Origin of the sequence: Limnohabitans sp. 2KL-1 (genome assembly GCF_003063435.1) — a bacterium.
Lineage (GTDB): Bacteria > Pseudomonadota > Gammaproteobacteria > Burkholderiales > Burkholderiaceae_C > Limnohabitans_A.
The window spans coordinates 111241-168230 of record NZ_NESL01000005.1 but is presented as its reverse complement, the minus strand read 5'-3'; the positions used below and the strand labels follow the sequence as shown (position 1 = coordinate 168230).

Genomic DNA, 56990 nt, shown 5'->3' with positions numbered 1-56990 from the left:
CAGCGGCGATCAGGGGGTCTTGGCCCAACTGGAAATGCGCCGCAGCTTGCGCTATGCGGGGCTGGTGTCGGGCGAAGCCTATGCCTTCCTGGACTGGGGCACCGCCCAAGACCCGGCCAAGTCTGCATCGGATCGCTTGCGTTCAGCGGGTCTGGGGGCGCAACTCAAAGTCAATGACACGCTGGGCGTGGACGTCATGGCCAGTCGGCAATTGGCCCCCCACTTGACCTCGCCCACAAGGGTCATGGTGCGCCTGGTGCTGAGCCACTGAACTTCAGCCACGCAGGCCTGAACAGACCGGCTGCCGCCGGGCATGGCCAAGCAAGGGCTTGCGAGCTTGACGCCGCAAGTCCTGAAAAGCATGATTTGGTTTTCAATCAATGTCCGAAGGGCGGCATCATGGGAAACCCATTTCAACGGATCGCGCTGTGCTGTGCAGTGGCCTTGCTGGCCGGTTGCCACAGCAACCCCAAGGTGGATGAGGCGGCGGCACCGGGCACCGTGGCTTGCCGAGTGGGGGACGAGTCTGCGCTGCGCGCCATCCAGGTGGAAGTTTGGCGGGGCCGTGAAGAGGGCTTGTCCGCCTACGACACGACCCGGGTTTGCCAGCAGCTGCAGGAGGTCAGTCGGCAATTGCTGCCCCAAGGCGTGCGCTTGCGTTTTGAGGTGATGGGGGCGGTCCAAACCCACACCGGCCTGGGCCGTGCCAACAACGCCACGATGCAGTCCATCACGGCCAGTGACGGGCGGCTCAGGCTGGTGATCGTCGACGCGGTCGCCCAGTGTGGTGACGCGGCCGGTTACATCCTGGGCTGCACCCCCCAGCTGGGGCGTCCCCTGATTTATGCCAAAAGGCACGACCCCTTCAACGACCGTGCACCCGAATGGGTGATCTGGGCGCATGAAATGGGCCACGCCGTGGCCTTGTACCACCCCGATGCGCCGGGCATGAGCACCGTGCCCGAGCGCATCATGACCTACATGCCCTTGCCGCAGTCGCGCGTGCTGGTCAGCCATGAGTCGGCCAACTTTGCGCAACTGGGCTCGGTCATCAGTCCCCCTCGCATGCAGGCCGCGCTGGGTCAGCCGCCTGGGCCTGCGGCCCGCATTGCGCCTGAACAGTTGTTGCCTTTGGTGCAGGGGGCCGGGCCGCATGGTGTGCCACTGGGCCCGTTGGTGCATCTGGGCGATGCAGCGTTGTTGAGCTTGGGTGTTTTGCTGGAGGATTCGGCCAGCGCGGGCGGCACAGCATCTTCCGATCCGGGCTGGCCGGTTCGCATCAACGCGCTGGTGCTCATGGCCGAGTTGGGGGGCGACGGCGCACAAGCGCATGTCCGCCAATACCTCACGCGTCAGGTGGGACCCGACAACCTTGACATTCGCCTGTATGGCTTGTCGGCGCTGGGACGAGGACAGCGCCGTCACCCCACGCAGGCGAGCTTGGCGTTTTTACAGCAAGCCACCGAAGCCGGTTTTTGGTGTGCTGATGCGCGTCGGTCTGCCGGTGATTGTGCGGCCCTGGCCGATGCGGCAAGCGAGGCACTGCGCGATGCCCAGTCTCGGCCATAGCGGGGTGACAGAGGGCTCAGTCAGAGGGCTCAGTGATAAGGCTTAGTCGGGCAGCATTTTCGGCACAGACCCGGGTGAGGGTCTGTGCGTCTTAGCCTTGGGGTCCCAGCAGGTAATCGACCTTGCCCACGTCCACACCGTTGTGGCGCAGGATGCTGTAGGCCGTGGTGATGTGGAAAAACAGATTGGGCAGCATCCAGCCCATCAGATAGTCCTGGCCCTTCATGGTGCGGGTTTTGCCAGGGCCGGCAGGGAAGGTGATTTCTTTGTCCTCGGTGCCGTCCAATGCGGCTGCGGGCACGGTGGCGATGAAGGCCAGGGTTTTCTGGATGCGTTCTTGCAGCTGGGTGAATGTGGTTTCCGTGTCGTCAAACTTGGGGGCGTCGATGCCGGCGAGGCGGGCCACGCCGTTTTTCGCCGCATCGCAGGCGATCAGCACCTGGCGGGTGAACGGGAACATGTCTGGGGCCAGGCGGTAGCCGGTCAGCGCTGTGGGGTCGATCTTTTTGGCGTCGACGAATTGCTCCGCCTTGCTCAGGATGTGGCTCAGGTTGGTGAGCATGCGGGTGCAAACGGGCACGCTGGCGCTGGACATGGAAAGGGTCATGGAAGTCTCCGGTTTGAAATGGGTTCAGGCGTTGGCCACGGGCAAGGCACGGACCACCTCGCCCATGGCGTGCGTGGTCAGTCGATACGGGTCAGGCGATTTCGGCGATGAGTTCGATCTCGACGCAGGCACCCATCGGGATCTGGGCCACGCCAAAGGCGCTTCGGGCGTGCGCGCCGACCTGGGGGCCAAACACCTGGCCCAACAGTTCGCTGCAGCCGTTGGTCACCAGGTGTTGTTCGGTGAAGTCGCCGGTTGAGTTGACCAAGCTCATCACCTTGACGATGCGCTTGATTTTGTTCAGGTCGCCCACGGCGGCGTGCAGCGTGCCCATCAGGTCAATCGCCACGGCGCGGGCCGCTTGCTGGCCTTCGGCGGTGCTGATGTTTTGGCCCAGCTGGCCAGCCCAGACTTTGCCGTCTTTTTTGGCGATGTGGCCCGACAAAAAGACCAGGTTACCGGTTTGCACAAAAGGCACATAAGCCGCTGCAGGCACGGCCACGGGGGGCAGTTCGATGTTCAGGGATTTCAGGGTGTCGTAGACGTTCATGGTCGGATGTCAAAGTGGGGTGAAGAGGAATTCCCGCTGGCGCGGAAAAAGTCAGGATGAGATTGTCGCTGAAGGGGCCGGTTTGGGCATGCGGCCGTGGGTTTTTGTCTTCGCGCAGGGCGCAGGCTTGAGCTCCGACATGGCGCTTCGCGGTGGCGTTTTATTCGTCCCGCGGTGCCACCGTCACCGCCACTTCCAGCGTGTGTGCGCCGCCGCCTTGCAACACGCCACGCAGGGGCGAGACATCGGCAAAGTCGCGGCCCACGGCCAGGCGCACATAGTCTTCGCCCGGGCTGGCCAGGCCGGTGCGGTCGTTGGTCGGGTCCAGGTCCAGCCAGCCTTGGCTGGCGTGGCGGGCCAGTTCGGGCACATACACCGAGGCCCAGGCGTGCGAGGCGTCGCTGCCCAACAAGCGGGGCTGGCCCGGGGGCGGCTGGGTCAGCAGGTAGCCGCTGACGTAGCGGGCGGGCAGGCCCAGTGAACGCAGGCAGGCCAGCAGGATGTGGGCAAAGTCCTGGCACACGCCGCGTCGGTCTTTCAGCGCTTGCAGGGCCGGGGTGTTGATGTCGGTGCTGGCGGTTTCGTAGCGAAAGTCACGGTGCATGCGCGCCGTGAGTTCTTGCGCCGCCTGCATGAGCGGCCGACCGGGTGTGAAGCTGCTTTGCGCGTAGGCCCGAAACGCCTCGTGCACCGGCGCATGGTGCGAGCCAAACACAAAGCGGCTGTGCACATCGCCGGGTTGACCGCCCCGGTAGCGGAAATGTTCACGCACCGCTTCCCAGCTTTGGCTGGCGTTGGCCGCAGGCACAGTGTGGGTGTCGAGTTCGCTGTGTGCCCGCACCATCAGGCCGTCGTGCGGGTGGGTCAGGGCCCAATAAGCGCGGTGGTTGAAAAACGCGTCGATGTGGTGCCGAACCGTGGCTTCGGGCTCGATCTGCATCCAGTGGCCGATGACTTCTTGGCAGGGCGTGTTGGCCGGTTGCAGGTGGGCCACATGCTGGGCGGTTTGCACCGGTGGGCTGTAGCGGTAGCGGGTTTCGTGGGTGATGGCCAGGCGCATGGTGTGGGTGCCGGTGGGATGCGCTTACGCGCCCACGCTGTAGCGGGCTTCGCCGCTGTGCGTGAAAAACAGGCCGCACAGCTGGTCCGACACGTCGTGGGCCGCCTTTTGGCCATGCGCCAGTGCACTGTGCAAAGGCAGGGTGCTGCCGGGCAAGGCAGCGCTGCAAGCCAGGGGCCAGAGGGCTTCAGGGCTCAGTTCGATGAGTTGCGGCACCAGATCGGCCAGGGGCAAGGTGGCACCGTCGGCCAGTTGGCCCATGCGGCGCAGGCGCGAGCGCAGGGTGTGCGCCACCCAACCCAAAGAGCGCGGGTTGTCGGCGTTGGTGACCAGCAAGTCCATCAGCGCCTGGGGCGTGCGGCTTTGCTGGTACTGGGCATGGAAGCTGATGGTGCTGTCAAACAGGTCGAGCACCGCGTCAAACCCGGCTTGCTCGCCGATGAGCCCCAGTTGCACGGCTTCGGACAGGGCGTTGGACAAGAATTGCAGCCGTTCGATGTGGCGGCCAATGGACAGCAGACGCCAGCCGTCGTCGCGGCTCATGCGGTCGGTCTGGGCACCGGTCAGCGCGGCCAGCATCTGGCTGGTGTCGGCCAGCAGGCGCTGCACGGCCACCGTGTCGGGTGTGCTGCCTTGGGCGTCGGGGCTGAAAAAGCGCGATTCGGCCTGCTCAAGCAAGCGCCAGTGTTCGGGCGACAGGCGTTCGCGCACCGAGGCGGCGGCCAGGCGCACGGCGCGCAAATTGAAGCCGACGCTGGTGGCCAGTTCCTTGTCCCACAGGCCGGCGATCAGCGAGCGTTCGAACACGCGGTGCGCTTGTGTTGCAGCGGGCACACCGGCACGCACCAGGCCGTGGCGCGTGGCCATGCGGGTGATGAACTGGCGCAAGCAGGGCAGGTTCTGGTTTTCACTGCCCAAAATCTCCAGGCTCAGCCGCACCAGGCGCAGGGTGTTTTCCGTGCGCTCGGTGTACCGGCCCATCCAGAACAGGTTTTCTGCGGCGCGGCTGGTCACCAGGCGCTGGCGGTGGGGCGACGCAGAGTCGGTGCTGGGGGCGGCCAAGGCCGGGGTGAGCGGGGGGCTGAGCGCCTCAGGGCTTTGCCCGGCTTGGGTTGATTGGGACTGAGACTGAGACTGAGACTGGGAGGTGTTTGCGGGCGCGGTTGTCCCTTGCGATTGCGACTGTGAATGTGGCTGTTTTTCCGTCGCTGTGGGGCTTTGCACCCACACATCGGCGCTGCTGCCGCCGCGTTGCATGGAGGCGATGCCTTCGCGGGTGCCCAGGCGCGCCAGGCCGCCGGGCAAAACCTGCCAGTGGCCTTGGGCGTTGGCCACGGCGAACACGCGCAGCACCAGGGGCCGCGATTGAATGCAGGGCGAGCCATCCGCACCGGTGTGCCAGGTTGGTTGGTGCGACAGCGGCAGCCACGATTGCAGGGTGTGGGCGTCGGGGTCGCGCAGGATGCGTCCCGCCCATTCGTTTTGTTCTTGGCGCGACAAGGCGTGGCCCAGCACAGGCTCAAAGCTTTGGCGGTCGGTGTTGTAGGGGTAGGTGGGTTTGATGACGCAGCTTTGAATGCGTGGCAACACGTCTTGCAGCGCCGCCGCTTCGCCGCACCACCAACTCGGGATAGCGGGCAGCTGCAGCTCTTGCCCCAGCAGGTCACGCGCCAGCGCGGGCATGAAGCCCAGCAAAGCGTTCGATTCAAGGAAACCCGAGCCCGGTGTGTTGGCCACCAGCACGTTGCCGCTGCGCACCGCTTGCAGCAAGCCGGGCACACCCAGCGTGGAGTCGGCACGCATCTCCAGCGGGTCCAGCCAGTCGTCGTCCACGCGTTTGAGCAAGCCGTGCACAGGTTGCAGGCCTTGCAGCGTTTTGAGGTACAGCTTTTCGTCACGCACGGTCAGGTCATTGCCCTGCACCAAGCTCAGGCCCAGATAGCGGGCCAGATAGGCGTGTTCAAAATAAGTCTCGTTGTAAGGGCCAGGCGTAAGCAGCGCGATGTGGGCCGAAGCGCCTGCCGGGCTTCTGGCCTTGATGCCGTCGATCAGGGTGCGGTAGGTTTCGGCCAGGCGCTGCACCGGAAAAGCCTCGAAGGCCTGCGGGAACTGGCGCGACACAATTTGTCGGTTTTCCAGCAAATAGCCCAGACCCGAAGGCGCTTGCGTGCGCTGCGACAACAGCCACCAGCAGCCGTCAGGGCCGCGCGCCAAGTCAAAAGCGGCCAAAGACAAATAGCGGCCCCCGACGGGCGGCACCCCGTGCATGGCGGGCAGGTACGCCGGGTGCCCTTGCACCAGAGCGGCGGGCAACTGGCCACTGAGCACCAGTTGTTGCGGACCGTAGGCATCGGCCATGATGCGTTCCAGCAGCTGCATGCGCTGCATCACGCCGGCCTCGATCTGTTGCCAGTCGGCGTGGCCCAGCATCAGCGGAAACAGGTCAAGCGACCAGGGGCGCTGCGGTTGGTCGGAGGCGGCATACACGTTGTAGGTGATGCCGTTGTCGCGCACCTGCCGTTGCAGGTTGTTCATGCGGGTGTTCAGGTCCGACAAACCCCCTGGCATGTCCAGTGGCTCGATGAAGGCCTGCCATGGTCCGCTGATCGTAGGGCTTGCATCGCTGGGCTCGCTTTGCGGCTGCGCTCCAGGGGATGGGGTGACTTGGCCGCGCAGTTCGTCCCAGTGCCCGGCAGGCGCACGCTCTTGCTGAAGCGCCAGCCATTTCATGGCGTGTACTGGCTGCAGCTTGTCGATTGCGGGCGAAGGCTCATTCATCCGGGCCATTGTCGCTTGGATCTTTACCGCTTCGCGAGTGGGCACGCTTTGGCGCAGGTGCATGTCGGGGCTGAAGCCACCGACCTGCCCAAGCCCTTTCCCGCAGGTCGGCAGCTTCAGGTCCGACATGGGCCACTGGCAGATGCTCACGCACGCCGCAAATCCAGCGTGTACGGAAACTCGGGGCTGGCGTGCAGTGTGGCGTTGGGGCCGAGTGCGGCCAGCTGTTTCATCGCGCCGGGGGTGTGCCCCATGCGGAAGAAGCGGGCCATGCGGCGGCTTTCGGCTTCGTAGGCATTCACCGGGAAGGTGTCGTAGCTGCGGCCACCGGGGTGAACCACATGGTATTGGCAGCCGCCGAGCGAGCGCTTCATCCAGGTGTCCACCAGGTCCACCGTCAGCGGCGCGTGCACGCCGATGCTGGGGTGCAGCGACGAAGGCGGGTTCCAGGCCTTGTAGCGCACGCTGGCCACGTATTCACCCACCACGCCCGTGGGCTGCAGGGGCAGGGGCTTGCCGTTCACCGTCACCGTGTGGCGCGAGGGGTTCATGCCGGTCACATGCACCTCGATGCGTTCGAGCGACGAGTCCACATAGCGGGCGGTGCCGCCTGCGCCGCTTTCTTCGCCCATGACGTGCCAGGGCTCCAGCGCATTGCGCAGGGTGACGACCGCGCCATCGACCCGGATTTGCCCCACCAGCGGGAAACGGAACTCGAAATGCGGCGCGAACCAACTCGGGTCGAAGTGGAAGCCCGCATCGCCCAGCTCGGTGAGCACGTCGTCAAAGTCTTTGTGAATCCAGTGCGGCAGCATGAAGCGGTCGTGCAGCTCGGTGCCCCAGCGGGTGACGGGCGCTGAATACGGCTCGTCCCAGAAGCGGGCCACCAGCGCACGCAGCAAGAGCTGCTGCACGATGCTCATGCGGGCGTGCGGCGGCATCTCGAAAGCCCTCAGCTCCAGAAGGCCCAAACGTCCGGTGCTGCTGTCGGGGGAATACATCTTGTCGATGCAGAACTCGCTGCGGTGGGTGTTGCCGGTCACGTCCACCAGAATGTTGCGCAGGGTGCGGTCGACGACCCACGGGGCCATGTCGGTGCCGAATTTTTGCCGGTTTTTCACGATTTCGCGCAGGGCGATTTCCAGTTCATAGACCTGGTCGTTGCGCGCTTCGTCCACGCGCGGGGCCTGGCTGGTCGGGCCAATGAACATGCCGCTGAACAAATAGCTCAAGGACGGGTGGTTGTGCCAGTAAAGGATCAGGCTGGCCAGCAGCTCGGGGCGGCGCAAAAACGGGCTGTCTGCCGGGGTGGCCCCGCCCATCACCATGTGGTTGCCGCCGCCGGTGCCCGTGTGGCGGCCGTCGGTCATGAACTTTTCGGCCGACAGGCGCGTCTCGAAAGCGGCTTTGTACAAAAACTCGGTGTGCTCGACCAACTCTTTCCAGTTGTGGGCCGGGTGGATGTTGACCTCGATCACACCGGGGTCGGGCGTGACTTGCAGGAGTTTGAGGCGCGGGTCGCGTGGGGGCGGGTAGCCTTCCATGACGATTTTCATGCCCAGCGTTCTGGCCGTGGCTTCGACGGCGCTGACCAAGGCCAGGTAGTCTTCCAGCCTTGCCAGCGGCGGCATGAAGACGTACAGCACGCCAGATTTTTCACCTTGCTGTTGCGCCTCGGCCTCGACATCTCGTTCGGCTTTTGGCCCGTTGGCGCGGCGCGGGTCGCGCACTTCCACACACAGGGCGGTGCGCACCACGGAGGCGTCGGACGCGAACTTGGCTGCAGGTGCTGCTGGAGCCGTTGCCGGAGGCTTTTGGGAATGGCGCGGCTGCATCGTCACCGGGGCGGCCGCTGGCAAGGCGCTGCGGGGTGAGAGATGTGGCGAGAAGGGGTCTTGCTCGATCATGTGCCAGCGGTCGGTCGGTGCTGCCCACGGCAAGGAGTCGAGTGGCAAGCGCCAGCCCATGGGGGAGTCGCCGGGCATGAGGTACATGCGCTCGTCCCTCAGGAACCAGCGGCCTGTTTGCCAAGGTGCCCCCCTCAGATCGGGGGTCTTTGATGAGGTGGCTTGCTCAACGGCTGGTTCAGCAGCTGGTTCAAAAGGCTGCAGCGGCAGCACATAACCCACAGGCTGGTCCAGCCCTTGGCTGAAGATGCGGCGCAAACGGATGCGCTCCATCTCGTCGTCCAGGCGGGCGTCAAACGGGTCGACGTTCACGGGCAGGCGGCGTTCGCGCCACAGGTAATACCAGGTGTCCTCAAACCCGGGCAGCACGGTGTCGCCGGGCAGGCCCAGCTGCTCGGTCAGCCCTTGCATGAAGCGCTGGGCATCGGCGCTGGTGTAGTGGCTGGGTTCGCGCTCGTCGGCAAACACATCGGGGTCTTGCCAGCAAGGTGTGCCGTCGGCACGCCAGTAAATGCTGAGCGCCCAGCGCGGCAGTTGTTCACCCGGGTACCACTTGCCCTGGCCAAAATGCAAGAAACCGCCCTGGCCGTATTGCTGGCGCAGCTTGTGCACCAGCTCGGTGGCCAGGCCCCGCTTGGTGGGCCCCAAGGCGTCGGTGTTCCATTCGGCGCCATCGCGGTCTTGCGTGGACACAAAGGTGGGCTCGCCGCCCATGGTCAAGCGCACGTCTTGCGCCACCAATTGCGCGTCCACCTGTTCGCCCAAAGCCAGCACATCGGCCCATTGTTCTTCGCTGTAGGGGCGGGTCACGCGGGGCGACTCGTGGATGCGCGTCACGCTCATCTCGTGGTGGAACTCGACCTCGGCTTCGTCCATCAGGCCTTCAATGGGGGCGGCGGCTGATGGCTGGGGCGTGCAGGCCAGCGGGATGTGCCCTTCGCCCGCCAGCAGGCCCGAGGTCGGGTCCAAGCCCACCCAGCCTGCGCCGGGCAAATACACCTCACACCAAGCGTGCAGGTCGGTGAAGTCGACTTCGGTGCCGCTCGGGCCGTCGAGCGATTTCACATCGGGGGCCAGCTGGATCAGGTAGCCCGAAACAAAGCGGGCGGCGATGTTCATGTGGCGAAACAGCTGCACCAAGAGCCAGGCCGTGTCGCGACACGAGCCGCTTTTGAGCGTCAGGGTTTCCTCAGCCGTTTGCACGCCCGGCTCCATGCGGATGGTGTAACGGATGTCTTGGTGGAGGCGCTGGTTGATCTGCACCAAAAAGTCGATCGTGCGCTGGCGCTTGCGGTCCATGCTGGCCAGGTACTTCTTGAACAGCGGGGTTTTGTGGTCTTTGTCCAGGTAGGACTGCAGCTCCTCCTTGACCATGTCCGAGTACTTGAACGGCACCTCTTCGGCCGAAGGCTCCAGAAAAAAGTCAAAGGGGTTGAACACGGCCATCTCGGTGACCACGTCCACGGTGACTTTGAAGGCGGTCGTCTTTTTGGGGAATACCAGACGCGCCTGGTAATTGGCAAAAGCGTCTTGCTGCCAGTTGATGAAATGCTCTTCGGGCTCGACCTGGAGGCTGTAGCTCAGGATGCGGCTGCGGCTGTGCGGGGCAGGGCGCAGCCGGATGACCTGGGGGCCTAATTGCACCGGGCGATCGTAGGTGTAGTGGGTGACGTGGTGCAGGGCAACGTGTATCGACATAGTTCCAACAGCGCAACAGGGGCTGCACGCATGACAAGTGCAGCTTGGGCGTTTACAACTAGCAAGACACGCGCCAGGACCGGGGCCGGATCAAGCCGTTGACACGGCGCACCCGGGTTCGCAGCACAAGAGCGCCAGAGCGACTGTTCCAACATTCGGCCAAATCAGGGAGGCTGAGCATGAATCGATGCTGCACGCAGGTGGCGCAGGGGCCTGGTCGTGTGCGGACGGGTGCTGCACAGGTCGGATCGGCGCGGCGAGGTCGCGCGCTTGTCTGCAGGGGCCCGCATGGGCTGGGGGTGTTGCCATGATGTTCATGGTGTGGGCGCGGGGATTGGGGCCGGGCTTGCTGGCCTGGTGCGCGGGCGTGGCCGTGCAGTTGCAGCAAGAAGCGCTGTGGCCGCTGGCGGGCTATGCGGGTTTGGGCGCGGGGGCTTGGGGTGTTGGGCTGGTGCTGCGCCGCTGGGCATTTGCAGGGGGGCTGCGGGTCTTGGCCATGGGGTTGGTCTGGGCGAGCTTGGCGGTGTCGGTCACTGGCTTGCATGCCGTGAGCCGCTCGGGGGTCATCGATCCGGCGCTGGAAGGGCAAGACCTGGATGTGGTGGGCGTGGTGCAGGCCATGCCGCAGCGCCAGGACTTGGGTTGGCGGTTTCGCTTTCAATTGGAGCAAGCTTGGCGGGTCCATCCCGCCGGTTCGGTGCAGGCGCTGGACTTGCCCGCAGACCTGCCCAGGCAGGTGTATCTGGGCTGGTATGCGCAGGACGGCATGCACGACAGCGGCTGGAGCACGTCGCCCCTGCCCGAGCCGGTGAAGGCGGGTGAGCGCTGGCGCTTTCGGGTGCGCCTGAAGGCACCGCATGGCAACCTGAACCCTCGAGGGTTTGACTACGAGTTGTGGTTGTGGGAGCAAGGCATTCGCGCCACCGGCTATGTGCGCACGGGGGGCAAAGACCCGGCCCCGGTGCGGCTGGCGTCCACCTGGGCGCACCCGATCGAGGGCTGGCGGCAAACGGTACGCGACCGGTTGCTGACCCAGCTGTCGCCGTCCGCTGCGGGCGAGTCGGCCAAGTTCGCGGGCATTGTGGCGGCCCTGGTCACCGGCGATCAGGCGGCCATCGACCGCAGCGACTGGGATGTGTTCAGGGCCACGGGCGTGGCGCACTTGATGAGCATTTCCGGTCTGCATGTGACCATGTTCGCCTGGCTGGCTTCGGTGCTGGTGGCATGGGGCTGGCGCAAGTCGGCCTTGTGGGGTTTTGCGGGCGCGTTGCGTTGGCCTGCGGCCCATGTGGGGGCGCTGGCCGGCCTGGGGTTGGCTGGTTTTTATGCCCTGTTCAGCGGTTGGGGCGTGCCCGCGCAACGCACGCTTTGGATGCTGGCGGTGGTGACCTTGCTCAAGATCTCCGCACGCCAGTGGCATGGCGCGCTGATCTGGTCGTTGGCGGGTGCGGTGGTGCTGACGCTGGACCCTTGGGCCTTGTTGCAGCCCGGATTTTGGCTGAGCTTTGTGGCGGTGGGGGTGTTGATGGCGACCGATCGGCAGGCGGCAACCCAGCGGGCGCAGCAGGGATGGCGGGACGGGCATGGCGCTGTGCTGCGCCGCACCGATTTGGTGCCTGGGTCATCTGGGCACCGATGGGGTGCACAACAGTTCCCCATTTGGGGAGGGGCCATGGGGGCCGCGGCATGGGCGCTGCTGCGTGAACAGGCCACGATCACGGTGGCGTTGGCACCCTTGACGCTGCTGTTTTTTGGGCAAGTGTCTTGGGTGGGCTTGGTGGCCAATTTGTTGGCCATCCCCTGGGTGACGCTGGTGGTCACGCCTTTGGCCATGCTGGGGGTGTTGTGGCCGGGTGCTTGGGGGCTGGCGGTCTGGGCTTTGCAACCGTTGGCGAGCCTGCTGGGGTGGATGGCGGCTTGGCCGATGGCCAGTGTGTCGACGGCCATGGCCCCGTGGGGCTTGGGCCTGTTGGCGTTGGTCGGTGCCGTGGGCCTGGTGGTCAGGCTCCCCTTGTCGTGGAAGCTGCTGTGCCTGCCGCTGTTGTGGCCGGTGTTGTTTTGGGTGCATCCGCGTCCGGCCGTGGGCACATTTGAGCTGCTGGCGGCCGATGTGGGGCAGGGCAATGCGGTGCTGGTGCGCACCGCCGGGCACAGCCTGCTGTACGACGCGGGGCCGCGCTATTCGGCTGAAAGCGACGCCGGGCACCGGGTGCTGGTGCCCCTGTTGGCGCAAATGGGCGAACGGCTCGATGTGTTGATGCTCAGCCACCGCGACAGCGACCACACCGGTGGCGCGGCAGCCGTGTTGGCCATGCGGCCCCAGGCGGTCTTGTGGTCCTCGCTGGAGGATGCGCATGTTTTGCATGCCTTGCGGCCCGGCTGGACGCGCTGCCAGGCGGGGCAGTCGTGGGTGTGGGATGGGGTGCTGTTCGAGGTGCTGCACCCGCCCGTTTCGGGTGCGACATCCAGGCCGCGCAAACCCAATGAAACCAGCTGTGTCTTGCGCATCAGCCAGGGCGCTGTTTCGGCCTTGTTGGCGGGCGACATCGAGGCAGCTCAGGAGCTGGCGCTGGTGCGGGCGGGTTTGGCACCGGTGGACGTGTTGCTGGTGCCGCACCATGGCAGCAAGACCTCATCGACGCCTGAATTTTTACAGGCCTTGCAGCCCCGGCTGGCGCTGGTGCAAGCCGGTTACCGCAACCGCTTTGGGCACCCGGCCCAGCCGGTGGTGGACCGTTACCGCGCGCAGGGCATCGGGTTGACAGAGTCCACCCGCTGCGGCGCGGCCAGCTGGCGCAGTGATAGGCCTGCGCAGGTGCAATGCGAAAGGGTTCTGGCCAGGCGCTATTGGCACCACGTTCTGCCGCATTGATGAAAATAGGTATGCATCTTGCTATCCTGTGGTCAGGAGTAACGAGCCATGCGCCAATTCGATGAAATGTACAGCCGCTTGCCTGCCGCAGGCGATGCCGGAGAAGTCAGAGACCATTACCTGGCCTATGCCCGTTGGTTGCAGGCGCAAGACCCGCAAACCATGGCCTCGCGCCGCGAAGAAGCCGAGATGATTTTCCGCCGCGTGGGCATCACCTTCGCGGTCTATGGCGAGCTGGACGAAGACAACAACAAAGAAGAAGGGGGCACCGAGCGCCTGATCCCCTTCGATTTGATCCCCCGTGTGATTGCTGCCCAGGAGTGGAAAAGCATGGAAGCGGGTCTGGTGCAGCGCGTCACGGCGCTCAACCGCTTCATCCACGACGTGTACCACGATCAGGAGATCCTCAAAGCGGGCGTGATCCCGCGTGAGCAGATCGAGGGCAATGCGCAGTTCCGCCCCGAGATGATCGGCGTGGATGTGCCCAACAACATCTATTCGCACATCAGCGGGGTCGACATCGTGCGGGCCCCGGATGCGCAGGGCAACGGCGAGTACTACGTGCTCGAAGACAACCTGCGCGTGCCCAGCGGCGTGAGCTACATGCTGGAAGACCGCAAGATGATGATGCGGCTCTTCCCCGAGCTGTTCAACCAGCACCGCGTGGCCCCGGTGGCGCATTACCCTGACCTGCTGCTGGAGACCTTGCGAGCATCGAGCCCCGCCACCACGGCCGAGCCGACAGTGGTGGTGCTCACGCCCGGCATGTACAACAGCGCCTACTTCGAGCACGCCTTTTTGGCGCAGCAAATGGGCGTGGAGCTGGTGGAAGGGCAAGACCTGTTCGTCAAAGACCAGTTCGTCTACATGCGCACCACACGCGGCCCACAGCGCGTGGACGTGATCTACCGCCGGGTGGACGACGACTTTTTGGACCCCAAGGTGTTCCGCCCCACCTCGACGCTGGGTTGCGCGGGCCTGATGGAGGCCTACAAAGCCGGTCATGTGGCGATTTGCAACGCGGTGGGCACGGGCGTGGCCGACGACAAGTCGATCTACCCCTATGTGCCCGACATGATCAAGTTCTACCTGGGCGAGACGCCGATCCTGAAAAACGTGCCCACTTACCAGTGCCGCAAGCCCGATGACCTGCAGTACACCCTGGCCAACCTGAAAGACCTGGTGGTCAAGGAGGTGCACGGCGCGGGCGGCTACGGCATGCTGGTCGGCCCAGCCTCGACCAAGGAAGAGATCGAGCGTTTTCGCGGTGCCTTGCTGGCCAACCCCGAGGGCTACATTGCGCAGCCCACGCTCAGTTTGTCGAGCTGCCCCACCTATGTAGAGAGCGGTATCGCGCCACGCCACATCGATCTGCGCCCCTTTGTGTTGAGCGGACGCACGGTGCAGATGGTGCCCGGCGGCTTGACGCGGGTGGCTTTGAAAGAAGGCTCTTTGGTGGTGAACAGCAGCCAAGGCGGCGGCACCAAAGACACCTGGATTTTGCAGGACTGACAAGGGAGAACACACATGCTTTCAAGAACCGCCGACCACCTCTTCTGGATGTCCCGTTACATGGAGCGTGCAGAGAACACCGCCCGCATGCTCAATGTGAGCTACGAGACCTCGTTGTTGCCACAATCGGCTGCGGCTGTGGAGGCGGGCTGGGAGGGTATTTTGTCCATCAGCGAGTTGCTGCCCTCGTACTTGGCGCTCTACAAAAACATCAACCCCCGCGATGTGATGGCCTTCATGGTGCGTGACGAGGACAACCCCTCGTCCATCATCTCGTGCCTGCGGGCGGCGCGTGAAAACGCCCGTGCCGTGCGTGGCACGCTGACCACCGAGGTGTGGGAAACGCAGAACCAGACCTGGCTCGAAGTCAACCGCATGCTCAAAAGCGGCGAGTTCGAGCGCGATCCGGGCCAGTTCTTTGAGTGGGTCAAGTTCCGCTCGCACCTGTCACGCGGCGTGACGGTGGGCACCATGCTGATGGACGAGTCGCTGTACTTCATGCGCATGGGCACGTTTTTGGAGCGGGCCGACAACACGGCGCGGCTGGTGGATGTGAAGTTCCACGCCATGCAAAATGATTTTTTCGGGGCCCCCAACTACAGCGGTGTCGAGGCCGAGGTGACGCAGGAATACGACTTCTACCACTGGAGCGCGATTTTGCGCAGCGTCAGCGGCTTCGAGGTGTATCGCAAGGTCTACCGCGATGTGATCCGCCCCGAGCGCGTGGCCGAATTGCTGATCCTGCGCCCGGACATGCCGCGCTCGCTGCACGCCAGCCTGAACGAAGTGGTGTCCAACCTGGCGCTGGTTTCGCACGACCGCGAGAGCGACACCCTGCGCCACGCCGGACGCCTGCGCTCGGAGCTGGCTTTTGGCCGCATCGACGAAATTCTGGCCACCGGCCTGCACGCTTACCTGACGCAGTTTCTGGAGCGCGTGAACGTGCTGGGCGGGCGCATCAGCCGGGAGTTTTTGATGCCGCAGGCGGTGTCCTGAGCTGTCGCCTGTGCGAAGTGTCCGGGGGTTGACCCGGTTGTTGGAGGGCTTCAAATCCGGTTGAATCCAAGTGCGCGTTCCCCCACTTCGGGTGCGCCTGCGAAAGGATCGATCCATGCTGCTTTCAGCCCCCAACGCCCTGTGGGCCGTCGCTTTGTCGGCGCTTTTCTGTTCGGGCACCCACGCCCGCGTGACGAAAATCGTGATCGACGGCACCCAAGCTGTGCCTGTGGCTGCAGGCAGTACAGCCGGCATCGCCTACGAACAAGTGGCCGGGCGCGTCTTTGGTGAGCTGGACCCTAAACTGCCGCAAAACGCCATCATCCAGGACATCGAGCTGGCCAAGGATGCCGATGGCAAGGTGCGCTATGTGACCTCGTTTGTGATTTACAAGCCAGTCCATCTGAAGGATGCCAGCGGATTGATGTGGCACGATGTGCCCAACCGGGGGCGCGTGTTCCCCTACGCCGAGCAGGAATTCGCCATGGGCGACATTGGCCTGGCCAGTGCCTGGCAAGGCGACAACGTGGGGGCAACCCAAGTCAAGCCGCAGGCCAGCATCAACGGCCTGCAGTTCTTGCAGGTGCCGGTGGCCAAAAACCCCGATGGCTCCAAGATCACCGGCCAAGTGTTCGGCCGAATCGTCAACCGCGCAGGCCCCGAGTCACAACCCTTGCTGGTGCAAACCAACCCTGTGCCTTACCAACCCGCAAGCTTGGACACCCGCAAAGCGACACTGGTGTCACGCGGACGCGAAAACATGAACGGCGAAGTGTTTGACGAGCAAGCCATCGCGCCCAGCGACTGGGCCTGGGCCCAATGCGACGCCAAGACGCCCTTTCCCGGCACACCCGATCCGACACACATCTGCCTGAAAAACGGGTTTGATGCCAAGCGGCTGTACCAAGTCGTCTTTGAAGCCCAAGACCCTTATGTGCTGGGCATCGGCTTTGCAGCCTGGCGGGATGTGGCCGTTTTCTTCAAACACGCCAAAGCCGATGACACGGGCACACCCAACCCGGTGGCCAACACCGTCCAGCACAGCATTGCCAGGGGCATCTCACAATCGGGCAATTATTTGCGCGGCTGGCTGCATCTGGGCTTCAACCAGGACGAAGCGGGCCAACAAGTGCACGATGGTTTGTGGCCCATCATTGCAGGTCGCCGCATTGCACTCAACTTCCGCTGGGCCCAGCCAGACGGTGTGCTGGAGTTGTACCAGGCCGGCAGCGAGGGGCCTCAGTGGTGGTTGCCTCACCCTGACCCGGTGCGCGGCACGCCTGCTGCCGGCATTCTGGATCGGTGCATGCAAACGCGCACCTGCCCCAAAATCATGGAGCATTTTGGTTCTGCCGAGGTCTGGGCCTTGAAGCTCACCCCGGAATGGATCGGCACCGACGCCAAACAAGACCTGCCCCTGCCTGCCAACGTGCGGCGCTACTACATTGCCAGCAGCAACCACGGTGGCGGCGCGGGCGGTTTTGACACCAGCATCCCGGGTGCCGCCTTGCCCAAGGCCGGTCCCATGTGTCCCGGCAACAACTTCGGACAGGCGGTGCTGCCCGCCAATCCCGTGCCGCACAAGGAAACCGTCAACGCCCTGCGTGTGCACTTTCGCAACTGGGTCATGAAAGGCACCGAGCCACCCGCCAGCCAGTACCCGCTGATGGCCAAAAACCAACTGGCGGTGGCTGAAAAATCCGCGTTGGGCTATCCCAACTTGCCGGGCCTGCGTCCCACCGTTCCCGAGCGTGACTTCATCATGCCGGTACACGATTACGACTGGGGCCCGGGCTTCAAGGCGGTGGATGGCTCGGGCGTGCCCAGTTTGGCACCGCCCAAAATCAAGCAGGTTTTACCGATGTACGCGCCCAAAGTGGACGCTGACGGCAATGAAGTGGGGGGTCTGCCCGTGGTCTTGCTCGACGCCCCCTTGGGCACCTACTTGGGCTGGAACATCACGGCCGATGGCGCACGCCCTTTCCACAAAGGAGAAATCTGCAACTACGTCGGCGGCATGGTGCCCTTTGCCAAAACAGCCGCAGAGCGACAAGCCCACGGCGACACTCGGCTGTCACTGCAAGAAAGATATGGCTCGCATGATGGCTATGTCCAAGCCGTCAGAAAAGCGGCTGACCGCGCCATGCAAGCGGGTTTTCTCTTGAAAGAAGACGCACAAGCCCTGATCGAAGCCGCAGCCAAGAGCGCCGTGCTGCGCTGAGCGCGACGCGCCGTTTGGCGCTTCGTGCAATGCCCCATCGGCTGACACCGCCGCAGCCGCGGGGTGTTGTTCTGGCCCGTGTCAACCTGGCCAGGCGTCACCAGATGGCCATCCCGTTAAACTGTTTGTTTTCAGTTCCTCGCAGCGCGCCCAGGCCAACATGGATTTTCCATGCCCGCCAAGGCGTGCACGGGGTGGTCCATTCGTCCGGACACGGGCGATAACTTGAGCAAACGGCGTGATTCGTCGGGTTGGAGTGGTGAGTGATGCATTCAGAAAAAATGAAATTGTTGAACGTGGGCTGCGGGCCTTTGGGGCGTGCGCACGGCTTTGCCGGTTTTGAAGGTTGGCAGGAGGTTCGACTGGACATTGACCCTGCGGTTCGACCCGATGTGGTGGGCACGATGACCGACATGTCGGCTGTGGCCACCGGCTCCATCGACGCGATTGTGTCGAGTCACAACATCGAGCATTTGTATCCCCATGAGGTTCCCGTGGCACTGGCCGAGTTTGTGCGTGTGCTCAAGGACGACGGCATGGTGCTGATCACTTGCCCGGATTTGCAGTCGGTCTGCGCGCGCGTGGCGCAGGGTGAATTGGCCTCACCTTTGTACGACTCTCCGGCCGGGCCGATTGCGGCCCTGGACATTTTGTACGGGCACCGCCCAGCGATGGCGGCGGGCAATTTGTACATGGCCCACCGCTGCGGCTTCACCCGCAAGCTGCTGGCCGATACCTTGCAAGCCTGTGGTTTTCTGCGCACAGCGGGCGTTGCCCGTCCGCCCGCTTTTGATTTGTGGATGTTGGGCACTAAAAAAAGCTTGTCCGATGACGCTGTGCGTGCGCTGGCTCAAAAGCATTTGCCTGTTTGAGCCTGGGGCCGCAACCGCGTGGGTAGGGTGGCCTGTGTTGCCGAGCGGTTTGGCCAGCCCTGTGGCCGACCTCAGCACAAAACGCCCGGTTATGCGGCCAGCGTCAGCACCACCGGCGCATGGTCGCTGGGGCGTTCGTTTTTGCGCGGCAGTCGATCAATCACACAGGCAGCGGCCCTGGCTTTGAGTGCCTCTGAAATCAAAATGTGGTCGATGCGCAGGCCCCGGTTGCGGCGAAAAGCAAACTCGCGGTAATCCCACCAGCTGTAGCTTTTTTCGGGCTGCTCAAACAGTCGGAAGCTGTCCGTCAGACCCAAACCGATCAGAGCCTGCAGTTTTTCGCGCTCGGCGTCGGTGCAGTGGATGGTGCCCGCCAGCGCGACCGGGTCCCACATGTCGAGTTCGTCAAAGGTGATGTTGTAGTCGCCCAGCAGCACCAGGTTCGGGTGCTGCTGCATTTGGCTGACGACCCAGTCGCGCAGCGCATCCAGCCAGCGCATTTTGTAGACGAACTTGTCGCTGTCCGGGGCCTGGCCGTTGGGGAAATACGCACCGATCACCCGCACCGTGCCGCCAGCGCCGTCCGGGTAGGTGGCGGCGATCACGCGGGACATGTCGTCCTCAAAGCCGGGGATGTTTTTCACCACGTCAGTGCCTTCGGCTTTGGAGATCAGCGCCACGCCGTTGTAGGTTTTCTGGCCAAACCATTGCGCCTGGTAGCCCGCTTCGGCAAAGGCAGCGGCCGGGAACTTGTCGTCGGTGAGTTTGAGTTCTTGCAGGGCCAGCACATCGGTCGGGTTGGCGGCCAGCCAGTCCAGCACTTGCGGCAGGCGCACAGACAACGAGTTCACATTCCAGGTGGCAATTTTCATGGGGGGTTATTTCAGGCGTTGGGCATGATGGTCAATGAGTTTAGCCCACAGGCCATCTGTTGGCCGATGCTTCAAAGGGATGACAGAGTTCTCGTATTGGGCGCCTTGAATCATGAAATTAATGCTTTTTGTATTCAAAAATAATACACAATGCGGGCTTATTCAGATGAATGCATGCTCATGACCAACACCCCAGCTGCCGAATTGCCAGACACTCCCGCCTCATCCGCCGTGCGTGAAGTGAGTCAGGCTGTTGCCGATGCGTTTAACCAGGGCAATGCCCATTTCAAGGCGGGGCGATGGGCTCCAGCGCGCGCGGCCTACGAAGCTGCGCTGAAAGATGATCCTCAAATGGAGCCCGCGGCTTTGCAGTGGGTGCGTTGTCTGGTCATGCAAGGCGATCACCAGGCGGCTCGCGACGGTTTTGCGCTGTTGCTCAAGACCTTTCCCTCGAACTACAGCGGATGGCTGGAAGCGGGTCATTTGTGCCGTCAATTGGGGGTTCATCAGCAGGCCATGGCCAGCTACAGCCGGGCCATGGCGCTGATGCCTGCCCGCTACGAAGCCCGGTTGTCGCTGGCCCGTTTGCTGGAAGACCAGGGCCAGCCGGAAGCCGCTGCGGTCGAATACCACCGTGCGCTCTCAGCGGCGGGGGCGCAGATCAACCATCAGGTGCATTGGCGCATGGCCAAATTCCGGTTGGAGCGGGGTGACGCATCCCGTGCCCTCGAAGCGATGCGACAGGCTTTGCTGGTGCTGCGTCTGCGCCCAGAGACGGTCGATGTCAACGAGCGCGCCGAGATGCAAATGGATCTGGGCGACATCTTCATGCGTCTGGGCATGACCGAAGACGGGCACCGTGCGTTTGAGCGGGCCAGCGCGGGCACATCCGAGGCCACGCTGGTGCGGCTGGCCGATTTGTCGTTTCGCTACAACCTGTGGCAAGAAGCGCAGGCGGTGCTGCGGCGCAATGTCGAGTTGCACCCGGACAGCGACACCGCCCACTGGAACCTGGCCCATTCGCTGGCCGAGAGCTGGAACATGCAAGAGGCGCTGGAGGTGCTGGCCAAAGCCGAGGCCATTGCGCCGCAGCCGGGGGCCAAATCGATGCGCGCCAGCGTGGCCGGGCGCACGGGCGATGCCGACACGGCTTTGCGGCTTTACAAAGAGTTGGCCGACGAAGAAGGCCATGGCTCCAAGATGCATTCGAGTGCCGCCATGAGTTCGCTCTACAGCGACCAGCTCAGCCCCCAGCAGGTGGCCGATTTGCACCGCGAGATGTTTGCCCACCTGGGCCACAACGCCCGTGCCCTCAGCAGTTTCAAAAACGACAAGACGCCTGAACGCCCATTGCGTGTGGGTCTGGTGTCGGCCGATTTTCACCACCAGCACCCGGTCAACATCTTCATGCAACCGGTGCTGGCCAGGCTGGACCACCGGGCGGTGGAAGTCACGATGTATTTCACGGGCGTGTCTTATGACCAACAAACCCAGTTGGCCAAACGCCGTGTGGCCCGTTGGGTGGAAGCGACGACCTGGAACGACAGCCAACTGGCGCGCCGCATTGAAGAGGATGGCATCGACATCCTGCTGGACTTGTCGGGCCACACCAGCATGCAGCGCATGAGCCTGTTCGGCCAGCGCGCTGCGCCAGTGCAGGCCACATTTTTGGGTTATCCCGGGTCGACTGGCGTGCCCAACATCGACTGGCTGGTGGCCGATGCCGTGGTGGCCCCCGTGGGCAGCGAAGGGCTGTTCACCGAGCAACTGGCCCGTTTGCCAAACAGCGTGTTCTGCTTTGCGCCTGAAACCGACTACCCGTATCTGGACTATGTTCAGGCGCACGCCGAGCGTCCTTTGACCTTCGGCTCGTTCAACAACGTGCCCAAGCTCACGCCGCACACGGTCAAGCTCTGGGCGGCGGTGCTCAAAGAGGTGCCGGGCTCACGCCTGCTGCTCAAGGCTCCGAGTTTCAAGGACGACGGCGCGGTCGAGGCCTTTGCGCAGCGCTTTCAGGCCGAAGGCATCGCCCGCGAGCGTCTGGAATTCCGGGGACCGGTGGGCCTGACCGAGATGATGGCCGAATACGCCGATGTGGACATCGCGCTCGATCCTGTCCCCTACAACGGTGGCACCACGACTTTGCAGGCGCTGTGGATGGGGGTGCCGGTGGTGGTCAAGGCAGGGGGCAACTTTGTCTCGCGCATGGGGGCCAGCTTCATGACGGCAGCCGGGCTGAGCGACTGGGTGGCGCAGTCCGATGCCGACTATGTGCGCATTGCCGCCGCCATGGCCCGCGACCGCCAGGCCTTGCTGGGCCTCAAGCAGGGCCTGCGTGAGCGCCTGCAGGCGGCACCGGCCTGGAACATTGACCAGTACACCCGCGACTTTGAGGGGGTGCTGCGCCAGATGTGGCGGGGCTACTGCGGTGGCACACAAACCGACGCTGCGCCCCCAAAGAAAAAGGCCTGAAAAGGCCTTGTGAGATGAGTCGCTGAGCGCATGCGCTCATGCGCTCATGCGCTCATGCGTTCAGCGTGGGATTCAAATGGCTCAGATGTGCAGTGCGGCCAGCACGCCCACCACCACACCCACGGCACCTGCGCCGTACATCACAAACTCGAGCCATTTCTTTTTGGACAACAAAGCAATGGCGGCCATCGCGATCGCCACTTGCAGCACGGTGGTGGCCTGTGCCCAGCGGTGGTGCTGGTGCATTTGTTCGTCGGACTGCTCGTCCCAGTGTTTGGATTCGGCTTCGAGTTTTTCAGCAGCCGCCTTGATCTCGGCTTTTTCGCCCTTGTAGCGCTTGATCTCGTCCTGGTAGAAGTCTTTTTTGGCGGGGGTTAATTCCATGGCCAGCTCGCTCAGGTTTTGCTTGCTGCTTTTGGCCTGGTAATAGTTCCACTGGTTGGAGGCTTCGGTCTTTTTGATGGCCGCGTTGTTTTTGTACAAGCCGGCGTTGGCCTGGGTGGCCCCGCCCATGTAGCCAAACAGCGCGCCCACCGTGGCAATGATCGCGGTGAACATGGCGATGCTGTTGGTGTGCTCGCCGCCATGGCCCTGGGCTGCGTGCTCCAGCTCGTGGTCGTGCGGGCCGTGAACGTGAAAACCGTGTCCGGACATGGGTGTTTCCTCAGAGGTTGTGTTGGTAAGTGACGAAGCAAAAGGGCAGGCCATTGGCCGCCACATGGGATTCACGCTGAATTTCCTGCCAGCGCTCACCCAGTTCGGGGGCGTATGCATCGCCTTCAAAGTCGGCGTCGATCTCGGTCACCACCGCCGTGCTGGCCAGGGGCTCGGCCTGACGGTAAATCTCGGCCCCGCCCATGATCCAGGCATCGGGCACATCGCCACACAGTCGCATGGCCTCGTCGATGGATACCGCACGCAGCGCGCCTTCAGCTTGCCAGTCGCTCTGGCGTGTCACGACAATGTTGACGCGACCGGGCAGTGGCCGAAAGCGTGCGGGCAGGGAGTCCCAGGTCTTGCGGCCCATGATGACCGGCTGGCCCAGCGTGACGCGCTTGAAGTGCGCCAAGTCTTCGGGCAGGTGCCAGGGCATCTGGTTGTCATTGCCGATCACGCCATTGCGGGCGCGTGCATAAATGAGGTGCAGTTTCATCCCGCCTGGCCTCAGACTGCGACAGGCGCTTTGATGGCCGGATGGCATTCGTAACCCAGCACTTCAAAGTCTTCGTATTCGTAATCGAAGATCGAATCGGGCTTGCGCTTGATGTTGAGCGTGGGGTAGGCCATGGGCGCACGGCTCAGCTGCAGTTCCACCTGTTCATGGTGGTTGGCGTAGATGTGGCAATCGCCACCGGTCCAGATGAAGTCGCCCACGTCCATGTCGCACTGTTGGGCCACCATGTGGGTCAGCAGCGCGTAGCTGGCGATGTTGAAAGGCACGCCCAGAAAAATGTCGGCACTTCGTTGGTACAGCTGGCAGCTGAGTTTGGGCTTGTCACCCGGCTTTTGCGCCGGGGCCACATAGAACTGGAAGAAGGCATGGCAGGGCATCAGCGCCATTTGGTCCAGCTCAGCCACGTTCCAGGCGCTCACGATGATGCGGCGCGAGTCGGGGTTGGCTTTGAGCGTCTTCATCACATCGCTGATCTGGTCGATGTGGCCGCCGCCGGGTGTGGGCCAGTTGCGCCATTGCACCCCGTACACGGGACCCAGGTCACCGTCTTCACGCGCCCATTCGTCCCAGATGGTGCAGCCGCGTTCCTGCAGCCATTTGACATTGCTGTCTCCGCGCAAAAACCACAGCAGCTCCACGATGATGGCCTTCAAAAAGACCTTTTTGGTGGTCACCAGCGGGAAGCCCTCGCTCAGGTCAAAGCGCATTTGGTGGCCAAACACGCTGCGTGTGCCCGTGCCGGTGCGGTCAGCTTTTTGCACGCCTGTCGTGTAAACGTGGCGCATGAAATCTTCGTATTGGCTGCGAACAGGGCGATGAGGTTGGCGGGCAGGGGTGTTCATGGTTTCGAGTGTCAATGTTGCGTTTTAGCCCAGGACGCGGCCAGGGTTCAGAATGTTTTGCGGGTCCAGGGCCTGTTTAACAGCCCGCATCATGGCCAGCGCCGTGGGGTCTTTGTAGAGCGGCAGTTTGTCCACCTTGAGTTCACCCACGCCGTGTTCGGCGCTGATCGACCCCTTGAAACGGGCCACCTGGTCGAACACCAGGGTGTTCACCTTATCTTCAAAGTCACGCAAAAAAGCCTGACCATCGGCGCCTTCGGGCGCTTGCACGTTGTAGTGCAGGTTGCCGTCGCCCAGATGCCCGAAGTCCACCATGCGCACACCGGGCACTTCGCGGGCCAGCAAGGCGTCGGTCTCCAGCACAAAGGCGGGGATGCGCGAGACCGGGATGCCGATGTCGTGCTTGATGTTCAGGCCTTCTTCCACCTGGGCCAGGGTGATGCTTTCGCGGATGTGCCACAGGCCCCGGGCTTGCGCCATGCTTTCGGCCACCACGGCATCGGTCACGCAGCCCAGTTCCAGAGCCGTTTCGAGCAGGGATTCAAACTGTCTGCGGGCATGGGCTTCGTTTTCGCTGTCGGAGTTTTCCAGCAGCACGCACCAGGGCTTGTCTTGCCACAGGGGTACGCGCAGCTGCGGGAAATGCTTGTCCACCAAGCCCAGCGCAAACTGGTTCATGACTTCAAAGCCCGTCAGGCCCGGCCCCAGGCGCTGGTGCGCCAGGCCCAGCAGTTGCACAGCGGCCTCCATGCTCGGTACTGCGGCCCAGGCGGTCAGCTGTGCGGCCGGTTGCGGGTACAGCTTCATGGTGGCGGCGGTGATGATGCCCAGCGTGCCTTCGCTGCCGATCATCAGGTTGCGCAGGTCGTAGCCGGTGTTGTCCTTGCGCAAGCCCGTCAGGCCATGCCAGACATCGCCTTGCGCGGTGACCACTTCCAGGCCCAGGCACAGCTCGCGGGTGTTGCCGTAGCGCACCACCTGCGTGCCGCCTGCGTTGGTGCCCAAGTTGCCGCCGATCGTGCAACTGCCCTCGGCCCCCAGACTCAAGGGAAACAGCAAGCCCGCGCCCTCGGCTGCGGCCTGCAGGTTTTGCAGCACACAACCGGCCTCCACGGTGATGGTCAGGTTGTCCTTGTCGATGGCACGCACGGCGTTCATGCGCGTCAGGCTCAGCACCACCTGGGTGCCCGAAGCATCAGGCACCGAGCCGACCACCAGCCCGGTGTTGCCGCCTTGCGGCACGATGGGCGTGTTGGCTGCAGCGCAGGCCTTGACCACGTTGGCCACCTCTTGTGTGTTGTTGGGTCGCACCACGGCCAGTGCCCGACCTGTCACGCGTTTGCGCCAGTCCTGCTCCCAGGCGCTCAGGTCGGCTGCGGGGTCGTCGTGGGTCAGCACATGGGCATCACCGCAAATCTGGCGAAGCCGGGTGATCAGGGCGGCATGGGATGTAGGCACGGCGTTCATGGGCATCTTGCAGAGCGGACAGTGAGCGTTAAAGGGGCGGGTAAGCGCGTTCAGTCTCTGGGCACGGGCACAAAGTGGCCTGTGGCCTTGGCGGCTTTGAAGCGGATGCGCACATGCAGGGCGCAAGCCACAAACAAGCTGGTGCACAACAGGGTTTGCAAGCCGGCCAACACGTTCGAGGGCCAGGCGTCACCCCAGGCACGCACCACGCCCTCGGTGAAGTAGAGCCAGACCAGCATGCTGACCCAGCGGTAGGTGTACATGCGGTTTTTCAGCAAACCGGCCAGCGGGATGCACAAAGGCAGGACCTTGATGGCCCACCAGGAGCCGCCTTCGCGCAAGGGGGCCAGCCACAGCTCCCACAGCAGGCCCAGGGCGATCAGACCGAGCAGGCTGCCGACGGCCAGCCAGCGGGTGAATTCGACGCCTGCCGGGGTGATTTCGGGGGCGTTGTCGGTTGGAGGTGTGGTGTTGGGCTTCATTGCGGTGGCATCATACCGGGCATGCAATCTCCCCTGACAAAGACCTCCTGGCGCGCACAACTGGACCTGTGGTGGCAAGAGCTGAGTGTTTTTCCCTGGCGTCAGATGGCCGGTGTTCTGGCCGAGCGCTTTCGCGATGCCCGTCTGGGGGTGAGTGCCAGTTCGCTCACTTTCACCACGGTGCTGGCTTTGGTGCCGCTGTTCGCGGTGGGCTTGGCTGTGTTCGCCGCGTTTCCGGTGTTTGGCAAGTTTCAGGACACGATCCAGCGCTGGCTGATCGAGAGTCTGGTGCCCGAGAGCATCGCCCGGCAGGTACTCAGCTACCTGACCCAGTTTTCCCGCAAGGCCAGCCGTTTGGGGTCGGTCGGTTTGGTGGCGGTGCTGATGTCGGCGGTTTTCCTGATGGTGACAATTGAGCGCACTCTGGGTCAAATCTGGCGGCTGCAGCGGCAACGGCCTTTGCCGCAAAGGGTGTTGCTGTACTGGTCGGCCATCACCCTGGGGCCTTTGTTTCTGGGGGCCAGTCTGGCCATCACCTCGTATGTGGTCACCGCTTCGCGCGACGTGGTGGATGTGTTGCCGGGCTCCATCCGATGGTTGCTCGACAGTTTCGAATTCGTGTTGTTGACCGCTTGCGTGAGTGGTTTGTATTTTTATGTGCCCTACACCCGGGTGCGCTGGCGTCACGCCATCACGGCCGGTTTGTTTGTGGCGGGGGCGCTGGAACTGGCCAAAAAATTGTTGGCCATTTACCTTCTTCAGGTGCCAACCTATTCGGTCATTTACGGTGCTTTCGCGGCGCTGCCAATCTTGCTGGTCTGGATTTATGTCACTTGGCTGATTGTGTTGCTGGGTGCGGTGCTGGCTTCGAGCTTGCCTGAGTTGGGCCAGCCCGAGTGGCGCAAGCCCGATGGCGCGGGTTGGGGCTTCAGATTGGCGCTGGAGGTGTTGTCCGAGTTGAACATGGCCAAGGCCACGGCTCAGCGGGGTTTCAGCACCGATGATCTGGCCGCGCGATTGCGGGTGGGCCCTGGCGAGCTTCGGCCGGTGCTGGAGGTTTTGCACAACCTGGATTGGGTGGGCCGTCTGACCGAACAAAACGACAAGGGTCAAGCCCGCCAGGTTTTGCTGATGGACCCGGCGCAGACCAGCGTGGCACCCTTGGCGGACAAGCTGCTGGTGTGGCGTGCCTCGGCGGCCGACCCGGTGTGGACGCAGACCGGATTGGACCTGATTCGGGTGGCAACGTTGCTGCCCCAAGCCACGCGCTCATCCACGCGGGCTTGAGAGGCTCAGCGGGTTTTGAAAGGGGCGCTCAAAAAGCCCCGGAACCTTGCCCGGCCACCGCGCACCGGCGCTTGCGTGAGTTGGTAATCGGGAAAACGCTGCAAAAAGCGGCCGATGGCGATGCGGCCTTCGAGCCGCGCAAGGCTCAAACCCGCGCACTGGTGCACGCCAAAGCCAAAGGCCAGGTGCTTGTTGCCGGTGCGGCGCAAGTCCAGTTGTTCGGGGTTGTCGTACACGGCCGGGTCGCGGTTGGCCGCGCCAATGCACAGTGTGACCAAAGCGCCTGCGGGCAGATCGACGCCGTTGACCTGCGTGGCCTGCAGGGCGCGGCGGTTGCCCAGCTGGTTGGACGATTCAAAGCGCAAAAATTCATCGACGGCCAAACCGAGAATGTGCTCGCGGTCTTCATCGCTGGTGGCTGCTTTCAGGTCGGCCTTCAGTTGTTCGCGCTGCTCAGGCCATTCCTGCAGGGTGATGAGCGCGTTGCCGATCAGGTTGGTGGTGGTCTCATGCCCGGCGTTGAGCAAAAACACGCAGTTTTGCAGCAGCTCGACTTCGCTCAGGGCGTCGCCATTTTCCTCGCCTTGAATCAAGCGGGTCAGCACATCGTGCTCCGGATCGCCCGGGTGCTGGCGGCGCTGGGCGACCAGCTCGCGCAGATAAGCCAGAAACTCGGTCACGCTGCGGTTGCCCAGCGCTTCTTGTTCGGGTGTCAGGGCGGGCTCCAGCGCACCCAAAATCGCCAGCGACCAGCCGCGCAAGGGCTCGCGGTCGGCGTGCGGCACGTCCAGCAGGTTGCCGATGATCTCGACCGGAATGGCCGAGGCAAAGTCTTCGATCAGGTCGCCACCGCCTTGCGCTTCGAGCTTGTCCAGCAGGCTGTCGACCAGTGTCACGAGGCCGGGCTCCATCGCCTCGATGGCGCGGCGGGTCAGCGCCCCCATGATCAGGCGGCGCACCCGGGTGTGCAGCGGCGGGTCGTTGAAGACCAGACTGTGGGTGTGGTGCTCGAACAGTGGGGCCACGCCGCCGGCTGTGGTGTAAGGCGGCTGATTGAAGGGCGCGTGGTTGTATTTGGGGCCAAACTCGACTTGTTTGTCGGAGCTGAAGACCTTGGCGTCGCGGTACACCGCCACCAGGTCGGCGTGGCGCGTGAGGAAATACGAGCCATCGGGCATGCGCTTGAAAGGCTCGGCTTCGCGCAGCGCGGCATAGACCGGGTAGGGGTTGTCCAGAAAGTCGCGGGGCAGGGCGCGCAAGTCCAACGACCGGGCAATTTCTTGCGCTCTGTCAGCCGACAGGGGCGGGGTGATGTGGGAGTTCATGGTTTCAAAAAATCCTTGAGCGCCTGCAACACGCCTTCGGGCGCTTCGGTCATGAGCGAATGGCCTGCGGGCAGCTGCACCACCTTGGGTTGCGTGCACAGGTCAATCAGGCTTTGTGCAGCCTTTGGGGGAGTCATCTGGTCGGCGCGGCCCAGCACGAACAAGGTGGGGCAGGTCACGCGGGGCATGGCCGCTTCGGCACCCCGGTAGTCGTCGCAGGCCTTGAAGCCGGTGTGGAACACATTGACCTGTGTGTTGCTGGCCAGCACGCGGCGCATCAGCGCCTTGCTGCCGCCATACAACCAGGTGCCGGGGCCCAGCGCTGAAGGCGGTGGTGCCAGGGTGGAGTGCGAAAAGCTGTTGACCATGTCAATCGCCTTGAACGGGGCGCTGACCGACAAATCGAGCAGGGCGGGCGAGACGCGCATGGGGTAGGCCGTGCCCACCATCACCAGGTGGCTCACGCGGCCAGGATGCGCTAGCGCATCGCGTGCTGTGGCTTCGAGCGCGATGAGCGAGCCAAAGCTGTGGCCGATCAGTGCGGCTTTTTCAATCTTCAGGGCATCCAGCAAGGCGATCACGGTGTCGGCCGCTTCTTCCACGCTTTGTGGCGGCGTGCCTTCGCTTTTGCAATGTCCGGGCAGGTCAATCGCCAGCACGTTCCAGCCGTGGTGCGCCATATAGCGGGTTTGCAAAATCCAGACGCTGTGGTCGTTGAGCACGCCATGGATGAACACGGCGGTGGGTTGGGTGGGGTTGAAGTCTTTGCCGCCGGTGTAGGCGTAGAGGGTGTGGCCTTGAACAGAGATTTTCATGTTCAGGCTCCTGCTTTCTCTGCGGCCTTGAGGGCTTTTTTCAGGTCGTCGATCAGGTCGGCAGGGTCTTCCAGGCCAATCGACAGACGGATCGTGCCCGGGCCAATACCGCTGGCCACCAAGGCCTCGTCCGTCATGCGGAAATGCGTGGTGCTGGCTGGGTGGATCACCAGGCTGCGGCAGTCGCCCACATTGGCCAGGTGGCTGAACACTTTGAGGGTTTCAATGAACTTTTGGCCTTGGGCGCGGTTGCCCTTGATGTCGAAGCTGAACACCGAGCCCGCGCCGCGAGGCAGCAGCTTTTGCGCCAGTGCATGCGAAGGGTGACTCTCCAGCATGGGGTGCCCCACGCGGCTGACCAGAGGGTGCGCGGCCAGAAACTCGACCACTTTGGCGGTGTTTTCCATGTGCCGGGCCATGCGCAGCGGCAGGGTTTCGATACCTTGCAAGATCAACCAGGCGGTGTGTGGGCTCATGCAAGCGCCAAAGTCACGCAGGCCTTCACGGCGGGCGCGCAGCAAAAAGGCGCCCACCGTGCTTTCTTCGCTGAACACCATGTTGTGAAAGCCTTCATACGCTTGGCTCAGCTCGGTAAATTTGCCCGATTGGTCCCAGTCGAAGCTGCCACCATCGACCACCACGCCGCCCACCACGGTGCCGTGGCCTGACAAAAATTTGGTGGCCGAGTGGTAAACCAGATCGGCCCCGTGGTCAAAGGGTTTGATGAGCCAGGGCGAGGTCAGGGTGGAATCCACCAGCAGTGGCACCCCCGCTTCGTGCGCGATGGCGCTCACGGCTTCGATGTCCAGCACGTCCATGCCGGGGTTGCCCACGGTCTCGCCAAAGAACAGTTTGGTGTCGGGCTGCACGGCGGCACGCCAGGCGTCCAGGTCACCGGGTTTGACAAAGGTGGTGCGGATGCCGAAGCGGCTCAGCGTGTAGTGCAGCAGGTTGTGTGACCCACCGTACAAAGCGGCGGAGGCCACGATGTGCGAGCCCGCACCCATGAGCGTGGCGATGCTCAAATGCAAAGCCGCTTGACCGCTGGAAGTGGTGATGGCCCCGATGCCGCCTTCCAGGGCCGAGATGCGCTGCTCCAGCACCGCGTTGGTGGGGTTGCTGATGCGGCTGTAAACGTGGCCCGGGCGCTCCAGATTGAACAGGGCGGCGGCCTGGTCTGTGGACTCAAAAACAAACGAGGTCGTGAGGTGGATCGGAACAGCCCGTGCACCGGTGGCCGGGTCAGGTGCCGCACCTGCATGCAGGGCCAAAGTGTCAAAACCGGGATCGCTGTAACCAGCCATGAAGGGTCTCCGAAAAAAATAAAGCATCCGAAAAATGATGCGCTGTGCACGGCATGCATTGTGGGCTATATTTATTCTTCGCAAGTCCCATAACGAGCCTAGGAGAGACACCATGAAAGTCAGCGATATTCTGCGAGTCAAGGGGAGCACCCTTTTTACGGTCAAGCCCGATGAACTGCTGGGGACTGCCTTGAATGCGATGGCTGAAAAAGACATTGGCTCCCTGGTGGTCATGTCGCAAGGCCAGTTGGCAGGCATGCTCACCTTTCGCGAGGTGATTCAACAGGTGGTCCAAAACGGCGGTCAGGTCGGCCACACCACAGTGGAACAGGCCATGGATGCGCAGCCCCTGACCTGCAGCAGCGACACCGATCTGGACGATGTGCGCCGCATCATGCTGGAGCGCCATGCCCGTTACATGCCCATCATGGACGCGCACATGCTGATGGGGGTGATCAGTTTTTACGATGTGGCCAAAGCCGTGGTGGAGAGTCAGGATTTCGAGAACAAGATGCTCAAGGCCTACATCCGCGATTGGCCCGAGCAGGAAGGCGCTGCTTCCGCAACCTGACTTTGACGGGTGCATGGGGCTTGCACAGCCCCATGTGCTTGGTGCAGTGATGCTTTGTTAATTGGGCCTTGGAGTACTTTATTTTTAATTTTTAGGTGTTGTCGTGCAATAATATTTGAGTACAAAACTGACAAAAACATCGAAACGGTGTTTTTCTACTCAAATGACATATTGCACTGTAATCAGGGGCTGCGTGGCGAGTGCGGGTCTGGCATTGTTGTTGCCAACACTGTCCTTCGCCACCGAATTGCGTTTGTCCGACGCTTTGAGCCTGGCCACCAGCATTCACCCCACCGTCAAAGCCAAACAGGCTGAACTGCAGGCGGCTCAAGGGGATCTGGAAACAGCCCGATGGTCCCGTTACCCGACCGTGAGCACCGAGGCCACAGCAGCGGGAGGACGGCCTCAAGGGGCTCTGTTGGTGCAGCAACCCTTGTGGGCCGGCGGCAAAATTGACGCCCAAAATCGGCTGGCCCAAGCCAACGTGACGTTGGCTGAGGCGGGTTTGCAGGAAGCGCGCATCAGCCTGATGCAACAAACAGGGACACAGTTTTTCGATGCGCTGCGCTGGCGTGAACGCTTGAGCGTTGCGAAAAAAAATGAAGCCGAACACCGCAAATTGTTGGCATTGATTGAGCGCAGGGTGGGCTCTGAGGTCAGCCCCATGGCCGACCAAGTTTTGGCCAATGCGCGATTGCAGCAAGCGGTGTCCGAACGCATCCAGTTTCAGCGGTCGTTGCAAACGGCGGAGCTGGCCTTGCAGCAATTGGTCGGGGAACCCCCAAGTGTTTTGCGTCCGCCCAAAACACTGGGCTGGCAAGTGCAGAGCGAGGGCATTGCCATCGAAACGGCCAAGTCCAGCTCTGCCGAGTTGTTGCGCCTGCGGACGCAGCAGTTGGTCTCACAGGCTCAAATTGACATGGCCGAGGCTGCCGTTTACCCGACGCTGGCGTTGGCCCATCGGCGTGCTTTGGGGTCGAGCGACAACGGCACAGACCCCAGTCGCACCTATCTGGCCTTGCAGTTTTCGCCAGGCCCTGGCTTGTCCGCGCGCAGTGCCGTGGCCGCCGCACGTTCAAGACTGGAAAACAGCATGCAAAACGCGGTCGTTTACGAGCGACAACTGGAGCAACAGGTGCGCACCGCATTGGCCGATCTGGAGGCCTTGACGCAGCAAGTCGAGCCCGCCCAGCAATTGGTGTCGGCCACCGAAGAGGTGGTGGCGTCTTACTTGCGCCAATACCAGATTGGCAAAAAGAATTGGCTGGATGTTCTGAATGCCGTGCGAGAGAGTGGGCAAGCGACTTACAGCGCCGTGGATGTGGCCACCAGCGCCCAATCTGTGCAGCTTCGACTGATGCTGCTGACCGGGCAATTGAGCGCGCAAAACCTGACGATGATTTATGACTGAAACCACCCCATCGACCAGTGTGATGCTGGACCACCCCTTGGCCTCGACCCTGTCTCGCCTGGCGGGCTTGTTGGGACAGGCCGTCCCCACGCACCGTTTTGGCATGATGGGTCAAACGGCAGAAGGGGTGGACGTTGCAAGCCTGACACGGGAAGACCGTCTGAAAGCCTGGTGGTTGGGCCGTTTTCCGATGGCTCAGATCGAGGAAGTGGCCCTGGATGCCTTAGGCCCGACGGATTTCCCGGTCCTTTGGTTGTCGCCCGATGCCCAGCAGATCTTGTTGGTGCGCGGCGGGTCCACCCGGGCCAGCTTGACCTGCCAAGATGGTGAGGGTGCCACCCACATGCTGGACAGGTCCATGGCCAGAACGGGCCGGTTTTTGCAGTTGACGTGTCAGCCTGCCCGCCCGGGGGAGTCGGCGCATGAAGCCATGACGGCCACCGAGTGGTTTGCCGCCTCGATCCGTCGCTACCGTTCGGTTTTCTTCGAAGCGGTTGTGGCCACTTTCGTCATCAGTTTGGTGGGCCTGGTGGCAGGCTTGTATTCCATGCAGGTCTACGACCGCGTGATTCCCACCAAGGGCTATTCCACCTTGTGGGTGCTGACCATTGGCGTGGGGGTGGCCATTCTGATTGAGTTGGTGCTCAAACAGGTGCGCGCCTACATGGTGGACCGTGCCTGCAAGGTCATTGACCAAGAGCTGTCGGCGGTCTTTTTCGGCAAGGCCCTGGACATCCGAATGGATGCCCGGCCGCGCACTGTGGGCACTTTTGCATCGCAAATCCGGCATTTCGAGTCGGTCCGTAATTTTTTGACTTCTTCGAGTCTGTTCATCATGGCCGACTTGCCGTTTGCCATTTTGTTCGTCGGCGTGATCGCCATCATCGCAGGCCCGGTCGCCTTGGTGCCGTTGGTGTCGGTGCCCTTGGCGGTGTTGGCTGGCTTGGCCTTTCAGGGGCCCATTGCCCGCCACACCGGCTTGCACATGAAGGAATCCAATGAAAAAAATGGCTTGTTGATCGAAGCCATCGATGGCATTGAGTCGGTCAAGGCAGCCAATGCCGAGTGGAAAATGCTGGAACGCTGGCGTGCCATGACCGTGAGCATTGCGGACAGCGAACTGAAAATGCGCATGTTCTCCAGCTTGTCGGGCAACCTGACGCAGACCATTCAGCAGCTCAGTTATGCCGGCATGGTCGCGGCGGGTGCTTACGCGATCAACTCGGGCGAGTTGACCATGGGGGGCTTGATTGCTTGCTCCATCATTTCGGGGCGGGCCTTGACACCGGTGGCCCAGCTGCCCAGCCTGATTGTGCAGTGGCAGCACGCCAAGATTGCCCTGAAGTCGCTCGACGGCATCATGGCCATGCCCAGCGACCGTCAACCGAGCGAACGTTTGGTGGTGCCCGAGTTGTGTCGCGGCGAGCTCAAGATGAGCAAAGTCGGCTTTGCCTATGCCAAGGATATTCCGGGCCTGGAAGTTCCCTCCCTGACGATTCAACCCGGCGAGCGGATCGCCATTTTGGGCCAGGTGGGCTCGGGCAAGACCACGTTGGTCAAACTTTTGTCCGGACTCTACAAACCGACGCAGGGCCATGCTTACCTGGACGGCGTGGACATGATGCAACTGGCCCCTGAGTTCGTGCGTGAGCATGTGGGCTACTTGCCGCAGGACGTGCGTTTGTTCAATGGCACGCTGCGGCACAACCTGACGCTGGGTTTGCCGTTGCCCAGTGACAGTCAGATTTTCAAAGCTGCGGCGATGACGGGGCTTGACCAGGTGATTCAGAACCACCCGCAGGGTCTGGAGCTGGAGATCGCAGAAGGTGGTCGCGGTTTGTCCGGTGGCCAACGCCAGTTGGTGGGCTTGACGCGCATGTTGCTGGCCACACCGAAAGTGTTGTTGCTGGATGAGCCGACCGCCTCGATGGACGCCAAGCTTGAGCAGCGGGTCATGCAGCACCTGTTTGAGCACATGCCTGCGGACTCGACCGTGGTGGTGGTGACGCACAAACCTTCCGTCTTGTCTTTTGTGGGCCGTATTTTGGTGGTCGACAAAGGCAAGGTGGTGCTGGATGGTCCGCGCGACGAGGTTCTGAACCGATTGCGCCAACCGCCTGCTGTCGGCCCGGTGACCCCGGCCCAGGCGGTGCCTTTGACTGGAGCGATGGCATGAAGATTTTTTGGTTTTTGGAGCCGGCGCAGTCCAAGGGGCGGCGTGACGATTTGAGCGGTGTGTTGAGTCATGCCCGCTGGGCCCTGTGGTCCCTGTTGCTGACATTCCTGGCATTTATCACTTGGGCGTACTTTGCAGAAATTGACCAAATCACCCGTGCACCGGGCTCGGTCATCTCCAGTGCGCGTTCGCAAATCATCCAGTCGCAAGACGGCGGGGTGATTGAAGAGCTGATGGTCAAGGAAGGCGATGTGGTGCAGCGTGACCAGGTGCTGGTCAAAATTGATGGCACCCGTCAGCAATCGAGCTATCTGGAGACCCGGGCCAAAGGCGCTGCCTTGGCCATCACGGTAGCCCGCCTGCAAGCCGAAGTGCTGGGCAGCTCGCCGCGCTTCCCGCCAGAAGCCAAGGCCTACCCGGAGTTCCGGGAGACGCAGGTGATGCTGTTCAGAAAACGCCAGGCTGCGATCAAGGACGAACTGAAGTCCTTTGAAAACATCAAAGCCATTGTGCAAAAAGAATTGCAGATGACCCGTCCGCTGTTGAAAACCGGCGACGTGAGTGCCACCGAGGTGTTGCGTCTGGAGCGTCAGGTGGCTGACATGCAAGCTCAGATCACCAACCGGAAAAACAAGTACTTTCAGGACACTCAGGCTGAATTGAGCAAAGCGCTGGAAGACTTGGCGGGCGTCCAGCAGGTCATGGCCCAACGCAAAGACCAGTTGACCCAGACCGAGTTGCGGGCACCTTTGCACGGCATTGTCAAAAACGTCCGCGTCACCACCCGGGGGGGCGTGATCCGTCCGGGCGAAGAGGTGATGCAGATTGTCCCGCTGGAAGACGACTTGGTGATCGAGGCCAAGGTCAGCCCCGCTGACATCGCTTTCATCAAGGCGGGCATGAAAGCCACAGTCAAAATCGATGCCTACGATTACACGGTGTATGGCGATTTATCGGGCACCTTGTCCTACATCAGTGCCGACACCCTGACCGAAAACCTGAATGTGCAGCAGGGTGAAAAGCCTTATTACCGTGTGCAGGTGAAGACGGATGGCCGCCGTTTCAGCGGCCGTCCAGATCAAAAGCTGGACATTCAGCCGGGCATGACCAGCACCGTCGAGATCAAGACGGGGACCAACACCGTGCTCAAATACTTGGCCAAACCGGTGGTCAAAACCCTGAACCAGTCGCTCGGCGAGCGTTGAACGATGACCCGGAGACGGACCGTCCGCAACAAGCGGTCCGTGCTCTGGGATAATCGACAACATGAGCGGCAATACCTTTGGACATCTTTTTTCGGTCACCAACTTTGGTGAATCCCACGGCCCGGCCATTGGCTGCGTGATCGACGGTTGCCCTCCGGGCATGCCCTTGAGCGAGGCCGACATCCAGCCCGATCTGGACCGTCGCCGCCCCGGCACCAGCAAATTCGTCACCCAGCGCAACGAACCCGATGTGGTGCAAATCCTGTCGGGCGTGTACCAGGGGCTGACCACCGGCACCCCGATTTGCCTGCTCATCAACAACACCGACCAGCGCAGCAAGGATTACGGCGACATCCTGCAAACCTTCCGCCCGGGCCATGCCGATTACACCTATTGGCGCAAATACGGCCTGCGCGACCCGCGTGGCGGTGGCCGCTCGTCGGCGCGCCTGACCGCTCCCATGGTGGCGGCGGGTGCGGTCGCCAAAAAATGGCTCAAGGAAAAGTTTGGCACCACGTTTGTGGGCTGCATGACCCAGATCGGCGACGTGCCGATTGGCTTTGAGAGCTGGGACCATGTGCCGAACAACCCGTTTTTTGCCCCGGTGGCCGATGTGTCGGCGCTGGAGGATTACATGAACGCGCTGCGCAAGTCGGGTGATTCGTGTGGTGCGCGTTTGCGCGTGGTGGCCCGTGGCATGCCTGTGGGCCTGGGTCAGCCGCTGTTTGACAAGATCGACGCCGACATCGCGTTCGCCATGATGGGCATCAACGCGGTCAAGGGCGTGGAGATTGGCGCGGGCTTTGGCTGCGTCACGCAAAAGGGCAGTACGGCGGGTGACACGCTCACGCCTGAGGGTTTTGTGGGCAACAACGCAGGCGGCGTGCTCGGCGGTATCAGCACTGGGCAGGACATCGAGGTGTCGATCGCGGTCAAGCCGACCAGCTCGATTTTGATCGCGCGCGAGTCGATCGACTCGAATGGCCAGCCGACCGAAGTCATCACCAAAGGCCGTCACGACCCGTGTGTGGGCATTCGGGCGACGCCCATTGCAGAAGCCATGCTGGCCTTGGTGGTGATGGAGCATGCGCTGCAGCACCGCGCCCAATGCGGTGATGTCGAGCATGTCTTGGCCCCGATTCCAGCTTCCAAAGCCTGATGCCTGTGCTTGTCGGCGCGAGCCCCTGCTTGCGAATGTCCGCGCTTGTGTGCGTGCAGCTTCGGCCGCAGGCGCTGTGTCCTGTCGAACCCGGGGCCGTGCATCGGAGTGCCCATGGCTGATCGCCGTCCGCTGCTGCCCTTTGCCGCGCTGTCGGCCAGTTACTTTGGCCACATCGGTTTTTTCAACCCCTATTTGCCGCTGTGGCTGCAGAGCCTGGGCCTGAGTCTGCTGACCATCAGCTTGCTCACGGCCGTGCAGGCGGGCACGCGTTTGTTTGCGCCTTATGTCTGGGGGGCCATCAGTGACCGCACGGGTGAGCGTGTCAAGTTGCTGCGCATTGGGGCGGGCGTGGCGTTTGCCACGGCCTGTTTGCTCTTTGCAGATTGGGGACCGCTGGGCCTGGCCTTGGTGTTGCTGGTCATGTTCACCCACACCAGCGCCATGATGCCCATGAGCGAGGCGACCATGGCGCATTTGGTCAGCCGGGGCGGGGCTTTCGACACCAAACGCTATGGCCGGGTGCGGTTGTGGGGCTCCATGGGTTTTTTGGTCACGGTGTTTGTGGCCGGGGCCTGGTTCGAGGCTTTTGGCATGCGCCACTTTCCGGCCTGGACGGTGCTCACCTTGGGGGCGGTGCTGCTGAGTGTGTGGTGGATGCCCGACCTGAAAGAGGCCGAGCACCACAGTGATGTGCATGCGCCCGTGTGGCCCGTGCTGCGCCAAAAGCCGGTGTTCTGGTTTTTCACCTCCACGTTTTTTCATGTGCTCTCGCACATCGGGGTGTACGTGTTTTTCTCGCTCTACCTCGATTCGCTGGGTTACAGCAAGACCATGATTGGCGTGCTGTGGGCCGTGTCGGTGGCGGCCGAGATCGCCTGGTTTTTCAGCCAGTCGCGCTGGTTGCCGCGCATGCCCCTGACGGGTTGGCTGGTGTTGTGCTCGGCCGTCATGGTGCTGCGCATGGGGCTGACGGCTGCGTGGGCCGATGTGCTGTGGGTCCTGCTGCTCGCGCAAACCTTGCACGCCATCACCTTTGCCACGCACCATACGGCTTGCATTGCCCTGATTTCGCACCATTTTCCAGGGCGCTTGCGTGGGCGCGGGCAGGCGCTGTACACCGTGATTGCCTACGGTTTTCCGGGCGTACTGGGTGCATTGCTGGGCGGGCTGATCAGCGAGCGCTGGGGCTTGCAAACGGTGTTTGGGGTCAGCGTGTTGACGAGCATGGTCGCCACAGCGGCGGCTTACAAAGTCTGGCGCTTGCAGCACCCGCGCAGTCTCCCGGTGGCCTGAACGCTGCGAACCCCGGATTGGCTCCGAACCTGAACGCCCATGCCCCAAACTTGTATGCCTGCGTTCGTGTGTCCTGATTTTTTACCCCCCGATCTGCGCGAGTCGCTGGCCGGAGCCACACGCCTGCACACCAACCGAGACGGTATTTGCATGGTCTGGCACGCCTGGGGTTGGCCTTCGCAGCCGGCGGTGGTCTTGCTGCACGGCGGCAGCGGCAGCTGGACGCACTGGGTGCGCAACATTGCCCCTTTGCAGGCTGCTGGCTGGCGTGTTTTGGTGCCTGACTTGCCCGGTTTTGGCGACTCGGATTTGCCGCCCGCTTGCACGGATGCAGATGCTTTGCCCCCCCACCTGCACGCGGGCTTGCAGCAGCTGAAAGCCCGTGGTGCGTGTGGCGACTCAGTGCGTCTGGTGGGGTTTTCGTTTGGCGGCATGGCCGCAGCCCTGTGGCTGGCCGCGCACCCGCAAGACGCGCAACAACTGGTGTTGGTGGGCGCCCCAGGCATGGGCCTGACGGTGCCTGAGCGCATCGCGCTCAAAGGCTGGCGGCATTTGCCCACGCCCGAGGCGCAAGACCAGGTGCATCGCCACAACCTGATGGCGCTCATGCTGCAGCACCCGCACAGCCTGGATGCCCTGGCCCTGAGCCTGCATGCGGCCAATGTGCGGCGCGACCGCATGCCGCGCAGGCGCTTGTCGTCGAGCGATATCGTGGCGACAAGCTTGCCCCAACTGCAGGTGCCTGTCAGCGCCATCTACGGCGAACACGATGCCCTGTACAAAGGACGCTTGCCCGAGTTGCAGTCAGCCATTCAAGAGGGGGCGACGCATTGGGGGCAGTGGCACACAGTGGCTGGCTCAGGTCACTGGGTGCAATACGAAGCCGCACATCATTTCAATCAGGCCTTGTCCGCTGTTTTGGGTGAAAGCCCCACGGTGCATGGACGGGCTGACAGGTCTGCCAGCTCGCCCCTGTCGGATTGAACGACTCATCCAGCCGTGGCTGCAGTTGGCGAATCGAGGCGAAGCGAGGCAAAGCACCACGGCCTCAACATCATGGTGAGCACTGCAGAACCTTGGTCGACGCCGGACACTTGCAGCCAGGCCATGAGCCATGTGCTTTCAAAAGCCCCGAACAAGGGTGCTTGAAAAATCATGCTGAACAGCGATGGGCCGACCGCCTGTGGTTTGCTCGGCTGCGGCGCTGTCCCCCTTGGAAGGTGGCAGGTATTTCGCCGAGCCTCCAGCAAGAATGTGCCAGCGCGTGGAAAATCAGAGGTGAGTTTGAAACGTTTCTGAAAGTCCGCCATGAGCACTGCCTTGAAAATCGATTTTGTTTCCGACATTGCCTGCCCCTGGTGTGCTGTGGGCTTGGGTGCATTGGAAAAAGCCCTGGAGCGCCTGCAGGGCCAAGTGCAGGCTGAGTTGCACTTTCAGCCCTTTGAGCTGAACCCGCACATGCCCCCTGGCGGGCAGGACTTGGGCGAGCACCTGACTGAAAAGTACGGCTCCACGCCCGAACAGCAGGCGCAAATTCGACAGACCATTGCGGCGCGCGGTGCCGAAGTGGGCTTTGCATTTCACCCGGGTGGTCGTGGCCGGGTCTACAACACTTTCAACGCCCACCGTCTGCTGCATTGGGCCGAAGGGGAAGGTGAGGGTGCTCAGCATGCGCTGAAAAAAGCCTTTTTGCAGGCTTATCAGGGGCGTGCCGAGTGCATGGAAGACCCCGAGGTTTTGCTGGCAGGTGTCGCTGCTGCCGGGCTGGACGTGGCGGCGGCCCGGCAGGTGCTGCAAAGTGAGGCGCACAGCGGCGAAGTGCGCGAGCGTCAGCAGTTTTACACCCAGGCCGGCATCCGTTCGGTGCCCGCCATCATCATCAATGACAAGCATTTGATCTCGGGTGGGCAGCCGGTCGAGGTGTTCGAGCAGGCCCTGCGTCGCATCGCATCGGGCGACGTGTCCTGAGCGCTGGTGCGGATCGCGCCGCAATGAGGGCTTGTCCATGAACCGTCGTGATTTTCTTCAAGGCGCTGTTGCGGCGGTGGGTTCGCTGGGCGCGTTGCCATCTGGCGCAGCCGACCCCGTGGTCGCCAAAGGGGTGGCAAAAGGAGCCCAGGCAAAAGGGGCCGAGGCTTTGGCGCAAATTTGGCGGCGTGAAGGCGGCGTGTTGATGATCCGCCATGCTGCCACTGTAGCGGGCGTCGGCGATCCTCCTGGCTTTGTGTTGGGCCAATGTTCAACCCAGCGCAACCTCAGCGACCAAGGCCGGCAGGAATCGCGCCAGTTAGGGGCGTGGATGCGTACCCAGCGGCTGCAGCCTGACGCGGTGCTCAGCAGCCAGTGGTGCCGCTGTCAGGACACCGCCCGTTTGGCTTTTGGGGCATTCGAGGACTGGTCTCCGCTCAACTCCACATTTGCCGGACAAGGCGACGCCGGTGCACAGGAGCGCGCCATGCGTGAGCGCTTGCAAAACATGCCCGCAGGCCGGCGCGAGGTGTGGGTCACCCATCAGGTCAACATGACGGCGCTGACCGACGCCTATCCTGGATTGGGCGAAGGCTTTTTGGTCGATCTCCATGGGCGATTGCTGGCGCGGGGGCGCATGCCATGACGCGTTGTCGGCTTGGCTTATCTTTTTCGCGGGTTGCCTGTGCAGCTGTTTGGCCGGTGCTGAGCACCTTGGCCACGGCCCAGGTGGGCGACAAAGTGTCGTTGGGCCATTGGGCCATCGACCGCACCGAAGTCACCATTGGCCAGTTCGCTCGCTATGTACAGGCCACGGGCACCGTGACCCGGGCCGAAAAAGAAGGGGGTGGCTTCGAGTACGGCGCAGGTTGGGAACGCCGCCCCTGGTTGGTCCTGGCGTGATCCCGACGGTCGATCCGATGGCGTACCCGCCCGCATGGATTTGCCAGCCGTGCACCTGGACTTTGCCGAGGCGCAAGCCTACTGCCACTGGGCCGCAGGGCGATTGCCCACGGGGGCCGAATGGCAAAAGGCTGGTTTTACCGAGCTGCGCGATGCGCCACCAGCACCCTGGGTCAAGGGACGAACTTACCCCTGGAGCACGGGCGACAGCAAGCAAGGTGCCAACACCAGTGACCCCGATCCTTGGCCGCGCGCAGCGCCTGCAGGGGCCACCCGCCAGGGCGTGAATGGCCTGTACGACATGGGTGCCAATGTTTGGGAGTGGACGACCGACGCCCGTGGCAACGAACGGCGCACGGTGGGCGGGTCGTGGTGGTACGGCGCATTCCAGATGAAGGCCGATGTGCAGGCCTACAAGCCAGCCGATTTTTACGCGGTCTACATCGGCTTTCGCTGCGTGTACGAGCGCCAGCCGCCGAGTGTCTTGACGCCTGCCAGCAAGGCGGCCCCATGATGGACTCCTTGCCCGAGGGCTACCGCGCTGTGGTGATCGGTGCCAGCGGGGCGATTGGCAGCGCTTTGCAGCAGCAGCTGCAAAGCGATCCGCGTTGCGCACGGGTGGTGGGCGTGTCGCGCCAAAGCACGCCAGGATTGGACCTGCTGAGCGAGCCCAGCATCCAGTTCTGTGCGCAGGCGCTCGCGGCACTGGGGCCTTTTCATCTGGTGCTGGACGCCACAGGCGGGCTCACGGTGAACGGACGCGGCCCGGAAAAGCGGCTGGACGAACTGGACGCCACACATCTGCTCAACACCTTGCATCTGAACGCGGTGGGCCCAGGTCTCTTGCTCAAACACTTCGTGCCTTTGCTCGCCTCGGGGCAGCGGGTGATTTGGGGCAAGCTGTCGGCGCGGGTGGGCAGCATCGAAGACAACCGCAAAGGCGGCTGGTACGGCTACCGCGCCGCCAAAGCCGCACTCAACATGCTGCTGCAAACCGCAGCGATCGAGGTGGCCCGCCGCAGGCCGCTGGCGGTGGTGGCGGCCTTGCAGCCGGGCACGGTGCAATCGGCTTTGAGCCAGCCGTTTGTGGGCAGCGATGCTTTGCGCCCAGATGACGCGGCCAAGCGGCTTTTGACGGTGCTCAATGCCTTGCAGCCCAGTGGGCGCGCTCAGTTTGTGGACCACCAGGGACAAGCCATCGTCTGGTGAGCCGGACAGCGAGAAGGCCGGGACCACGGTGCGCTTGTTGGATGCAGGAGATGGGGCGTCAGGGCACGCAGTAGCGCACAGCGTTGCTCAACGAAACGGGGGCGATGTGGCCCGCGGTGACGATGGTGCAGACGGCCGGTGCCAAAAATACGCAACCATCGGGCACCCGGCTGTCCACCAGTTTGCCCAGCTCCGATTGAGCCAATTGGCACAGGCTGAGCGCGTCTTTTCGGGCAAGCCAGCGCACATGCTGGGGTAATTTCTTGCGCCAGTTCAGCCCCAGTTCGCCCACCGACGCGCCGAATTCGAAGCAGTCTTCTGCGGGTGCCGCGCGCGGTTCTGGTGCGCTGGTGTCGATGTCGCACATTTTCGGCAGCGTCAATTCTTCAGCCAGGTTCGGCGGGGCGGCCCAGGTGGCATGGGGGCCGCACAAAAGCAGCGCGCTGGCCAAAGCGAGCCGAGGCAGGGTGAAAGGGGGAGATGTCATGGGGAAAGGGCCTCAGACCACGTAAGAGAGCACCCGTTTGACCAGCAACAGGCGGTTGAAGGGTTTGAGCATGCATTCGTTCATGCCCGCTTCGATGCAGCGCGCCCATTCCTGTTTGTCGGCGTTGGCCGTGAGCGCGATCACCGGCGTCGAGCGCTGGGGTTCGGGCAGATCGTTGCGGATTTTTCGGGTCGCACTTTGGCCGTCCATCTCGGGCATCAGCAGGTCCATCAGCACGACGTCAAACCGTTCGCCATCGCGCACAGCCTCAAAGGCTTTCAGACCGTTGTCCACCCCCGTGATCTGGGCCTGCGGAAAGTGCCGCCGCAGTTGCAATGAGGCGATCTGGCGGTTCATCGGGTTGTCATCGGCGATCAGGATGCGCAGGGCTTTTTCGCAGTTGGCTTCTTCTTCCACCGTGCGTGTGTTTTCCGGCGGCAGGCAAACCGTGCACGGCAGCGTGACGTGAAAGGTGCTGCCCACGCCCACTTGGCTTTCAAAGCCGATGACGCCACCCATGGCCTCGACCAGACCCCGTGTGATCGACAAGCCCAGGCCGTTGCCCCCAAAGCGGCTGGCAATGGAGCTGTCAACTTGAGAAAAACTTTGAAACACCCGGTGTTGCAACTCTGTCGGGATGCCGATGCCGGTGTCTCGCACGGACAGACGCAGGCTGGGTGCGGCGCTGTTGTCCCCCGTTTGCAAAGCGCAGTGCAATTCGATCTCGCCTTGGGCTGTGAATTTGAGGGCATTGCCCAGCAAGTTCACCAGCACCTGGGTGAGTCGGTGGCTGTCGCCCAAAATCCAGGGTGGCACATCCTGGTCAATGCGCAGGCTGTAGCTCAAGGGTTTGGTTTCGGCCCGCCTTTTGAGCAGCTGGAAACCGATTTTGAGGGTGTCATGCAGCTGGAAGGCTTCCTTGACCACATGCAAGCGGCCTGCCTCCATTTGGGCGTGGTCCAGCAAGTCGTTGATGATGGTCAGCAGGTGTTCGCCAGAGGTCTGGATGTCTTCAATTTTCGAGCGCACATCAGGGCTCAGCCCCTTGTCGTGGTGGATCAGGTCGGCCAGTCCCATGATCGCGTTCATGGGGGTGCGCAACTCGTGGCTGACCGAGGCCACAAACAGGTCCTTTTGTTGTTGTGTCTGTTGCAGTTGCTTGTGAATTTGGCGCAGTTTGCGGCGGTGTTGTTGCATGCCTTGCAGGCGTTGTTGGCGCGCCATGCTCACACGTTGCAGCAATGCCAGTTGCATGCCAAAAATCACCAGCGCGATCATCAGGTGCCAGTGGATCAGGTTTTGGGGCAAGATTTGCAAGTCCATTTCGCCGCCCAACAAGGCATAGCCGTAAAGACCCAGGATCAACAGCCAGCCCAGCGCCATACCTGCGAGTCGTGCACGGTGGCTGTCCAGCAGCAGTGCGGGCAGTGGGGCCAGCGCCAGCCAGCTGATGGTGGCCGAATAAATGCCGCCCGTTTGCCATGTGATGCAAAAAGCTTGTGTCAGCGTCACGACTTGCAGGGCGGAGATCAAGGGGTTGAGCCTGCAGCGGGCCAGGCGCAGACCGCCCAGCACCAAGATGGCCACAATGCCCAGGCCATTGACCACCACCCCGTCGCCAAAACCCAGACCCATGGCCACCAGCGCGAACGCGGCGTACCCGATGCCCAAAATGGCCAGGAATGAAAAAAACAGCCATTCCCGTTCGCCTTGAAAAGACGGACCCAGCCAACGTGGCAATCGGGTCAGCCACATGGCAAGCGGTGTGCTGGCGCTGAAAAAACTTGATTTCATGGTTTGTTTTTAACACCAAATAACTCAAATCAGTTGATTTCCACCCATGAATGTCCATCTGGCGGCCTGCTGCTTGCCCGCGTGTGCGCTGCGGCACAATCGACCCTCATTTTCAAAAAACAAACATCAAGGCGGTTCCATGGGTTTGCAGGCGTGGTGGATTTTTGTGGTCATGACTTTTGTGGTGTCGGCCACGCCGGGGCCCAACATGCTGTTGGTGATGAGCCACGGTGCACGTTTTGGTCTGCGCGCCGCCGTCATGACCATGGCGGGCTGCATGACGGCTTTGCTGTGCATGATGAGCATTTCGGCGGCCGGTTTGGGGGCCTTGTTGCACAGCTTTCCGGCGGTGTTTGATGCCTTGCGTTATCTGGGGGCGGCTTATCTGGCCTACCTGGGCTACAAGCTGTGGAGGGCGGGTTTGTCCGGTTCGGCTGAAGAGGGGGCCAGCGTGCAGTCTTTGCCCGAACGCAGCGGCGGGTCTTTTTACCGACAGGGCCTGGCTGTGGCGGCCAGCAACCCCAAAGCCATTGTGTTTTCGGCGGCGTTCTTCCCGCAGTTCATCCAGCCCGAGTGGCCTGCGCTGCCCCAGTTTGGCATCTTGCTGGGCACCTTCACCGTGATCGAGGTGAGTTGGTACCTGATTTACGCGCTCAGCGGCCACAAGCTCTCGCGTTATTTGCAGCAAAGCCATGTGCTGAAAAATTTCAACCGGGTGACGGGTGGCGTTTTTGTTGGTTTTGCCGCTTTGATGGCAGCCAGCCGCTGAGCGAATGTGTGTGCGGGCTCGTGCATTGGGGGTTTACCCCCGGCAACTGTGCGCCAAGCTGTGGATAAGCCCATGAACAAGCCCTGAGACCCGCATGCCTGTTGGGTTGGCGGGATGTGCCTGATATTTAAGCAGTGTTTGGATTTGCATCCAGGCGGTTTCCCCGTAGGTCGGAGCTTCAGCTCCGACAAATACTGACAGACCACAAAACATGTCGGGGCTGAAGCCGCCGACCGATGCAAGCCCGTTCAGCCCAGCGCTTTGGCGATCTTGTGGCGCGGCACAGTGGTTTTGGGGCACTGGCCTTTGGGCAGTTCAAACCACTGGCGCACATCGGCCTCCACGCCAACCCCATGCATGAAGTTGTAAATGGCTTTTTTCAGGCCCTGGCCCAGCAGGTCGTGGTCCACGCCCGGGGGCATGCGGGTCGGGTCGACAAAGCCCACATCGTTTTTGGCAAACGTGCCTTCGGGCAGCGGCAGCAGGGTCACGCCGTAAGCGTCGGGATTCAGGCCCACAGGCGAGTGAACGGTGCAGACAAAGCGGTGGAAAAAGCCGCTGTGGATGCAGCCGTTTTCAAACAGCTGGCGCACATATTCGAGCGCGTCCACGGTGTCTTGCACGGTTTGCGTCGGAAAACCGTACATCAGGTAGGCGTGCACCAGCACACCCGCATCGGCAAAGCCCTTGGTGACTTGCGCCACCTGTTCGACCGAGACGCCTTTTTTCATGAGGCTCAGCAAACGGTCAGACGCGACCTCGAGTCCGCCCGACATGGCGATGCAGCCGCTTTGGGCCAGCAACTCGCACAGCTCGGGGGTGAAGGTTTTCTCAAAGCGGATGTTGCCCCACCACGAAATTTGCACGCCCCGGCGCAGCAGCTCCTCGGCCAAGGCTTTCAGGGCTTTGGGTGGCGCGGCTTCGTCCACAAAGTGAAAGCCGGTCTGGCCCGTTTCGGCCACGATCTGCTCGATGCGGTCCACCAGCGTGCTGGCCTGCGCGGTTTCGTAGCGGCTGATGTAGTCCAGGCTCACGTCGCAAAAACTGCATTTCTTCCAGTAGCAGCCGTGCGCCACGGTGAGTTTGTTCCAGCGCCCGTCGCTCCACAGCCGGTTCATGGGGTTGAGCATGTCCAGCAAAGACAGGTATTTGTGCAGCGGCAGGCCATCCCAGGTGGGTGTGCCCACGTCTTCAAAGGCGATGTCGGTCTCTTGCAGGTTGATGTACTGCACCTGGCCTGCGTCGTTGCGCAAAAAGGTGCGCTGCAGGCGCTGCGCGCTGCGCTGGCCTTGCAGGTGCTCGATCAGGCTCAGCAGCGGTCGCTCGCCACCGTCCAGCGTCACGAAATCCACATGGTCGAATACGCGGGCGTCTTTCAGCTCACGCAGCTCGGTGTTCACAAAGCCGCCGCCCAGGCCGATGCTGATGTGCGGGTGCGAGCGCTTGATGCATTGGGCGATGCGAAAGGCTGCATAGACCGAACCAGGGAAGGGCACGGACAGCAGCACCAGCTGCGGCTGGTGGCGTTCTATGGCCTGTAAGGCCAGCCGCTCCAGCGTGGTGTCGATCAGATTGGGCGGCTGGGCCAAAGCTTCGGCCAGCGCGTCAAAGCTGGGTTGGCTGGCGGCCAGGCGCTCGGCGTAGCGCACAAACTCAAAACCTTCATCGACGGCGTCGCGCAACACATCGGCCAAATCGTTCAGGTACAGCGTGGCCAAGTGACGGGCACGGTCGGTCTGGCCCAAGGCGCCAAAGGCCCAACCGATCGGGTCGCCTGTGCCGTCGTCCTCATAAGCGTCGAGTGCCGAAAAGCGCGGGCCTTCGGGCAAAAAGCCCCGGCCTGCGATGCGGTGGCTCAGCGTGCTGTCGCGGCCTTGCAAGAAGGCGATGACCGGGTCGATGCTGACGGCGTAATCGTTGAAGTGGTCGAGGAAAAAATTCACCGGGCCCGAGCGGTCTTCAACCGGTAAAGCCAGCGCCGCATCGCGCAATTCGGTCAGCCCCTTTTTGTTCAGCAAGGCCAGCACCGTGGCCAGTGCCAAGTCTTCTTGCACCGCATCGAAACCCCGCGAACGCAAAAAACCCGTCAGGTAGGCCGTGGACGGGTAGGGCGTGTTGAGCTGCGTCATCGGCGGGATGAGGCTCAGGACTTTGAAGGGGGCGGGGCTGGGCATCAGGCGGGCGGGTTACGAAACGGTGAGGTGGATTATCAACGGGCGCAGCACCCACCTGCATTTCGTCGCAGGGGTCACCGCGCACAGGGGCGTTAACATCCCGCTGCCCCAGATGCCCATGCCCGATCGACTTTTTTTCAGATGACCCCCTTGACCGAAACGCCCCCAAACGCAGCGCTTTCTTTTTCCGCCTTGATGCTGCAGCCTGACGCGCAAGCCAAACTCACCCCCGCCCAGCAGCGTTTCAATGAACTGTTGGCCCGGATTGAGGTGCTCTCGGGCCAGATTCAACGCTTGGAAGTTTGGTCAGACAAGCACCGTTACGCCCACATCCAGGCTTTGCGCGAGGCGGTGCAGCAAGCGCAGGCGCACCGCAAAAGCCTGCTGCTGTTTGTGCATGAACGCCTGCAGACGGCAGACCTCACGGTTCAGCAGCAACGCATGGCCCGCGGCAAATTGCGCAGCCTGATCGAGCAACTGGCCGCCACGGCCGACCCGCAAGTGCAGGCGCTGGCCGATGTGTACGTGAGCGAGGAGGACACCCAGGAAGCGGCCGAAGAACAGGCCGAGGCGGCGCAGCGCTTGCGCGAACGCATCGAAGAAGCTTTGGGCCAGCCCCTTGAAAAACCCGGCCAGTACCAGACGCCCGACGAGATGATGGCCGCCGGCATGCGCCAGTGGCAACGCCAGCAAGAGGCCAACGAAGAGCGCAAGGCCGCCAAGCGTGCGGCCCGAAAAGCGCAAAAACAAGCGCAAAAGAAAAGCGCTGCGGCCGAAAACGGCGAAGTACCCCCCGCAATGGGGCGCGAAGCCGATGCCAAAAGCGCCATCCGCACGATTTTTCGGCAACTGGCCAGCGCCTTGCACCCGGACCGCGAACCCGACGAACAAGAGCGTTTGCGCAAGACGGGCTTGATGAGCGAGGTCAATGCCGCTTATGAAAAAAACGACCTGACCACTTTGCTGCGCCTGCAAATGCAGGTGACGCAGGCCAACCCTCTAAACAAGGCCGGCACCGCACGCATGGCCGACGACAAACTGATCGCCATGTCTTTGTTGCTCAAGGAACAGGTGGCTGCGCTCGAAGACGACCTGGACCAACTGGAAAGACGCCTGAGCCGTGAACTGTGTGTGCCGGTGCGGGCCGATGCCGAGGAGGCGGCCCTGAGCCAGTCGCTGCAGCGTGCTCAGGCCGACCAGCGCCACACCGCAGACAGCCTGGCCGACGATGTGCGCCGTATCCAGAACGAGGCCGAACTCAAGCGCTGGCTCAAGGCCCAGTGGCAATCGGCCAAAGAACAGCACGCCTGACGCCCCGCGTCTGAATTGATCCCCCGTGCCGGGCTCTCTGCCTGGGGGGTATGGGCTTGGCGTGCCATGCGCCCAGCCTTTGTGGGCGGCGGCATTTACGAGCCCAACACTCCCCCCATCGCCACTTTTTTGGGCAAATAAAACGCCAGTATTTGACAGCTTTGGCAGTGCAAATGCATTCTGTGTGATGTTTTTTGTGTATTTGTTGAATAAAATCTTTTAAAATGAGATTGTTGGGTATAAAATATAAAAATCGAATATATTGAAAACAAAAATCAGTTCAGAAGCCATGTTTGCTAGACATTTCCAATCCAATCGCTTGGCCGTTGATTTCGGGTTCACCCGTGCGCGTCAGCTTGGTGGGGTGCACAGTGGCGTGTGGCGCAAGGCAGTGCACCTGGCTGGACTGAATGAGCACCGTGCCTCGGGACTTGACATGCTGCGGCTCATGGGGCGGCAAGCACAAGCTTGGTTGAGTCGGGTCCGTCACCGTTTGCCCAACGCGTTGCTCGCGGGTTCGGGCGTGCAGTCGCTGCCGGCAATCCCCCTGATTCAACCTGACCTTCAAAGCGTGCCCCGGGTGACCGCTTTGCGCCCGAGCAGTTTGGTCGATGAGCGTTCATGGCTGTTTCGCCACCCTCTGTGGTGGAGTGTGGCTTTGGTGCTGGTGTCGGTGCAGTGGTCTCAATGGACGGCAAAAAGCGATGATCTGGCGGTGGTCTGGACCCCGCCCATCGAGCCGCCCGGTACTGTGATCGTCACGGGCCTTCCAGCAGCGCCTCAAAGCACACCCACTTCGCTTGCCTTGGCGGGTCCCGCCGGGGGGCTTTCAGCCCCATCGGCCATGTCCGCCGCCAGTCCGTCCGTTCAGCCCGCCAAGGCGGTGTCAGCCCCGCTCGAAGGGGCCGTGACCGCATCTGCTCAGTCCTTGAAATCGGGCGCTGCATCGGCAGGCGAACCAACGCCGGCCCTGCGTGCGGCGTTGGACCAATGGAGCTTGGCTTGGCGTCAGCAGAACATGCCGGCCTATTTGGGCATGTATGCCGAAAACTTTGCCACGCCACAGGGCCAGAGCCGATCTGCGTGGGAGAAGATGCGCACCACGCGCATCATGGGCAAGAAGAAAATCAGCCATGACATCCGTGATGTGACCGTCAAAGTCGATGGGGCCACCGCAGTCGTGACGTTCACGCAAATCTACGAAGATGAGCGGATGAAAATGACGGATCTGAAAACCCTCCATTGGGTCCAGCGCGATGGCCGCTGGCAGATCACGCGCGAAACCACGGGCTGACGGCTTGGCTGGGCCATTTTGCGGCCTGGTGGGGGCCGCGATTGCTCAACAGCGGCTCACAGCCACTTTTGCATGAAGCTGGCCTGGCCCGCTGCAGGGTCCAGCGCATAGGGCTCAAACCCAAAACCCAGATAACTTGTGAGTGCCCGGGCATTGCCCGTCAGCACCTCCAATGTCAGCTTGCAGCAACCACGGTCGATCGCATGTTGCTGCGCGGCCGCCAGCAAAGCCTGGCCCACACCTTGGCCCCGATGCCCCGGCAGCACGGCGATGTCGTGGATGTTCATCAGCGGCCTGGCCTTGAAGGTCGAATAGCCCTCAATGCAGTTGACCAATCCCACGGGCGTGTCGTCCAGCCAGGCGATGAAGCTGGCCGTGTCGGTGCGCCGGGCCAGGTCATCGCACAAGCGATCTTTCACATCCTGCGCCAGCGCTTCGCCCCCGCCCATGGGGTCTTGGGCGTAGGCGTCCAGCAGCATCACCAGGGCTTGGCGGTGGGCCGGGTTTTGGTAATCGACGGGCAGGATGTGAAGCGGCATGGTCAGGCGGTGGCGGGGGTCATGAAGGAGCGCACATTGTCCTTCATGCCAGCCATCACATGCCCGGCCAGCTGGTGCGCGGTGATGGCGCTGAGGGTCCAGCCCAGGTGGCCGTGGCCGGTGTTGTAGAACACATTGGCTTTTTTGCCTGCGCCCACGCGCGGCAGCATGTTGGGCATCATGGGGCGCAGACCGGCCCATGGCTCGACGCGGCGGGTGTCCACACCGGGGAAGCATTCGTTGACCCAGTTGACCAGCGGCTTGATGCGGTCGGCGCGGATGTCCAGGTCGATGCCGTTGAACTCGGCCGTGCCCGCGACGCGGAAGCGGTCTGCGCCCAGGCGACTGGTCACCAGTTTGGTTTCGTCATCGAGCAGGCTGACCTGCGGCGCAGCGGTCTGGCTGGCGGCGTCGTTCAGGCCGACGGTGATCGAGTAGCCCTTGACGGGGTAAATGTTCAGGCGATCGCCCAGCTGCGCCGCCAAGCGGCGGCCATGCACGCCCGCGCAAATCACGATGCCGTCAAAGCTCAGGGTCTCGGTTTGGCCCGCGTGCTGCACTTGCACGGTGGCGGTTTGGCCGTTCGAGGCGACATTCAGCACCTGGTGCTCGGTCAGGATCTTCACGCCCAGGCGCTCGCAGGCCTTGGCCAGGCCGAAGGTGAACTTGTGGATGTCACCCGTGGAGTCGCTCTCGGTGAAGTAGCCGCCGTAATACTGGCCTTGCAGGGTCGGCTCGATGGCTTTCATTTCGTTGGGGGTGACGGCTCGGCGGGGCAGGCCGCCTTGGGCCAGCAGCTTGGAGACTTCGCCCGCGTGGTCAAAGCCTTTTTTGTCGCGGTAGATGTGCAGGATGCCTTCGCGCTTGTGGTCAAAGTCGATGCCTTCGGCCTTGGCCCAGGCAAAGTGGTGCTCGCGCGATTCAATGGCCAGCCGGGCCGTGGCGATGGTGTTGTCTTTGTATTTGGGAATAGCGGCCACGAACTCGGCCATCCAGCTGAGTTTGTGCCAAGTGGGGGCGGGGTTCATCAAGAGCGGCGCATCGCTCTTGAGCATCCACTTGAGGCCTTTGATGATCGTGGACGGGTGGGTCCAGACTTCGGCGTTGGAGGCCGACAACTGCCCGCCGTTGGCATACGACGTTTCCATGCCGGGGTAGCGGTTTTTCTCGATCAGGGTGACCTGGATGCCTTGTTGGGCCAGGGCGTAGGCGGAGGTGACGCCGGTGATGCCGCCACCAATGATGACGATGTGTTTTTTCATGAAGCTTCTCTCGTTTCAACGTCTCAAACGGATGGACACGCTGCGCACCGGATGTGCGCGGCATGACCCCCTCTGTTTGAAACCTGAGAGATTCACCTCGTATGAGGCTTGCTCCTGCGGTGGTCCCGGGTGACGAACCTGGGACGCTCTTCAGAGTTTTTGACACGGATGTGTCTGCCTGCATCGGTCCTGGGTGCCTGAGAGTTTCCGGGGTGGTTGCTCCTTCGGCGCTGCCCTGATCCTGTGAAGGCGGGGCAGGCTCTCCCGATGCGGGCTTGGATTTCAGGTGATCTGTCCTCTTTTGAGTGAATGATTGTTCAGCGAAATGCGCGATCAGGCCGCGTAGTCGCTCACCGGGATGCAGCTGCAAAACAGGTTGCGGTCACCGTAGACGTTGTCGACCCGGCCCACCTGGGGCCAATATTTCACGCTGCCGGGCACGCGCTGGGCAAGAGCCGCACCGACTTCGCGGCTGTAGGGGCGGGTCCATTCGCTGGACATCACGCTGTCCGCCGTGTGTGGCGCGTTTTTCAGCGGGTTGTTGTCTTGCGGCCAAGTGCCGTTTTCCACCTGACGGATCTCTTCGCGGATGGCGATCATCGCGTCGATGAAGCGGTCAATCTCTTCCAGCGTCTCGCTCTCGGTGGGCTCGACCATCAGCGTGTTGGCCACTGGGAAGCTCAGCGTGGGCGCGTGGAAGCCGTAGTCCATCAGGCGCTTGGCCACGTCTTCGGCCATCACGCCGCAAGTGTCCTTGAAGTGGCGCAGGTCCAGGATGCATTCGTGGGCCACATGGCCGTTGTCACTGGCGTAGAGCGTAGGGTAGTGCGGGGCCAAGCGCTTGCTGATGTAGTTGGCCGCCAAAATCGCCGACTCGGTGGCGTGCTTCAGGCCTTCGGCACCCATCATGCGGCAGTACATCCAGCTGATGGGCAGCACGGCAGCATTGCCCAGTGGCGCGGCCGACACAGCACCCACGCCATTGACCGGTACACCGCCCGTGGCGTGGCCCGGCAGATAAGGCACCAGGTCTTCGACCACGCAGACGGGGCCAACGCCCGGGCCGCCGCCGCCGTGCGGGATGCAGAAGGTCTTGTGCAGGTTCAGGTGGCTCACATCGCCGCCAAACTCGCCCGGTGCGGCCACGCCCACCAGGGCGTTCATGTTGGCGCCGTCCACATACACGCGCCCGCCATGCTGGTGCACCAGCTCGCAGAGCTGCTTGACCTGCGTCTCGAACACGCCGTGTGTGCTGGGGTAGGTGATCATCACGGCGGCCAGGTTGGTGCTGTGCTGCTCGCACTTGGCGCGCAGGTCGTCCATGTCCACGTTGCCGTTCTCGTCACACTTGGTGACCACCACGGTCATGCCCACCATCTGGGCGCTGGCGGGGTTGGTGCCATGGGCACTCGACGGGATCAGGCAGATGTGGCGGTGGCCCTGGCCTTGGGCACGGTGGTAGGCCTGGATGACCAAGAGACCCGCGTATTCGCCCTGGCTGCCCGCGTTGGGCTGCAGGCTGATGCCTTTGTAACCCGTGGCCTGGCACAGCCAGTCGCGCAGCTGCTGGTCCAGCAGGGCATAGCCCTTCAATTGCCCGGCAGGGGCAAAGGGGTGGACGCCCGCAAACTCGGGCCAGGTGATAGGGATCATCTCGCTGGTGGCGTTGAGCTTCATGGTGCAGCTGCCCAGCGGGATCATGCTGCGGTCGAGTGCCAGGTCCTTGTCAGACAGCTGGCGGATGTAGCGCAGCATGCCGGTCTCGGAGTGGTAGCGGTTGAACACCGGGTGCGTGAGGAAGGCGCTGGTGCGGCGCAGCGACTCGGGAATCAGCGGGGCGATGCCTTTTTCGAACTGCTCGAACGAGGGCAGTTTCTGGCCGTCTTGGGCGAACAGCGCCCAGAGCGTCGCGATGTCTTCGCGCGTGGTGGTCTCGTCCAGGCTGATGCCCACAAAACCGGCGCGCCCCCCGCTGTAGCGGCGCAGGTTGAGCTGCTGGGCCACCGCTTGGGCGTGCAGGGCGTCGGCCGCTTGTGCACTGCCGCAGTCCACCGTGAGGGTGTCAAAAGCCGTGCCGTGCAGCAAGGACGCGCCCAAGGCTTTCAGGCCTTCGGCCAGCACGGCGGTGTAGCTCGCAATGCGGCGGGCGATGCGGGTCAGGCCCGCAGGGCCGTGGTAGACCGCGTACATGCTGGCGACCACAGCGGGCAGCACCTGCGCGGTGCAGATGTTGCTGGTGGCTTTTTCGCGGCGGATGTGCTGCTCGCGGGTTTGCAGGGCCAGGCGGTAGGCGGGTTTGCCGTGCACGTCCACGCTCACGCCGACCAGGCGGCCGGGCAGCGAGCGCTTGTATTCGTCGCGGCAGGCCATGAAGGCCGCGTGTGGACCGCCTGCGCCCATGGGCATGCCAAAACGTTGGGTGGTGCCCACCACGATGTCGGCCCCCATTTCGCCCGGCGACTTGAGCAGCACCAGCGCCATCAGGTCGGCGGCCAGGATGAAGGCGGCCTGCTTGCTGTGGATCAGGTCGGCGCTGAGTTGCCAGTCGGCCAGCCAGCCGCTGCTGCCCGGGTACTGGTTGAGGGCGGCAAAGTAATCGTCTTGTGCAATGGCCGCTTGCCATTCGTCGCCCGAGCGCACGAGCTTGACGGTGATGCCCAGTGGCGCGGCGCGGGTCTGGATGACTTCGATGGTCTGCGGGTGGCAGTCGCCGCTCACGATGAACACGTTGCCCTTGGCCTTGACCGAGCGCTTGGCCAGCGTCATGGCTTCGGCCGCTGCGGTGGCTTCGTCGAGCATGGAGGCGTTGGCGATCGGCATGCCGGTCAGGTCACACACCATGGTCTGGAAGTTGACCAGCGCTTCCATGCGGCCCTGTGAAATCTCGGCCTGGTAGGGCGTGTAGGCGGTGTACCAGGCGGGGTTTTCCAGGATGTTGCGCAGGATCACGCCGGGCGTGTGGGTGCCGTAATAGCCTTGGCCGATGAAACTCTTGAACAACTGGTTTTGCTGCGCCATGGCTTTGAGTTCGGCCAGCGCGGCAGCCTCGGTCACCGGGGCGGGCAGCTGCATGGCCTGGGCGCGGGCGATGCTGCGGGGCACGATGGACTCGATCAGGGCGCGGCGCGAGGCCTCGCCGATCACGCTCAGCATGTGCTGCTCGTCGGCGTCGCTGATGCCAATGTGGCGGGCGATGAATTCGGACGGATTTTCGAGTTCGCCCAAGGGCTTGAGGGTGGACATCAGCATGTGTGGCTCCGTTTAAAACATTCGGCAAGCGGCACGGCATGCCACTTGCCCAAGGCTCTGGATATTTGTGTGTTCTGTTCGGGTTGTGGGGTGAGGGTGCTGTGTGGTGTTTTGTCATGCCCGACTGGATCGGGCATCCATGGACCCCGAACCCCATCCGGGGTGACAAAACACTCAAAAGTTCATTCAGCCCGCCGAGAACTTGTTGTAAGCCGTCTCGTCCAGCAGGGCCTCGGCCTGTGCGGGGTTGGACAGCTTGACCTTGAAGAACCAGCCTTTGCCCAGGGGGTCGGTGTTGGCCAGCGAGGGGTCGCCGCGCAGTTCTTCGTTCACCTCGGTGATCTCGCCGTCCACGGGCATGTAAACGTCGGCGGCGGCCTTGACCGACTCGACCACGCCAGCAACCTCTTTGGCTGCAAAAGACTTGCCGACTTCGGGCAGGTCCACAAACACCACATCGCCCAGTGCGTCTTGTGCGTGGTGGGTGATGCCGACGACGGCGGTGTCACCGTCAATTTGCAACCATTCGTGGTCTTCGGTGTACTTGATCATGAGGGGGCTCCTTGTGTGTTGGGGTATTCAATCGGGGTCAGATCCCAATTGTTTGTCTGGTGAAGGCATGGAGATTTAATTGGGATCTGACCCCGATTAACTTCAACCGCGGTGATAGCGGTTGGGTACGAAGGGCAGGGCGCTGACGGTCATGGGCACGGCTTTGCCGCGCACAATGGCGTTCAGGCGTGTGCCTGCTGGCGCGTATTCTGCCTGCACATAGGCCAGCGCCACAGGCTGATCGGCCGTGGGGGCGAGCAGGCCGCTGGTGACTTCGCCCACTTTCTGGCCTGCGTCGTTGTGCAGATCCACATGCTCGCGCACCGGCACGCGCTCCAGGGCCACCAGGCCCACGCGCAAGCGCTGCGCCGGGCTTGCGCCGTCGAGCTGGGCCAGGATTTTGGCGGCACCGGGGAAGCCGCCTGCACGCGCGCCACCTGTGCGGCGCACCTTTTGCATGGCCCAGTTCAGGCCCGCTTCGACCGGGGTGGTGGTGGTGTCGATGTCGTTGCCGTACAGGCATAAACCGGCTTCCAGGCGCAGCGAGTTGCGCGCCCCCAGACCGATCGGCTTGACTTCGGGCTGGGCCAGCAGGGCACGAGCAAAGGCATCGGCCGCGTGGGCGGGCAGGGAGATTTCAAAACCGTCTTCACCGGTATAGCCGCTGCGGGTCACGTACAGGTCAGCGCCGTTCCATGTGGCAGGCATGCCGGTCATGAACACCAATTTTTCAACGCCGGGCAACAGGCGCTGCAAGGCGGTCACCGCCTGCGGACCTTGCAGGGCCAGCAAGGCGCGGTCAAATTGCGGCGTGATGGTGCAGCGGCGGCCGATGCGCTCTTGGATGTGGGCCAGATCGCCGTGCTTGCAAGCGCCGTTGACGATCACAAAAATGTCACCCCCGTTGGCCACATCGCGGTTCACGAACATCAGGTCGTCGATGATGCCGCCCTCGTCATTGAGCAGCAGGCCGTAGCGC

At 62.6% G+C, this 56990-nt stretch carries 46 protein-coding genes and 2 riboswitches (2 of these 48 only partly in view); of the genes, 24 read left to right on the top strand and 22 right to left on the bottom strand.

The window, feature by feature from the left end:
- Both B9Z47_RS12655 and B9Z47_RS12650 read left to right on the top strand, forming a co-directional pair.
- On the top strand, nt 1-271 hold the 3' portion of the coding sequence (locus B9Z47_RS12655; RefSeq protein ID WP_255418461.1) for a ShlB/FhaC/HecB family hemolysin secretion/activation protein. The gene continues 245 nt to the left of window position 1, outside the view; only the last 271 of its 516 coding nucleotides appear in the window; its start codon lies off the left edge, out of view; it ends in the stop codon at nt 269-271.
- Nucleotides 272-399: 128 nt separating this feature from the next.
- The gene (locus B9Z47_RS12650; RefSeq protein WP_108331596.1) at nt 400-1569 is read left to right on the top strand and encodes a hypothetical protein; all 1170 of its coding nucleotides are present in this window, start codon (nt 400-402) and stop codon (nt 1567-1569) included.
- 91 nt (nt 1570-1660) lie between these two features.
- Here B9Z47_RS12650 and B9Z47_RS12645 read toward each other — a convergent pair whose 3' ends face one another.
- The 5 genes from B9Z47_RS12645 to B9Z47_RS12625 form a co-directional block, all read right to left on the bottom strand.
- Nucleotides 1661-2176: a DUF1993 family protein gene (locus B9Z47_RS12645; RefSeq protein ID WP_108331595.1), complete on the bottom strand. Its 516-nt coding sequence runs from the start codon at nt 2174-2176 to the stop codon at nt 1661-1663.
- 91 nt (nt 2177-2267) lie between these two features.
- Nucleotides 2268-2726 carry a RidA family protein gene (locus B9Z47_RS12640; RefSeq protein ID WP_108331594.1) on the bottom strand — a complete coding sequence of 153 codons (459 nt, stop codon included), beginning with the start codon at nt 2724-2726 and terminating at the stop codon, nt 2268-2270.
- 160 nt (nt 2727-2886) lie between these two features.
- The gene (locus tag B9Z47_RS12635; RefSeq protein ID WP_108331593.1) at nt 2887-3786 is read right to left on the bottom strand and encodes a transglutaminase family protein; all 900 of its coding nucleotides are present in this window, start codon (nt 3784-3786) and stop codon (nt 2887-2889) included.
- Between the two features lie 24 nt (nt 3787-3810).
- Nucleotides 3811-6564 (bottom strand): circularly permuted type 2 ATP-grasp protein, encoded by a 2754-nt coding sequence (locus B9Z47_RS12630; RefSeq protein WP_108331630.1) that lies wholly within the window; start codon nt 6562-6564, stop codon nt 3811-3813.
- Between the two features lie 146 nt (nt 6565-6710).
- Nucleotides 6711-10169 carry a DUF2126 domain-containing protein gene (locus B9Z47_RS12625; protein WP_108331592.1) on the bottom strand — a complete coding sequence of 1153 codons (3459 nt, stop codon included), beginning with the start codon at nt 10167-10169 and terminating at the stop codon, nt 6711-6713.
- 307 nt (nt 10170-10476) lie between these two features.
- Between B9Z47_RS12625 and B9Z47_RS12620 the strand changes: the two genes are divergently transcribed.
- From B9Z47_RS12620 to B9Z47_RS12600, 5 genes are all read left to right on the top strand, one after another.
- Complete coding sequence (locus B9Z47_RS12620; RefSeq protein WP_108331591.1) at nt 10477-13041, top strand: DNA internalization-related competence protein ComEC/Rec2; 2565 nt, start codon at nt 10477-10479, stop codon at nt 13039-13041.
- Between the two features lie 48 nt (nt 13042-13089).
- Entirely contained in the window at nt 13090-14553 is a 1464-nt protein-coding gene (locus tag B9Z47_RS12615) for a circularly permuted type 2 ATP-grasp protein (RefSeq protein ID WP_108331590.1), read from the top strand.
- 15 nt (nt 14554-14568) lie between these two features.
- On the top strand, nt 14569-15549 hold the full coding sequence (locus B9Z47_RS12610) for an alpha-E domain-containing protein (protein ID WP_108331589.1): 981 nt from the start codon (nt 14569-14571) through the stop codon (nt 15547-15549).
- Nucleotides 15550-15664: 115 nt separating this feature from the next.
- Entirely contained in the window at nt 15665-17770 is a 2106-nt protein-coding gene (locus tag B9Z47_RS12605; protein ID WP_108331588.1) for an alpha/beta hydrolase domain-containing protein, read from the top strand.
- Between the two features lie 281 nt (nt 17771-18051).
- Nucleotides 18052-18642, top strand: coding sequence for a methyltransferase domain-containing protein (locus tag B9Z47_RS12600; protein WP_108331629.1), 591 nt, complete (start codon nt 18052-18054; stop codon nt 18640-18642).
- Between the two features lie 89 nt (nt 18643-18731).
- Here the strand turns inward: B9Z47_RS12600 and xth are convergent, their stop codons facing one another.
- Nucleotides 18732-19514: an exodeoxyribonuclease III gene (gene xth, locus B9Z47_RS12595; RefSeq protein WP_108331587.1), complete on the bottom strand. Its 783-nt coding sequence runs from the start codon at nt 19512-19514 to the stop codon at nt 18732-18734.
- Between the two features lie 180 nt (nt 19515-19694).
- Here xth and B9Z47_RS12590 point away from each other — a divergent pair, with 180 nt between their 5' ends.
- Entirely contained in the window at nt 19695-21986 is a 2292-nt protein-coding gene (locus tag B9Z47_RS12590; RefSeq protein WP_158271679.1) for a glycosyltransferase family 41 protein, read from the top strand.
- A gap of 81 nt (nt 21987-22067) precedes the next feature.
- Here the strand turns inward: B9Z47_RS12590 and B9Z47_RS12585 are convergent, their stop codons facing one another.
- The 5 genes from B9Z47_RS12585 to B9Z47_RS12565 are packed head-to-tail and all read right to left on the bottom strand — an operon-like array spanning nt 22068 to nt 25951.
- A complete protein-coding gene (locus B9Z47_RS12585) occupies nt 22068-22640 on the bottom strand; it encodes a DUF4337 domain-containing protein (RefSeq protein ID WP_108331585.1) in 573 nt (190 codons plus the stop codon).
- 10 nt (nt 22641-22650) lie between these two features.
- Nucleotides 22651-23139 carry a dihydrofolate reductase gene (locus B9Z47_RS12580; RefSeq protein ID WP_108331584.1) on the bottom strand — a complete coding sequence of 163 codons (489 nt, stop codon included), beginning with the start codon at nt 23137-23139 and terminating at the stop codon, nt 22651-22653.
- 11 nt (nt 23140-23150) lie between these two features.
- Nucleotides 23151-24002, bottom strand: a complete 852-nt coding sequence (locus B9Z47_RS12575; RefSeq protein WP_108331583.1) for a thymidylate synthase — start codon at nt 24000-24002, stop codon at nt 23151-23153.
- A 24-nt stretch (nt 24003-24026) separates the two neighbouring features.
- The gene (locus B9Z47_RS12570) at nt 24027-25469 is read right to left on the bottom strand and encodes an FAD-binding oxidoreductase (protein WP_108331582.1); all 1443 of its coding nucleotides are present in this window, start codon (nt 25467-25469) and stop codon (nt 24027-24029) included.
- 50 nt (nt 25470-25519) lie between these two features.
- Nucleotides 25520-25951, bottom strand: coding sequence for a DUF2069 domain-containing protein (locus B9Z47_RS12565; RefSeq protein ID WP_199226390.1), 432 nt, complete (start codon nt 25949-25951; stop codon nt 25520-25522).
- A 21-nt stretch (nt 25952-25972) separates the two neighbouring features.
- Here B9Z47_RS12565 and B9Z47_RS12560 point away from each other — a divergent pair, with 21 nt between their 5' ends.
- Complete coding sequence (locus B9Z47_RS12560; RefSeq protein WP_108331581.1) at nt 25973-27238, top strand: YihY family inner membrane protein; 1266 nt, start codon at nt 25973-25975, stop codon at nt 27236-27238.
- A 5-nt stretch (nt 27239-27243) separates the two neighbouring features.
- Here B9Z47_RS12560 and B9Z47_RS12555 read toward each other — a convergent pair whose 3' ends face one another.
- The 3 genes from B9Z47_RS12555 to B9Z47_RS12545 are packed head-to-tail and all read right to left on the bottom strand — an operon-like array spanning nt 27244 to nt 30682.
- Nucleotides 27244-28563, bottom strand: coding sequence for a cytochrome P450 (locus B9Z47_RS12555; RefSeq protein ID WP_108331580.1), 1320 nt, complete (start codon nt 28561-28563; stop codon nt 27244-27246).
- Nucleotides 28560-29378, bottom strand: a complete 819-nt coding sequence (locus tag B9Z47_RS12550; RefSeq protein WP_108331579.1) for an alpha/beta fold hydrolase — start codon at nt 29376-29378, stop codon at nt 28560-28562. Before B9Z47_RS12550 ends, B9Z47_RS12555 begins: the two co-directional genes overlap by 4 nt.
- Before the next feature lie 2 nt (nt 29379-29380).
- Entirely contained in the window at nt 29381-30682 is a 1302-nt protein-coding gene (locus B9Z47_RS12545) for an O-acetylhomoserine aminocarboxypropyltransferase (protein WP_108331578.1), read from the bottom strand.
- Between the two features lie 112 nt (nt 30683-30794).
- On the opposite strand from B9Z47_RS12545, the gene B9Z47_RS12540 reads away from it, so the two are divergent.
- From B9Z47_RS12540 to B9Z47_RS12490, 12 genes are all read left to right on the top strand, one after another.
- Complete coding sequence (locus tag B9Z47_RS12540) at nt 30795-31253, top strand: CBS domain-containing protein (protein WP_108331577.1); 459 nt, start codon at nt 30795-30797, stop codon at nt 31251-31253.
- Nucleotides 31254-31473: 220 nt separating this feature from the next.
- Nucleotides 31474-32664 carry a TolC family protein gene (locus B9Z47_RS12535; protein WP_158271678.1) on the top strand — a complete coding sequence of 397 codons (1191 nt, stop codon included), beginning with the start codon at nt 31474-31476 and terminating at the stop codon, nt 32662-32664.
- Nucleotides 32657-34840 (top strand): type I secretion system permease/ATPase, encoded by a 2184-nt coding sequence (locus tag B9Z47_RS12530; RefSeq protein ID WP_199226388.1) that lies wholly within the window; start codon nt 32657-32659, stop codon nt 34838-34840. The genes B9Z47_RS12535 and B9Z47_RS12530 overlap by 8 nt, the downstream gene beginning before the upstream one ends.
- Nucleotides 34837-36045: an HlyD family type I secretion periplasmic adaptor subunit gene (locus B9Z47_RS12525; protein ID WP_108331575.1), complete on the top strand. Its 1209-nt coding sequence runs from the start codon at nt 34837-34839 to the stop codon at nt 36043-36045. Before B9Z47_RS12530 ends, B9Z47_RS12525 begins: the two co-directional genes overlap by 4 nt.
- Nucleotides 36046-36106: 61 nt before the next feature.
- Entirely contained in the window at nt 36107-37204 is a 1098-nt protein-coding gene (gene aroC, locus B9Z47_RS12520; RefSeq protein ID WP_108331574.1) for a chorismate synthase, read from the top strand.
- Between the two features lie 114 nt (nt 37205-37318).
- Nucleotides 37319-38500, top strand: a complete 1182-nt coding sequence (locus B9Z47_RS12515; RefSeq protein WP_108331573.1) for an MFS transporter — start codon at nt 37319-37321, stop codon at nt 38498-38500.
- Nucleotides 38501-38539: 39 nt separating this feature from the next.
- Complete coding sequence (locus tag B9Z47_RS12510) at nt 38540-39484, top strand: alpha/beta fold hydrolase (RefSeq protein WP_233253791.1); 945 nt, start codon at nt 38540-38542, stop codon at nt 39482-39484.
- Nucleotides 39485-39808: 324 nt separating this feature from the next.
- Complete coding sequence (locus B9Z47_RS12505; RefSeq protein WP_108331571.1) at nt 39809-40468, top strand: DsbA family oxidoreductase; 660 nt, start codon at nt 39809-39811, stop codon at nt 40466-40468.
- A gap of 37 nt (nt 40469-40505) precedes the next feature.
- On the top strand, nt 40506-41114 hold the full coding sequence (locus tag B9Z47_RS12500; RefSeq protein WP_108331570.1) for a histidine phosphatase family protein: 609 nt from the start codon (nt 40506-40508) through the stop codon (nt 41112-41114).
- A gap of 56 nt (nt 41115-41170) precedes the next feature.
- On the top strand, nt 41171-41371 hold the full coding sequence (locus tag B9Z47_RS18985; RefSeq protein WP_233253790.1) for a hypothetical protein: 201 nt from the start codon (nt 41171-41173) through the stop codon (nt 41369-41371).
- Nucleotides 41316-41885: an SUMF1/EgtB/PvdO family nonheme iron enzyme gene (locus B9Z47_RS12495; protein WP_233253789.1), complete on the top strand. Its 570-nt coding sequence runs from the start codon at nt 41316-41318 to the stop codon at nt 41883-41885. The genes B9Z47_RS18985 and B9Z47_RS12495 overlap by 56 nt, the downstream gene beginning before the upstream one ends.
- The gene (locus B9Z47_RS12490) at nt 41882-42580 is read left to right on the top strand and encodes an SDR family NAD(P)-dependent oxidoreductase (RefSeq protein WP_369912220.1); all 699 of its coding nucleotides are present in this window, start codon (nt 41882-41884) and stop codon (nt 42578-42580) included. Before B9Z47_RS12495 ends, B9Z47_RS12490 begins: the two co-directional genes overlap by 4 nt.
- Before the next feature lie 58 nt (nt 42581-42638).
- On the opposite strand, the gene B9Z47_RS12485 is transcribed toward B9Z47_RS12490, so the two are convergent.
- Nucleotides 42639-43067, bottom strand: coding sequence for a hypothetical protein (locus B9Z47_RS12485; protein ID WP_146185798.1), 429 nt, complete (start codon nt 43065-43067; stop codon nt 42639-42641).
- A gap of 12 nt (nt 43068-43079) precedes the next feature.
- Complete coding sequence (locus B9Z47_RS12480) at nt 43080-44861, bottom strand: ATP-binding protein (protein ID WP_108331568.1); 1782 nt, start codon at nt 44859-44861, stop codon at nt 43080-43082.
- 139 nt (nt 44862-45000) lie between these two features.
- Here B9Z47_RS12480 and B9Z47_RS12475 point away from each other — a divergent pair, with 139 nt between their 5' ends.
- Nucleotides 45001-45630 carry a LysE family translocator gene (locus B9Z47_RS12475; protein ID WP_108331567.1) on the top strand — a complete coding sequence of 210 codons (630 nt, stop codon included), beginning with the start codon at nt 45001-45003 and terminating at the stop codon, nt 45628-45630.
- A 248-nt stretch (nt 45631-45878) separates the two neighbouring features.
- On the opposite strand, the gene B9Z47_RS12470 is transcribed toward B9Z47_RS12475, so the two are convergent.
- Nucleotides 45879-47804, bottom strand: coding sequence for a radical SAM protein (locus B9Z47_RS12470; RefSeq protein ID WP_108331566.1), 1926 nt, complete (start codon nt 47802-47804; stop codon nt 45879-45881).
- 141 nt (nt 47805-47945) lie between these two features.
- Here B9Z47_RS12470 and B9Z47_RS12465 point away from each other — a divergent pair, with 141 nt between their 5' ends.
- Both B9Z47_RS12465 and B9Z47_RS12460 read left to right on the top strand, forming a co-directional pair.
- Entirely contained in the window at nt 47946-49115 is a 1170-nt protein-coding gene (locus B9Z47_RS12465; RefSeq protein ID WP_108331565.1) for a hypothetical protein, read from the top strand.
- 319 nt (nt 49116-49434) lie between these two features.
- Nucleotides 49435-50409, top strand: coding sequence for a nuclear transport factor 2 family protein (locus tag B9Z47_RS12460; RefSeq protein ID WP_158271677.1), 975 nt, complete (start codon nt 49435-49437; stop codon nt 50407-50409).
- Between the two features lie 56 nt (nt 50410-50465).
- Here B9Z47_RS12460 and B9Z47_RS12455 read toward each other — a convergent pair whose 3' ends face one another.
- From B9Z47_RS12455 to gcvT, 5 genes are all read right to left on the bottom strand, one after another.
- The gene (locus tag B9Z47_RS12455) at nt 50466-50948 is read right to left on the bottom strand and encodes a GNAT family N-acetyltransferase (protein WP_108331563.1); all 483 of its coding nucleotides are present in this window, start codon (nt 50946-50948) and stop codon (nt 50466-50468) included.
- 2 nt (nt 50949-50950) lie between these two features.
- Entirely contained in the window at nt 50951-52210 is a 1260-nt protein-coding gene (locus B9Z47_RS12450; RefSeq protein ID WP_108331562.1) for a D-amino acid dehydrogenase, read from the bottom strand.
- A gap of 62 nt (nt 52211-52272) precedes the next feature.
- Nucleotides 52273-52374, bottom strand: a riboswitch (glycine riboswitch).
- A 10-nt stretch (nt 52375-52384) separates the two neighbouring features.
- Nucleotides 52385-52487, bottom strand: a riboswitch (glycine riboswitch).
- Between the two features lie 56 nt (nt 52488-52543).
- A complete protein-coding gene (gene gcvP / locus B9Z47_RS12445; protein ID WP_108331561.1) occupies nt 52544-55459 on the bottom strand; it encodes an aminomethyl-transferring glycine dehydrogenase in 2916 nt (971 codons plus the stop codon).
- A 186-nt stretch (nt 55460-55645) separates the two neighbouring features.
- Nucleotides 55646-56011, bottom strand: coding sequence for a glycine cleavage system protein GcvH (gene gcvH / locus B9Z47_RS12440; protein WP_108331560.1), 366 nt, complete (start codon nt 56009-56011; stop codon nt 55646-55648).
- Between the two features lie 102 nt (nt 56012-56113).
- Nucleotides 56114-56990, bottom strand: partial view of a glycine cleavage system aminomethyltransferase GcvT gene (gene gcvT, locus B9Z47_RS12435; protein ID WP_199226396.1) — the 3' portion only. It continues 308 nt past the right edge of the window; the window shows 877 of its 1185 coding nt (coding positions 309-1185); its start codon lies beyond the right edge, outside the window — the gene reads right to left on this strand; it ends in the stop codon at nt 56114-56116.

Bases quoted from the DNA above. Each gene is read 5' to 3' on its own strand.
- B9Z47_RS12455 (WP_108331563.1), bottom strand. From the start codon at position 50,948: ATGCCGCTTCACATCCTGCCCGTCGATTACCAAAACCCGGCCCACCGC.
- B9Z47_RS12525 (WP_108331575.1), top strand. From the start codon at position 34,837: ATGAAGATTTTTTGGTTTTTGGAGCCGGCGCAGTCCAAGGGGCGGCGT.
- B9Z47_RS12635 (WP_108331593.1), bottom strand. From the start codon at position 3,786: ATGCGCCTGGCCATCACCCACGAAACCCGCTACCGCTACAGCCCACCG.
- B9Z47_RS12480 (WP_108331568.1), bottom strand. From the start codon at position 44,861: ATGAAATCAAGTTTTTTCAGCGCCAGCACACCGCTTGCCATGTGGCTG.
- B9Z47_RS12650 (WP_108331596.1), top strand. From the start codon at position 400: ATGGGAAACCCATTTCAACGGATCGCGCTGTGCTGTGCAGTGGCCTTG.
- B9Z47_RS12570 (WP_108331582.1), bottom strand. From the start codon at position 25,469: ATGAACGCCGTGCCTACATCCCATGCCGCCCTGATCACCCGGCTTCGC.
- B9Z47_RS12610 (WP_108331589.1), top strand. From the start codon at position 14,569: ATGCTTTCAAGAACCGCCGACCACCTCTTCTGGATGTCCCGTTACATG.
- B9Z47_RS12515 (WP_108331573.1), top strand. From the start codon at position 37,319: ATGGCTGATCGCCGTCCGCTGCTGCCCTTTGCCGCGCTGTCGGCCAGT.
- B9Z47_RS12540 (WP_108331577.1), top strand. From the start codon at position 30,795: ATGAAAGTCAGCGATATTCTGCGAGTCAAGGGGAGCACCCTTTTTACG.
- B9Z47_RS12505 (WP_108331571.1), top strand. From the start codon at position 39,809: ATGAGCACTGCCTTGAAAATCGATTTTGTTTCCGACATTGCCTGCCCC.
- B9Z47_RS12560 (WP_108331581.1), top strand. From the start codon at position 25,973: ATGCAATCTCCCCTGACAAAGACCTCCTGGCGCGCACAACTGGACCTG.
- B9Z47_RS12645 (WP_108331595.1), bottom strand. From the start codon at position 2,176: ATGACCCTTTCCATGTCCAGCGCCAGCGTGCCCGTTTGCACCCGCATG.
- B9Z47_RS12615 (WP_108331590.1), top strand. From the start codon at position 13,090: ATGCGCCAATTCGATGAAATGTACAGCCGCTTGCCTGCCGCAGGCGAT.
- B9Z47_RS12485 (WP_146185798.1), bottom strand. From the start codon at position 43,067: ATGACATCTCCCCCTTTCACCCTGCCTCGGCTCGCTTTGGCCAGCGCG.
- B9Z47_RS12465 (WP_108331565.1), top strand. From the start codon at position 47,946: ATGACCCCCTTGACCGAAACGCCCCCAAACGCAGCGCTTTCTTTTTCC.
- B9Z47_RS12450 (WP_108331562.1), bottom strand. From the start codon at position 52,210: ATGAAAAAACACATCGTCATCATTGGTGGCGGCATCACCGGCGTCACC.
- B9Z47_RS12640 (WP_108331594.1), bottom strand. From the start codon at position 2,726: ATGAACGTCTACGACACCCTGAAATCCCTGAACATCGAACTGCCCCCC.
- B9Z47_RS12575 (WP_108331583.1), bottom strand. From the start codon at position 24,002: ATGAACACCCCTGCCCGCCAACCTCATCGCCCTGTTCGCAGCCAATAC.
- B9Z47_RS12605 (WP_108331588.1), top strand. From the start codon at position 15,665: ATGCTGCTTTCAGCCCCCAACGCCCTGTGGGCCGTCGCTTTGTCGGCG.
- B9Z47_RS12630 (WP_108331630.1), bottom strand. From the start codon at position 6,564: ATGAATGAGCCTTCGCCCGCAATCGACAAGCTGCAGCCAGTACACGCC.
- aroC (WP_108331574.1), top strand. From the start codon at position 36,107: ATGAGCGGCAATACCTTTGGACATCTTTTTTCGGTCACCAACTTTGGT.
- B9Z47_RS12600 (WP_108331629.1), top strand. From the start codon at position 18,052: ATGAAATTGTTGAACGTGGGCTGCGGGCCTTTGGGGCGTGCGCACGGC.
- B9Z47_RS12585 (WP_108331585.1), bottom strand. From the start codon at position 22,640: ATGTCCGGACACGGTTTTCACGTTCACGGCCCGCACGACCACGAGCTG.
- B9Z47_RS12580 (WP_108331584.1), bottom strand. From the start codon at position 23,139: ATGAAACTGCACCTCATTTATGCACGCGCCCGCAATGGCGTGATCGGC.
- B9Z47_RS12620 (WP_108331591.1), top strand. From the start codon at position 10,477: ATGATGTTCATGGTGTGGGCGCGGGGATTGGGGCCGGGCTTGCTGGCC.
- B9Z47_RS12550 (WP_108331579.1), bottom strand. From the start codon at position 29,378: ATGAAAATCTCTGTTCAAGGCCACACCCTCTACGCCTACACCGGCGGC.
- gcvH (WP_108331560.1), bottom strand. From the start codon at position 56,011: ATGATCAAGTACACCGAAGACCACGAATGGTTGCAAATTGACGGTGAC.
- B9Z47_RS12470 (WP_108331566.1), bottom strand. From the start codon at position 47,804: ATGCCCAGCCCCGCCCCCTTCAAAGTCCTGAGCCTCATCCCGCCGATG.
- B9Z47_RS12555 (WP_108331580.1), bottom strand. From the start codon at position 28,563: ATGAACTCCCACATCACCCCGCCCCTGTCGGCTGACAGAGCGCAAGAA.
- B9Z47_RS12510 (WP_233253791.1), top strand. From the start codon at position 38,540: ATGCCCCAAACTTGTATGCCTGCGTTCGTGTGTCCTGATTTTTTACCC.
- B9Z47_RS12490 (WP_369912220.1), top strand. From the start codon at position 41,882: ATGATGGACTCCTTGCCCGAGGGCTACCGCGCTGTGGTGATCGGTGCC.
- B9Z47_RS12565 (WP_199226390.1), bottom strand. From the start codon at position 25,951: ATGAAGCCCAACACCACACCTCCAACCGACAACGCCCCCGAAATCACC.
- B9Z47_RS12625 (WP_108331592.1), bottom strand. From the start codon at position 10,169: ATGTCGATACACGTTGCCCTGCACCACGTCACCCACTACACCTACGAT.
- B9Z47_RS12530 (WP_199226388.1), top strand. From the start codon at position 32,657: ATGACTGAAACCACCCCATCGACCAGTGTGATGCTGGACCACCCCTTG.
- gcvP (WP_108331561.1), bottom strand. From the start codon at position 55,459: ATGCTGATGTCCACCCTCAAGCCCTTGGGCGAACTCGAAAATCCGTCC.
- B9Z47_RS12545 (WP_108331578.1), bottom strand. From the start codon at position 30,682: ATGGCTGGTTACAGCGATCCCGGTTTTGACACTTTGGCCCTGCATGCA.
- B9Z47_RS12475 (WP_108331567.1), top strand. From the start codon at position 45,001: ATGGGTTTGCAGGCGTGGTGGATTTTTGTGGTCATGACTTTTGTGGTG.
- B9Z47_RS12590 (WP_158271679.1), top strand. From the start codon at position 19,695: ATGACCAACACCCCAGCTGCCGAATTGCCAGACACTCCCGCCTCATCC.
- xth (WP_108331587.1), bottom strand. From the start codon at position 19,514: ATGAAAATTGCCACCTGGAATGTGAACTCGTTGTCTGTGCGCCTGCCG.
- B9Z47_RS12500 (WP_108331570.1), top strand. From the start codon at position 40,506: ATGAACCGTCGTGATTTTCTTCAAGGCGCTGTTGCGGCGGTGGGTTCG.